The sequence below is a fragment of the Streptomyces sp. NRRL F-6676 genome (genome assembly GCF_000725625.1).
Taxonomy (GTDB): Bacteria; Actinomycetota; Actinomycetes; order Streptomycetales; family Streptomycetaceae; genus Streptomyces.
Genome location: NZ_JOHS01000037.1, coordinates 1 through 55,854, shown reverse-complemented (window position 1 = coordinate 55,854; position 55,854 = coordinate 1). Strand labels below are relative to the sequence as shown.

Below are 55,854 nucleotides of genomic sequence, written 5' to 3'. Positions count from 1 at the left end.
GGGCAGAGGTTGCCCCGGAGGACGGCGATGCCGGTGCCGGCGGGCTGGAAGGGGGCGTCGAGGGGGGTGATGACGTCGGAGTCGACGCATTCGGCGTGTGCGGTGTTCTCGGCGAGGGTGCGGCCGGTGACGGTGAGCTGTTCGCCGTGCAGCAGTTCGCCGCCGAGCAGTTCGGCCAGCACGGCGGGCAGGCCGCCCGCGTAGCAGAAGTCCTCCATGAGGTACGTGCCGCTGGGCATCAGGTTGACCAGGGTGGGCACCGCGCGGACCAGTTCGTCGAAGTCCCGCAGGTCCAGTTCGACGCCGACGCGTCCGGCGAGGGCGGTGAGGTGGATGAGGGCGTTGGTGGAGCCGCCGATGGCCGCGTTGACGCGGATGGCATTCTCGAACGCCTTCCGGGTCAGGATGTGCGAGGGGCGCAGCTCCTCCTCGACCATCGCCACGATGCGCCGCCCGGCCGCCTGCGCGGTCTCCATCCGCCGGGAGTCGACGGCGGGCCAGGCCGCCGAGCCCGGCAGCTGCATGCCGAGCGCCTCGGCCATGCAGGCCATCGTGGAGGCGGTGCCCATCGTCATGCAGTGGCCGCGGGAGCGGGCCATGCACCCTTCGGCGAAGAAGCACTCCTCCTCGGTCATGCGGCCGGTCTTCAGGTCCTCCTCGAACTTCCAGACGTGGGTGCCGGATCCCACGTCCTGGCCCCGGTACTTGCCGTTGAGCATCGGCCCGCCGGTGACCATGACGGCGGGCAGGTCGACGCTGGCGGCGCCCATGAGCATGGCGGGGGTGGTCTTGTCGCAGCCGGACAGGAGGACGACGCCGTCGAGCGGGTTGGCCCGGATCAGCTCCTCGACCTCCATGGCCATGAGGTTGCGGTAGAGCATGGCGGTGGGGCGCATCAGGGTCTCGCCGGTGGCCATGGTGGGGAACATCAGCGGCAGTCCGCCCGCCTGCCACACCCCTCGCTTGACGGCTTCGGCGACGTCGGTCAGGTGTGCGTTGCAGGGGGCGAGTTCGGAGGCGCTGGTGGCGATGCCGATGACGGGGCGTCCGTCGAACACCTCGTGTCCGAAGCCCTGGTTGCGCATCCAGGAGCGGTACAGCATGCCGCTGCGGCCCCGTGCGCCGAACCAGGCCTGGCTGCGGCGGCTCTTCTCCCGACCGTCGGTCATGTGCACACTCCCGTGGCTGTGGCGTCGTCCGCTGCGCGAAGGGGCGTTGCCGGGCGGTGGCCCGGAGGCCGTACCCTGTCACGCAATCATCGAATGATTCGATGAAGGGGTCCAGGGGGCGGGCGGAGACCGCGCGGGCACGTCCTCGGCCGGCAACGGCCCGCCCGGCTCCCACTCGCCGCCCGCGATGTGCCGCGCGAGCTCGTCGACCACGCGCTGGTGCATGTCAGGAATGCGGCCACGGCCGCGCACCGGCACGCGGGTGCTGCCGCCGGAGCGCCGGGCCCGGGAGGTGCGGGTCCTGTACGAGTGCCCGGCGGCCCTGGAGGCCGCGGCGGCGGCACCCGGCCGCCGCGGCTGTGTCGAGGCCGACATCGCCTTCCACCGGGGCACACGGCGTACGCGGGCGGCTCAGGCCCCGACACGCGGGCAGCTCAGGCCCCGACACACGGGCGGCTCAGGCCTCGACCGTCCGGCGGTAGACCACCGCCTGCCAGGGTGCCAGCGTGAGGTCGGCCGGCGGGGCCGCCTCGTTGGTCAGCAGGAGTTCGGCCGACGACCAGGCGGCGGCGTCCTCGATCTCCGCCCTGACGCTCCGGCCGGTGAAGTTGCCGATGACCAGCAGCTCGGTGGCGCCGAGCCGCCGGGTGAAGGCGTACAGCCGCTCGTCGTGCGGCAGCAGCATGGTGAAGTCGCCGTCGACGACGGCCGGTTCGGTGTGCCGGAGTGCGATCAGCCGGCGGTAGTAGTGGTAGGTCGAGTCGGGGTCGTCGTGCTGGGCGGCGGCGTTGATCCGGGTGTAATTGGGGTTGACGGCCAGCCACGGCCGCCCGGTGGTGAACCCCGCGTGCGGCGAGGTGTCCCACTGCATCGGCGTGCGCGCGTTGTCCCGTCCCCGGGCGCGCAGCACGGTGAGCACCTCCTCGGGGGAACGGCCGTCCCGCTCCACCGCCTCGGCGTACTGTCCGAGGGACTCGATGTCGCGGAAGTCGGCGATGGTCTCGAACGGATAGTTGGTCATGCCGAGTTCTTCGCCCTGGTAGACGTAGGGCGTACCGCGGTGCAGATGCAGCACGGTGCCGAGCATCTTGGCGGAGGCGACGCGGTGGGCGGGGCTGTCGTCGCCGTAGCGGGAGACCGCCCGGGGCTGGTCGTGGTTGTTCCAGTAGAGGCTGTTCCAGCCGCGCTCCGCGAGGCCCGCCTGCCAGCGTCCGAGGATGGCCTTGAGACGGGTGAGCTTGAGCGGGACGAGCTGCCAGGGGTCGTCGCCGCGGTCGGCCCAGACGTGGTCGAACTGGAAGACCATGTCGAGCTCGCGCCGCTGCGGATCGGTGAACCGGACGGCCTCCTCGATGGTCACGCCGGGCATCTCGCCGACGGTGAGCACCGCGTCGCGGCCGGCGAACACCTCCTCGTGCATCTCGTGGAGGAACTCGTGGACGCGCGGTCCGTTGACGTAGCCCGCCGCGCTGTCGGGGAAGACCGCGGTGCCCGCCACCCGGCCGTCCGGAAGCGCGGTGTCCTTGGAGATCAGGTTGATCACGTCCATCCGGAAGCCGTCCACGCCGCGGTCCAGCCACCACCGCATCATCGCGTAGACCGCCTGCCGGACCTCCTGGTTCTCCCAGTTCAGGTCGGGCTGCTTGCGGGAGAAGAGGTGCAGGTAGTACTCGCCGGTCTTGTCGTCGAACTCCCACGCCGACCCGCCGAACGCGGCGATCCAGTTGGTGGGCTCGGCGCCGGGCGTGCCCGGCTCCATGCCCTCGCGGGCCGGCCGCCACCAGTACCAGTCGCGCTTGGGGGACGCCTTGTCGCTGCGGCTCTCGAGGAACCACGGGTGTTCGTCGGAGCTGTGGTTGACCACCAGGTCCATGACCAGTTTCATGCCGCGCGCGTGGACCCCGGCGAGCAGCTCGTCGAAGACGTCGAGGTCACCGAAGAGGGGGTCGATGTCCTGGTAGTCGCTGATGTCGTAGCCGTTGTCGTCCTGCGGGGACGGGTAGATGGGCGACAGCCAGATGACATCCACGCCGAGGTCGGCGAGGTGGTCCAGGTGGGCGATGATTCCGCGCAGGTCTCCCACGCCGTCGCCGTCGGCGTCCGCGAAGCTGCGGGGGTAGATCTGGTATACGACAGCGCTCTTCCACCAGGGGTCCATCGTCTGCGTCCTTCCGTCGCATCGCCGTCGCGGGGCCGCGGGCACGCGGAAACCGGTCTCGGCGGTGGGTGCGGGCAGGGGGCGGCGCACCGCCGGGACGTGCCGCGGCGGTGTGCCGCCCCGCTGCCTGCCTGTCATGGGCGCGGTGCCCGGGTGCTCACCCGGTCACCGCGCCTGCTGCTCTGTCGGTCCGGCCGCTTCGGGCCGGGGCCGGCTCAGTGGATCCGGACGGAGGACATCCGGTCGTTCGCCGGTCCCACGTTGGGGTTGTCCGCCGTGTACGTCCACTTGGTGCCGTCGAAGTTCCCGTCCTGGTAGACGTCGACGGTCCAGCCGGCCGGTACCTGGAGGGAGGTCGTGGTGTCGTTCTTGAGACCGGCGGCCTCCAGCTGGGCGACCGTGTAGTCGCCCTTCCCCAGGGAGACGGCCCTGCCCGAGTAGTCGGCGTCCTCGTAGAACGTCGCGGCGTCGGGGGAGCCGGAGAGGGTGAGGTAGTCGATGTTCGCCGCGGAGTCGCCGGTGTCGTACTGGAGCTTGACCGTCGCCCCGTCGGGAATGGAGATCGGCACGGTGGTGTCGGCGAAGGTGGAGTTCCAGTTCCCGGTGTACGGGAATTCGACCTTCCGCGCGAAGCGGCCGTTGACGTACAGGCTGAGCTTGGCCCCCTTGTTGGCGCTGGCGGCCCTGAAGGTCAGCGAGTTCGTCGCCGAGACGTTGTGGAACTCGACGCCGGCCCCGGCCTTGTCCATGCTTCCGACCAGTTGGCCGCCGGACGCCGAGGTGGTCGACTCGTTGCGGCCCGTGCCGTACTTCTGGCCCCTCTCCGCCTCGATGCGGCCGGAGAGCTTCTGGGCGGCGAGGGTGTACGTCATCGCCGCGAGACCGGAGGCCACTCCCGTCGACCGCCCGTTGTCGAGGGTCTTGTCGAAGGCGGCCGAGGGGAGGTCGTTGGTGCGGTGGTCGTAGGACGACTGGGCGTTGTCGCCGAGCCAGCCGAGGTACTGGGCCTGGTTGCCCAGCGTGATGAACTTGTACAGCCCGCGCAGGAAGATGCCCTTGAAGACGATCTCGTAGTTGCCCACCGGGTCGGGCGCGTAGAGGCCCTTGCCGCCGACATCGTCCTCGTTGACGATGATCTGCTTGCTCCCGGTGGTGAAGTGGGACTTGGCGAAGTCGACGACCTTCCGCCCGTCGGCGAGGTAGGTGTCGTCCTTCGTCAGGTCGTACAGATTCGCGCCCAGCTCCAGGAAGACGCCGGCGTTGTAGGTGTAGAGGTTGTCGTCCCAGTAGCGTCCGGAGAAGGAGTTCTCGAAGCCGCCGTCCGGCCGCAGGAAGCTCTTCTTCAGCCAGTCGTAGGTGTCCTGGGCGATCTGTAGATACGTCTTGTCGGTGTTCAACGGGTTGTTGTGCACCGTGACGTCCGGGTAGTAGCGGGCCAGCTCGGCGGCCGCGATCGCGAAGCCGTTCGAGGGGACGTCCTTCTGGTCCTTGGTGCCGCGCTCCCGCCAGAACCCGCCGCCGTGGACGTCGTCGTAGTAGTCCCGGTAGAAGAAGTCCGTGTGCCACTTCGCCTGGTCGAGCATGTGCCGGTCGCCGGTGGCCTCGTAGGCGTCGAGGGCGAACTGGGTGGCCCAGGAGTAGTCGTCGTTCCAGTCCGAGTCGTTCCCTATCCAGCAGTTCGGGTTTCCGAAGCGGTTGGCCGAGTGGGTGTTCTCGTACCGGTAGTAGGTCTCCCTGATCTTGTCCTTCCACTGCCCGGTCAGCTGTGAGGCGTCGGTGAGGGTCTCCCGGTTGAAGGAGGCCTCCCAGAAGTGGATGGCCGAGGTGTTGGAGAGGTCGGTCTTGAAGTCGCCGGCGTCGATGTAGTAGTTGCTGAGGAAGGAGTTCGTCGTCCTGACGAGGTCGGCCCGGTTGAACGTGGCGGCCGTGCTCGCCGCGCTCGCCGGCGAGGCGCCGGCGAGGAAGCCGCCGGTGAGCATCGCGGTCGCGAGCACGACTCCTGTCGCCCTCACCGCATGGGTTCGGTACCTCATGGGTTGCGCTCCCTGTCTTCTGTGGGTGAACGGCCTTCGCGAGGGGGCGGGCCGTTCCGTATGGGGGGTGCGTGCGGGGGTGGTGCGTGCGGGGGTGGTGTGTGCCGGGAGGGGATGAGGTTCCCGGGGGGGCAGCGCGGGTCAGCCCTTGATGCCGCCCGCGGTCAGACCGCTCACGATGCGCCGCTGGAGCAGCAGCACGACGACGATCAGGGGAACCGTCACGATGAGGCCGGCGGCCATCGTCTGGGTGTAGGGGACGATGTGCGGCCCCGCGGTGAAGTTGGCGATGGCCACCGTCGAGGGCGCCACCGCCGTCGAGCCGTTGGACAGCACACTGGAGAGCAGATACTCGTTCCACGACGCGAGGAAGACCAGGATCGCCGTGGTGAACATGGCCGGTGCGGCGAGCGGCAGGATGACCAGCCGGAACGCCTGCCCGGAGGTGGCGCCGTCCACCCGGGCCGCTTCTTCGAGGTTCCACGGCATCTCGGCGAAGAAGCTGGTCAGCGTGTAGACGGCCAGCGGCAGCGAGAAGGAGACCTGCGGCAGGGCCAGCGCCTGGTAGGTGCCCAGCCAGTGCCAGCTGCTGAACAGCTGGAACAGCGGGGTCAGGATCGCGACGCCGGGGAACATCGAGGCGCCGAGGATCACCGTCAGGACGAATCCCTTGCCGCGGAAGGACAGCCGGGCCAGCGCGTACGCGGCGAAGACACCGATCACCATGGACACCGCGGTGACCACCGCGCCGATGAGGAGGCTGTTCAGCAGTGAGCGCGCGAAGGGGTTGTACTCCGCGTCGAACGCGTACCGGAAGTTGTCCAGGGTGACGTGGCTGAACCACAGGTCCGTGGCGAAGGTGTGCTCGTTGTCGCGGAAGGCGAGCACGAGCATCCAGTAGAACGGCGCCAGGCACCACACGACGATGATCATCGTGGTGACGGCGGTTCCGACGGTGCCCCAGTTGATGGCCCGGCCTCGCCGCGGGGCGGACGCCCGAGCGGTCGGGACGGGGGTCGCGGTCGTGGTCGTCATCTCACCTCACCGCCTTCGCCTGCGCGCCGAACAGGTTGGCGTTGAGCAGGCGGACCAGTCCGAAGGCGATGACGAAGATGAGCACGAAGGTGATCGTGGACAGCGCGGAGGCCGAATTGGTGCCTCTGGTGAGCTGGTTGACCACGAGGATCGAGCTCGTCGTCGTTCCGTTGGAGCCGCCGGTCAGGATCTTGGGCAGGTCGTACATGCGCAGGGTGTCCAGGGCGCGGAAGACGACGGCGACGGCGAGCGCCGGTTTCACCAGCGGCAGGGTCACGCTGGTGAACCTGCGCCACGCGTTCGCCCCGTCGATCTTCGCCGCCTCGTAGGTCTCCGCGGGGATGTTCTGGAGGCCGGCCAGGATGAGCAGGGCGATGAAGGGCGTGGTCTTCCAGGTGTCCGCGATGACGATCGCGGACCGGGCCGGCCACAGGGAGGACGTCCAGGCGTAGTGGGTGCCGAGGAGCTTGTTGATGACGCCCTGCGGGTCGAACATGACCTGCCACAGCTTGGAGGTGACCGCGGTGGGGATCGCCCACGGGATGAGGATCGCGACACGGACCAGGGCCCGGCCGCGAAACGCCCGGTGCATCGTCAGCGCGAACACCATGCCGATGACGGTCTCCAGCGTGACGGCGACGACGGTGAAGCCGACCGTGACCCCGACCGAGCTCCAGAACTGCGACCCCAGGGCTCCGCTCGGGCAGGAGGTGTAGCCGCCGTCCGCGGTGGCGCATTGCTGTAGCAGCCAGTGCGTGTAGTTGTGCAGCCCGAACCAGCTGTTGCCCTCGTTGAACATCCCGGTGGCCTTGTCCAGGCCCGGGTCGGTCAGGAACGACTGGTAGACGGCCTTGACGATGGGGTAGCCGACGATGAGGGCCAGCAGGAGGAGGGCGGGCGCGATCAGCAGGTAGGCGCGCCGCGCCTCACGGGGGCGGGTGGCGCCCCGGCGGGTCCGGGTCCGGTGCGGGCCGCCGCCCGGTGGGTTCTCCACGGCTCTTCGTTCCACGTGACCGGCTACGGTCATGGCTGTGCTCCTTGCGGTAAAGGCACCGTCCGACGTCGTGACCCGGAGGGGGAGGCGGGCCGGGGCCGCCGAGGCGGTCCGCGGGCCCCCTCCCCCGCCGGGCCGGTCAGCCGCCGGCGGTGGCGGACTTGATCGCCGCCTGCATGTCCTTCAGCGCCTTCTCGGTGGTCGTCCGGCCCTGTAGGGCCGCGTAGGTGTTGGTCTCGATCGCCTCGGTGACACCCGGGTAGAACGGGGTGATGGGGCGCGGTACCGCCGTCTGGATGCTCTTGAGCAGGTCGGGCAGGTAGGTGAACTTCTTGGTGAGCTTCGGGTCGCTGTACATCGAGGTGACCACCGGCGCCAGCGTGCCCACGGTCAGGTTGTTGCGCTGGACCGTGTCGGACTCCATGAACTTCAGGAAGTCCAGGGCGGTCGCCTTGTGCTTGGAGTAGGCGCTGATGCCGAGGTTGTGACCGCCCAGCGTGGACGCGCCGTGGCCGGAGGGGCCGGGCAGGGGGGCGACACCGTACTTGCCGGCCACCTTGGATCCCTTGCCGTCGAGGATGGCGACCGCGTACGGCCAGTTGCGCATGAACATCAGCTGGCCGGACTCGAACGCGTTGAGGCTCTGGGTCTCCTGGAAGCCGAGCGCCTCCTTCGGGATGTAGCCGTCCTTGACGCCGTTGACCAGGAAGTCAAGGCCCTTGGCGGACTCCGGGGAGTCGACCGTCGCACTGCGCCCGTCCTTGCCGACGATCGAACCGCCCGTGGCGTTGATCGCCTCGGCGGCGTTCACCGTCAGGCCCTCGTACTTGGCGAACTGGCCCGCGTAGCAGCCGGGTTTGGGCCCGGTGATGGTGCCCTTGGTGGTCTTGCCCGCGCAGTCGTCGATCAGCTCGTCCCAGGTGGTGGGCGCCTTGGAGACCAGGTCGGTGCGGTAGTAGAGCAGCCCGCCGTCCGAGTTGTAGGGCGCGGCGAAGAGCTTGTTGTTGTAGGTCGCCGACTTGACGGTGGCCGGGAGCAGCTTGCCCGTGTCCACGGCGAACTGGTCGGTGAGCGGGATGATCCAGCCCCGGGCCGCGAACTCGGCCGTCCACACCACGTCGACGGTGACGACGTCGTAGCCGGCGTCCTTCGCCTGGAAGTGCTGTTCCAGGTCGGACAACTGCTGGTCGGCCTGGTCGCTCTGCTGCTTGATGGTCACTTTCTCGTCGGGGTGTGCCTTGTTCCACGTATCGGCGATGAACGGAAGGACGCCGCTGTTGTCCTTGTAGGTGACGAAGGTGATCGGCCCGCGGGCCTTCACTCCTTGCGCCGCGCTGTCGCCGTCACTGCCCGAACCGCCGCAGCCGGCCAGGACCAGCGCCGCGCTGAGCATGCCCGCGACGGTCGCGACCCTCCTTGCACCCATGAGGCGCTCCCCTTCGTCCATGGAATCGATACGATTCGACGATGTTGCGAGCACGTTAAAGTGCGCCCTGGGGCGAGTCAATGGCGAAAAGATCCGGCCGGATTACGGGTCGATAACGGATCAGCGCGGCCCGGGAGCCGGTCCGGAGCTCGCCCGGACCACCAGCTCACCGTCGAACAGCATCTGCGAAGGGGTGCTGAGCTGCTGTCCCTCGATACGGCGGATCAGCATCTCGGCCGCCGCCTTGCCCATGGCCGCGGCGCCCGGTCCCACCGTGGTCATCGTCGGCGTCGTCATCTCGGCGGCCTGGGCCGGCATGTCGATGGACACCACGGAGAAGTCCTCGGGGATACGGCGGCCCTGTCCCACCGCGGCGGCCATGATGCCGGGCGTGGCCTGCTCGTTGAACGCGATCACCGCGGTCGTCCGCGGCTGCGCGGCGAGCAGTTCGGCGAACGCCTGCCGGCCTCCGGCGGGGGTGCTCCGGCAGGTCAGCGCGGTCAGTTCGACGCCCGCGTCCCGCGCCGCCCGCAGGATGCCGTCGCGCAGCCGGATGGCGTTGCCGCGTCCGGAGGCGATCGTCGCGGCGTCCTGGTGCACGAAGCCGAGATGGCGGTGCCCCTGCCCGGCGAGGTGCTCGACGGCCAGCCGGGCGCACTGGTCGAAGTCGGTGTCGACGTAGTCCAGATCACCGGGGTCGGCGTTCTGCCCCAGCATGGTGAAGGTCAGCTCCGAGTTCCGCAGGACCTCGATACGGGGGTCCTCCAGCCGGACCTCCATCAGCAGGACGCCGTCCACCAGTCCCTGCTGGGCCAGGCCGGCGAGGTCGTCGAGCGCCTCGGCCCCCGAGGTCCACAGCAGCAGGTGGTATCCGCGGTCCTGGGCGTGGTCGGAGGCGCCGAAGATGTACTCCATCGAGCCGAGGTTCATCCCCTGCCCGTCCTTGGGGAACAGCACCGCGATGATGTGGCTGCGTTTGCTCTTGAGCCCCCGGGCGAAGACGTTGGGCCGGTAGCCCAGTTCGGCCATCGCCTGCTGGATCCGGGTGCGCGTGGCCTCGGAGATGGGCCGGCTGCCGGTCATGGCATAGGAGACCGTGCTCGGCGAGACGCCGGCGCGCCGCGCGACGTCCACCATGGTCGGTACCTTGTCGCCCGCACTACGGGACATGGTCCCCTCTCATCCCCGGTCCCCGCGACCACCCGGCGTGACCACTGAGGACGTCCACGCCACACCGCCGAGACTTCGCGAGGCGGGCGGTGCGCAAGTGTATCCAGCGGCCGCCATGGGTATGCGCGGGCCGCCGTGCGCACGCTCCGGAAGGCCGGGCACCGCTCACGCCCCGGGGCGCAGCGCCTCGATCCGGCGTACGGCGTCACGCAGGAGCGTGCGGGCCACCGGCTTGCGGACCGGGCGGGACGGTTGCAGCAGCGAGGGCGGCACATCGACGTACGTACGGTCGGCGCGGCTGACCCGGATGGTCTCCGAACCGCGCACACCGGTGACGACGTCGACCTGCGCGACCGACGACCACGGCAGCCACTGCTCCCGGCCGACGAACCGGACGGCGATCCCCTCGCCGTCCACCACGAGGTACATCCGCGCGCCCACCAGGGCCGTCACCAGTGCCGCCGCGCCCGCCGCGAGCGTCAGCAGCCGCAGTGCGGCCGAGGGGTGCCCGTAGATGTTCACCGCGGCACACGGGCAGGCGAGCAGGATCAGCGCCGCGATCTGCACCGGCGGAACCCGCCACGCCGCCGGGGTGCTCCCCGCCTCAACCATGTCAGCCCCCGCACAACGAGCGTTTGTTTCCGCACACCCTAGACCGGGCTGCCGCGGGACGGCACCGTGCCGGCGGACGCTCCCACACCAGTTCCTCCTGTCACTCGTTGCGGTAACCGGGAGTCGTGCGCACCCGCCGCCGCTCCATGATCGGTGGGTGGCGCCGCGGGCCGGCGTGCGCCCGGACCGGCACGCGATCCCCGGAGGTCAACGGCATGACGCCCACTGCGCGACCGCGGCAGCCCCGCGACGAACATCTCGTCCTGCTGGCGGCGGGCCTGGCCGAGCTGGCGGTGAGCACCGCGGGGTCGGTCGCCGGGAAGGTGTGGGGGCTGCTGCGCCGCAGCGACGGCGCCGACCTCGCGCGGGACGCGGAACAGGATCTGGCGGCACGTGGCCGGCTCCTCCTCGACCGGCTGGCGACCGCGCCCCCCGCCCACCTCGAAGTCCTCGCCCAGCACGTACTGGCCCGGCGGCAGGCCCCCGGCGGCGATGCCTGACCGCTGGGAGCCGGAGGCGTTCCAGGCACGTGTCGACGGCGTCCTGAGCGCGTTCCTGGCCGAGGAGGGCGAACAGCTGCTGGCGATCGACGAGGCCCTGCGGCCGGTGGCCGAGCAGTTGGGGCGGGCCGCCGGGCACGGCAAACGGCTGCGGGCGGCGTTCTGCTACTGGGGCTGGCGTGCGGCGGGGCAGCCCGACAGTGACGCCCTGCTGCGGGCGGCCGCCTCGATGGAGCTGGTGCACGCCGCGGCCACCGTCCACGACGACCTCATCGACGACAGCCCGCTGCGGCACGGCCTGCCGACCGTCCAGGTGGCCCTGCGCTCCGCCGTGTCCGGACGGCCGCGCGCCCGTGCCCTCGCGCGCGACCTGGCCATGCTGGTCGGCGACCACCTGATGGCGCTGGCGGGGCGGCTGTTCGCCGGCTGCGGTCTGCCGGCCGCCTACCTCGCGCGGGCCCGGACGCTGTGGGGGGAGCTGGCCCGTGAGCTGATCGCGGGCGAGTGTCTGGAACTCCTGCACACCGGTGCCCGCCCGGACCCGGACACCTCGCTGAAGGTGATCCGCTACAAGACCGCCAAGTACACGGTCGAGCAGCCGCTGCTCCTCGGCGGACTGCTCGCCGGTGCCGCGCCCGAGCTGCGTGCCGGGTTCTCCGCCTACGGGCTGCCGCTGGGCGAGGCGTTCCAGCTCCGGGACGATCTGCTGGGCCTGTTCGGCGACCCGGCGCGCACCGGCAAGGCACCCCTGGACGACCTGCGCGGGCAGCGGCCCACCGCCCTGCTGGCCCACGCCTGGCGGGCCGCGCCGCCCGGTGAACGCGCCGAGCTGGCCGGGGTGCTGGGCCGCCGTGACCTGGACGAGGGGGACCTGGCCCGGGTGCGGGAGCTGATGGTGCGGCTTCAGGCACCCCGGCGGGTGGAGGAAATGATCGACGCGCGGGTCGGGGAGGCCACCGCCGTCGTGGACGGACTCACCGTGCCCGCCCCTGCCCGGCGGGCCCTGCACGCCCTCGCCCACTCGGCCACCGACCGCCGCCACTGACCACTCCCCGTCCCCCGCCCGGCGGGCGGCGGGATCCGCAGCCGAGGAAGGACCGCTGTCATGCCCTACAGCCAGTCGTCGCTGGACGCCCTGCGCGAGTCCGGCGACAAGCTCGCCGACACCGTCGTGGCCACCCTGTTCGCACGCGGGGAGGTGGGAAAGTTCAACACCCTGATGCGGTACGTCTCCACCGCGGGCGCTCCGCTGCCGGACGGGCTGCCCGAGGTGGCCCGCGAGTATCTGCGGGCCACCTCCGCGCCGCCGTCCTGGGTGGACTGGACGGAGATGGAGAAGGCGCGGCTGTTCTTCACCGACAACAACGTGCACATCTCCACCGCGCTGTCCTTCGCCTCCATGCCCGCCTGCTACGTCGTCCCGCACGTGGCGAAGCTGCTGTCGGCCACGCACGGGCTGAACTACCCGTCGAAGCGGATGGCGGAGACGGGGCAGTTCACCGTTTACCTGATGCAGCCAGACGCCTTCGAGGCGGGCAGCCGCTTCCTGCCCGCCGCGCAGAAGGTGCGCCTGCTGCACGCCGCCATCCGCCACCACCTCACGCGCGAGAACCGCTGGGACACGGCGGCGCACGGTGTGCCGATCTGTCAGGAGGACATGATCGGCGGGCAGATGTTCTTCTCCATGCTCGTCCTGGACTGTCTGCACCGGCTGGGCATCCACATGTCCGCCGAGGGCGCGGAGGCCTACTTCTACGCCTGGCGCGTGGTCGGCGCCCTCCTCGGGGTCGACCAGGACGCGGTGCCCAGGAACGTGGCGGAGGGACGGGAGTTCCTCGACCTGTACATGGTCCGGCACATGGGTCCGTCGGCGGAGGGCGCCCATCTGACCCGGCAGCTGATCGACCTGTACGAGGAGGTCGTGCCGGGCACGCTGTTCGACCCGGTCGTCTCCGCCCTGATCCGGTACCTGATCGGTGACACCTGCGCCGACTGGCTCCAGGTGCCCCGCACCTCCTGGGACCGGCTGGTCAAGGCGGCTCCCGCGCTGCTCGGCGTGGTGGAGAGCATCGAGGACCGCTCGCCGCTGGGCGCCTGGGCCCTGGACCGGCTCGGCCACTTCACCACGCTCTTCGAACTGTCCTCCCTGACCCGCGGCCGGGTCATGCACTACGCCGTTCCCGAACAGCTCAGGAAGGACTTCGGCGTCTCCGGCGGCGTACCCCGCAGCCACCGGTGGACGCCGCCGGCGCCCACGGTCGTCTAGGCTTCAAGATCTTCTTCGGGCAGCGCCAGCCGGGCCGTCACATCGTCGGCGAAGCGGGCGAGGAGGCGGAGGAGGTCGTCGCGGTCCTCGGCCGGCCAGTCGGCGAGGACCCCGGCGAACCAGCCGAGCAGGGAGGCCACATAGCGGTTGGCGGCCTCCTCCCCCGCCTCGGTCGGCTCGATGAGGCTCGCGCGGCGGTCGTGGGGGTCGGCGATGCGCCGCACCAGGTGACGCTTCTCCAGCAGCTGCACCTGACGGGTGACGTGCGGGCCCACGACCTGCATCCGGTCGGCGATCTCCCCGATGCGCAGCGGCTCGCCGGCCGCGCGCAGGGAAACGAGCACGCCCACGGCGGGGCGGTCGAGGGACGGACCGGCCGCCTCCGCGGCGCGCTCGACGAGCCGGCCCTTGCTGAACGCGGCGCTGAGCCGGGTGAGCCGGGGCAGTACGGCGAGCAGGTCGTCGTGCGAAACCGCGGGCGCGGGCTCCCCGGGGGACTCGGGGATCATGGCACCTCCATTTGCATACCTGAGTTAGGTATCTATATCGTGGGGAGCGGAGTCACGGCGCCAAGGGCGCCGTATGACTCCATAAAGGATACCTAAGGTACGCATCCTGGCGCCTCCGTGGGCTGCCGCGTGCCGTTCTCCAGGCCGGGCCCGCCCCGGCGGAAAGGTGCCACCATGACTGCCACCCCCATGACGCACACGCATCCCACGCCCACCGCCCGCCGGGTCCTGATCTCCGGGGCGAGCATCGCCGGTCCCACGCTCGCGTACTGGCTCGACCGGTACGGCTTCGAGGTAACCGTCGTCGAGAAGGCCGCCGCCGTGCGTGGCGGCGGGTACCCGATCGACATACGCGGCACGGCCCGGGCGGTCGTGGACCGCATGGGTCTGCTGCCGAGGCTGAGCGAGGTGCACGTCGACACCCGGCGGATCACGTTCGTCGACACGTCCGGCGAGACGGTCGGCTCGATCCAGCCCGAACAGATGACCGGCGGAGAGGCCGGCCTGGACCTCGAGGTCCGGCGCGGCGACCTGGCCGACGCTCTCTACACGCCACTGCGGGACCGCGTCGAGTTCCTCTTCAACGACTCGATCGCCACGCTGGACGACGACGGGGACGCCGTGCACGTCGTCTTCGACAGCGGCACGTACCGCACGTTCGACCTGGTGATCGGCGCGGACGGACTGCACTCGAACACGCGCCGGCTGGTCTTCGGCCCCGAGGAGCCGTTCCACCGCTACCTCGGACACGTCTTCGCGGGCTTCACCCTGCCCAACGAGTTCGGCCTCTCGCACGAGGCCGCCGTCTGGAACGAACCGGGACGGGCCGCCGTCGTCTACTCCTACGAGCCCAACGACCCCGTGCACGGCTTCCTCACCTTCCTCCGCGACACGCCGCCCTTCGAGGCGTTCCGCGACCCGCGTGCCCAGCGCGACCTGGTCACGTCGTGCTTCCCGGAGCAGGCGTGGCACGTGCCGCGTCTGGTGAAGGCTATGCGGGAGGCCGACGACCTCTTCTTCGACATCGTGAGCCAGATCCACATGCCGACCTGGTCCCACGGCCGGGTCGCCCTGGCGGGCGACGCGGCGCACGCCACGTCGTTCATCTCGGGGCAGGGCTCGAGCGTCTCGCTCGTCGGCGCGTACATCCTGGCCGGCGAACTGGCCACGCACGCGGACCACGCCGAGGCCTTCGCCGCGTACGAGCGCCGGCTGCGCCCCTTCGCCGAGCGCAACCAGGCACTGGCCACCGGCGGCGGCACGGTCATCACCCCGTCGACACGGGAGGCACTGGAGGCCCGGAACGCCCTGATCCGCGACCCCCAAGCGGCCCGGACCGCCCAGCGGGCGGCGGAGCGGCGGGAGACACATTCGGCGCTGGTGCTGCCGGATTACGCGGGAGCGGAGTGAGGCGACACCTCACTCGGGCGGCCGGTGGTCACCGGGGTTGACCCTCGACCTTGTCGAGGGCCCAGGGTTCCGGGTGTGGAGAGCGAGATGCGCAGCATTGGGGAGATGGCCCGGGAGAGCGGGCTGAGCGTGAGCGCCCTGCGGTTCTACGACCGCACCGGTGTGCTGGTCCCCACCTGGGTGGACCCGGTCAGCGGCTACCGCTGGTACGACCCCGGGCAGCTGGACGAGGCCCGGCTGCTGGCCCGGTTGCGCCGGGCTGGCATGCCGCTGGCGGACATCCGGCTGGTGCTGGCCGGCTGGTCCGGCGCGGACACGGACCTGGTGCGCGGGCTCCTCCAGGCGCACCTGCGCCGTCTCGAACGGGGGCTGTCCACGGCCCGCAGCGAGTTCTCCACGCTCCACGCAGTGCTCGACCAAAGGGAGAACCCCATGCCCTCGCCCCGTACCACCGCCGCCACCCGCCTGACCGTCTCCGCGCCCGAACTGGACGCCGCGCTGGACGCCGTCCGCTTCGCGGTCGGTTCGGACCCCGAGCTGCCGATGCTCGGTGGTGTCCTCTTCGACGTGGAGGACGACGGGCTCCATGTCGTGGCCACCGACCGCTACCGGATGGCCGTCGCGCGGGCACACGCCACGGGGCACACCACGGACCGCGTGCAGGTCGTCGTGCCCGTCCCCCTCGTCGACGCGATGCGGGCGCTGCTGAGCGACGAGGGCCCGGTGCGGCTCGCCGTGGACGGCGGCCGCGTGACGCTGGAAGCCGGTGACCGCCGCACGGCCGGCCAGTGCCTCGACCACGACTTCCCCGACTACCGCCGCCTCGTCCACCCGCCGGCCGGGCGCCGCGCCCTCGTCGAGGTGGCGGCCCTGCGGGAGGCCCTGGAGACCGGCCCCGTCCGCGCGGGCGAGGCGCGCGAGCAGGACGGCCCGGCCTGCGACCTCAGCGTGCTCAGGATGACGGACGACGGCAGGGTGACCCTCTGCGAGGACGGCGACGACGACCAGGGCAACGTCGCCGTCAACCGCGCGTTCCTGCTCGACGCGCTCACCGCCGGAGCCCGGGACCGGCTCGTCCTGGAACTCGGCCCCCCGACCGCTCCCCTGGCGATCCGCCGGCCCGACGACGAGCACACGTTCTCGCTGCTGATGCCGGTCCGGTTGGAGGACTAGGGACGTACTCGCTGCGGACATAGGGACGTACTCGCTGCGGGCAACGGGCGACGACTTGCAAAGAGTCCGTTGCAAAGACTGCTTTGCATAGCTATCTTTGTCCACATGCCCGAGCCCCAGCCTTCGCAGGTCCGCAATCTCGACGCCCGCTCCCTGCGCGGGCTCGCCCACCCCCTGCGCATGCGACTCCTCGACGCGCTGCGCTTCGAAGGTCCGGCCACCGCCTCCCGACTCGCCCAGAAACTGGGCGAGTCGAGCGGTGCCACCAGCTACCACCTGCGGCAGCTCGCGGCCCACGGCTTCATCGAGGAAGCCCCCGAGCGGGGCAAGGGGCGGGAGCGGTGGTGGAAGGCGGTGCACAAGGGCCTGCACTTCGACGACGCCCTCCTCACGGACACCAACCCGGACGTGCGCGGCGCCGCCGACATGTACCTCCACGAGGTGGCCACCACCCAGACCCGCGACCTGTCCACCTGGCTGGGCAACCGTCAGACGTGGCCGGAGGAGTGGAACCGCACGTGGGACATGAGCAGCGCGACGCTGCGGCTGACGCCCGAACTTACCCGTGAACTCGTCGAGAAGATGCACGCGCTCATCGACACCTACCGCGACCGGGCCACCGGCGAGGACGCCCCCGACGCCGCCCACGTACGCGTCCACACCCACGCGTTCCCCCTCACCACGGAATGAGAGGCCACGACCCGATGGATCCCGAGACGTACCTCGCCCTGCACCACGTCCACGCCGCCGAACTCCGCGCCGAAGCCGAGGCGTACCGCCGCGTCGCAGCGGCGCGGCAGCCCCGCAACCTGCGTGTCCGCCTCGGCTGGACCCTCGTCGAGGTCGGACTCCGGCTGACCACCGCGCCCAGGACGGCGGCCGCCGTTTCCTGACCCCGTTCCGACCGTCCGCACGGGTGCGCGCCGCGCCCGCACCGGACGAGGGCGGGCGTCACATACGGAGTCGCACCTCCGCCCAGACACCCGAACCGGCTACATCCTCCCCGCGCACGCAGCCTGCCATTTCGACAGACTCTGCCGCATACTTCGCATCAGGAGGGGTCGGCTCCGTGTCACATCCGGGGCCCGAGGTCTGGGGGGACCATGGCTGACGTACGCCTTCAGTGGTTACAGGACGCCGTCTCGGAGTTCGGCGCGCAGTGCAAACGCAGTCTGGCGGGGCCGGGTGACCGTGAGGCTGCGATCCGGGGCCCGCTGGAGCAATTGTTCCACGCTCTGGGGAAGCACCACGCCCTGCGCGAGATCGGCTGGCATCCGGAGACCCGCATACCGCACCTCGGCGTCCGTCCCGACTACGCCGTACGCGTCAACGCGCAGATCACCGGCTACATCGAGGTGAAGCGGCCCGGCAAGAGCATCGACCCCGACACCTTCACCGGTCACGACCGACGGCAGTGGCAGCGCCTGCGCGACCTGCCGAACCTGCTCTACACCAACGGCACCCACTGGCGTGTCTTCCAGTACGGCACGCAGGTCGGCGAGGAGGTCGTCCTGTCCGGGTCGTTGAAGAGCGCCGGAGTGAAACTCGGCGCCTCGGATCCGGCCGCCTTCGACGCCCTCATACGAAGAGTCCTCTTCTGGGATCCGCCGACCGTCCGCCGAGTATCGGTCCTCGTCCAGCACGTCGCCCCACTCTGCCGCCTCCTGCGCGAGGCCGTGCGGGAGCAACTGCGCGCGGAGAGCGGGACGGACGCCGACGACCCCACCGTCGAGCGCCCCTTCACGGGTCTGCGGAGCGACTGGCGCCGTCTGCTCTTCCCCACCGCCGACGACGCGACCTTCGCCGACGGCTACGCCCAGACCGTCACCTTCGCCCTGCTCCTCGCACGCACGGAGGGCATCCCGGTCACCGGCACGAGCTTCCACGAGATCGGTCGGCGTCTCCACGCCGGTCACGCCCTGATGGGCAAGGCCCTCCAGCTCCTCACCGACAACGTCAACGAGCGGTTCGAGGTGACCCTGGACCTCCTCGCCCGCACCGTCGAACGCGTCGACTGGGTGACCATCCGGCGAGACAACCGGGACGCGTACCTCCACCTCTACGAGTCGTTCCTCTCCGTCTACGACGACGACCTGCGCCGGCGCAGCGGCTCCTACTACACCCCGCACCAGGTGGTCGAGGAGATGGTGCGCCTCACCGAGGAGGTCCTGCGCACCCGTCTGGGCAAGGCCCGCGGTTACGGCGACGACGGCGTCCACATCGTCGATCCCGCGATGGGCACCGGAACCTACCTGCACACGATCATCGAGCGGGTGGCACGGCAGGCCGCCACCCGCTCCGGCCAGGCCATGGCGCGGGACGCGATCGGCCGTCTCGCCGGGCGCCTGTACGGTTTCGAATTACAGATGGGCCCGTTCGCGGTCGCCGAACTCCGCGCAGCCGACCTGCTCAAGAAGCACGGCGCCACGCTTCCCCCCGGCGGACTCAACCTCCACGTCACGGACACCCTCGACGATCCGTACATCCAGGAGGAGCAGCTCGCCTCCACCTACGCGGCCCTGTCGGTCTCCCGTGCCCGCGCCAACCACGTGAAGGCCAATGTCCCCGTCACCGTGGTCATCTCCAACCCGCCCTACGACGACAAGGCGGAGAACCGCGGCGGCTGGATCGAGAAACGCGTCAAGGGCCAGGGCCGCCCGCCCCTGGACGACTTCCGCCACCCGGGGAACGGCCGCTACGAGCACGCGCTGAAGAACCTGTACGTCTACTTCTGGCGCTGGGCCACCTGGAAGGTCTTCGACGCGCACCCGGACGACCGGCACGGCGTCGTCTGCTTCATCACCCCGTCCGCCTTCGCCACCGGCCCCGCGGGGCGGGGCATGCGCGACTATCTGCGCCGGACGTGCGACGAGGGGTGGGTCATCAATCTGTCGCCGGAGGGGCAGCGTTCGGACGTGGCCACCCGCGTCTTCCCGCACGTCGCCCAGCCGCTGTCCATCTGCGTCTTCTTCCGATGCGCGGACCACGACGCCACCCGCCCCGCGCGCATCCACCACCGGGCCCTGTACGGAAAGCGCGCCGAGAAGTTCACCCAGCTCCGTGCGGTCGGTCTGGACGACGACGGATGGCGGGACGCACATACGGAAGGGATACGGCCCTTCACTCCAGCGGCGCTGTCCGGCTGGGAGGAGTACCCGGCGCTGGACTCGCTGTTCCCCTGGGGCAGTCCGGGCTGCAAGACCAACCGATCCTGGGTTACCTCACCTCATCCATCAGTCCTCCAGCGTCGCTGGGCCCGTCTCGTGGGCGAGGAGGATCCGGAGGCCAAAGCCGTCCTCTTCAAGGAGACGCGGGACCGCCGGCTCGACGCTCGGGCCTCGTGCCTGCCGGGCTTCCCACATCCCGACCGGACCGTCGACGAGGAGACGACCGCTCGCCCAACGCTCTCGCGCATCGCCCTGCGCAGCTTCGACCGGCAATGGCTCATCGCGGACAACCGGGTGCTCGACTTCCCCCGGCCCGATCTGTGGGAGTCGCTCCAGCCCGGGCAGGTGTTCCTCAACCAGCAGAGCAGCCACGAGATCGACAGCGGCCCCGCACTGGTGGCGACGGCGCTGCTCCCGGACACGCACCACTTCAACGGCCGGGGCGGAAGGGTGCATCCCGTCCTCCACCCGGACGGCAGCGCCAACGTGCCCACCGGCCTACTTCGGTACCTGTCCGCGACCCTCGGCCTGGACGGGGTGACCGTGCACGACCTCGCCGCCTACGTCGTGGCCGTCGCCGGGCACAGCGCCTTCACCGAGCGGTTCGCCGAGGAGTTGCTCACCCCAGGTGTCCGGTTGCCGCTCACGCGCGATCCCGAGCTGTGGAGCGAGGCGGTCCGGGTCGGACGTGCGTTCCTGTGGGCGGCCACGTATGGCGCGTGGGGCGATCCGCCCGAGACGCCGGTGTCCGGTCAGGAGGGTGTCGACTTCCCTCCGGGTGACCCGCGCCAGGTCCGGTACATGACGCCGGTCGGCTCCACGGTGCCCGACACCCTCACCTACGACGAGGAGAGCGGCACCCTTCACGTGGGGCCGGGCACTTTCACAGGGGTCCCGCCCGAGGTCTGGTGCTACGAGGTCGGCGGCATGCGAATCGTGAAGAAGTGGTTCGGCTACCGGAAGGCCTCACCCACCAGTCGGAGGACCAGCCCACTGGACGACCTCCACGTCACGACGTGGCCGGGCGAATGGTCCGCGGAGCTGGTCGAGCTGTTGTCCGTGCTGCGTCGACTGGTCGACCTCGCTCCGGCGCAGCAGACCCTCACCACGCGGATCGTGAACTCACCGGTCGTCACCGTCACCGACCTCACGTCGGCAGGTGTTCTTCCGCCCCAGCCCAGAGCCGACCGTGCCCGTCGACGTGTCGTGCTGGACTTCGACCGACCGGCGGGGGAACCGTGACCGCGGCCGCGGCTACGTGCCCTCGCCGGCCGCGACGTGTGCCTCGGCCTGCTCCAGGTCCCAGACTCCCTCCGCGAGCAGTCCGAGGGCGTGTCCGGCGGCACGGGGCGCCGTACCGCGTGCCACGGTGTCGGCGAAGGACGACACCGCGCTCAGTCGTGCCGTCAGCTCGTCACACTCCGCCGTACGCAGGGCGGCCACTCCGGCATCGGTGAGACGAAGCGTGCCCCGGTCGCCGTCCCGCTGTTCGACCAGGCCGGCCCACAGCAGCGTCGGCAGCGCGTCCCGGACCTCGTCCGTATCGAGGTTCCGGGTCGCGTAGGACTCCGGTCCGGCTTCTGGTGCCGGGAGGTCGCAGAGGTCCAGTTCCCGCAACAGGTGGTGCTGGAGTGGTGACAGCGGTCCGAGGGGGTCGAGCATGGCCCCAGTATGGCCCGCGCCGTGCGGGACACCTGCTCGCCTCACGCACCCGTGTCGCGGTGTCCACAGTGGCCCCGGCCCCCCCCCAGCCTGCGGTGAGAAAGTCACCTGGGTAGTGCGACCTCCGCCCAGACCGTTTTCGTGTACGCGTCCCGGACCTCGCACCCCCATCGTTCGGCGTACGCCGCCACGAGCAGCAGTCCACGTCCGGACGGGGCGTCGGGTACCGCCGGTTCGGCCACGGGGTCGCGGGGCAACCGCCCCGGGCGGGTGTCGGTCACCTCGACGCGGACGACGTCGTGCGCGGGCAGGAGGAGCAGCGTCAGGCGGAAGTCCCGGCCGGGTGTCCTGCCGTGGGTGATCGCGTTGGCCGCCAGCTCGGCCGTGACGAGGGCGGCGGCCTGTGACGTCCCCGAGCCGTACGGGATCTCCCACGCCGCGAGCTGCTGTCCGGCGAGGCGACGGGCGAGACGGGCTCCGCGTGCGGTGCTGCTGAGGCGGATGGTGAGGTGCGGGGCGCGAGTGGGCGGTTCCACACTGATGTTGGTCGGCTTCACGGAGTGACCGTCCCGTGGCGCGGACGACCGCGCGAGGTCGGATCTCCGTACGTGGTCGCGCGGTACGGCCGATGGAAGGGTTGGTACGGCGGGTGTACGGGGCCGTGAGCGTGGCCGGAACCGTCGGGTCCGGGATGAGTCACCTCGGGAACTACGAAGGCCTACGCCGCCCGATGATCCCCACCTTACGGATTCCGGGGCCGATGTTGTATGTGGGTTTGTACGGGCGTTGTACGGGTCCGGGTCGTGTCCCGGTTGTCGCGAGTCGCGTTGAGCAGGGTCCCTGTGGCGAGGTCGGGCGAGGCCGCGGGGCGGATGAGCGGGGTGCGTTCCGGAACGGAAGGACGTGAGGGCGTGAGCACGGTACGGGAAGCGCGGAGCGGTCGGGCGGCGAACCCGAAGGAGGCCGGCGGGGAGCTACCCGGGGCGTGGTCGGCGTACGGCAGACTGCTGCAACACCTGCGCAAACGGGCCGGGTTGAATCAGCAGGAGCTCGGTGAGGCCATCGGGTACTCGCTGGAACAGGTCGGCTCGGTCGAACAGGGTCGACGCCCGGCGAAGGCGGCGTTCACGCGGGCGGCGGACCGAGTGCTGGAGGCGGGTGGGGTTCTGGAGGTGTTGCAGGACGAGGTGGACCGGGCGAAGCTGCCGAGGTTCTTCAGGAACTTCGCGCTCTTCGAGGCGGAGGCGGTCAGTCGGTTCTCCTACGATCCGCTGTTGATTCCTGGGCTGTTGCAGACGGAGGCGTACGCGCGGGCTCTGTTTGCGGGACACTGCCCACCGCTGAGCGAGGAGATCATCGATCAGCACACGGAGGCGCGGCTGAGTCGACAGAACCTTCTGACGCGGGTTCCGCTCGCGGAGCTGTCCTTCATCATCGGCGAAGAGGCACTGAGGAACCCGGTGGCCGACAGAGAGGTGATGCGCGGACAGTGGCAACATCTGCTGGAAATGGGCGCGTTGCGGAACGCCGAGGTCCAGGTCATGCCGGCTGCAGCCGGGTTCCACTCCGGGCTGAACGGACCGTTCGTGGTGCTGGAGACCAGTGAGCACCAGCACCTTGGGTATATCGAGTCCCAGGAAGTCGGGTGCGTCATCCATGATCCGGCAGAGGTCAGCGCCTTCGGGTTGCGGTATGGCAAGCTGCGATCGCAGGCTCTGAACGGCGTCGAGTCTGCGCGGCTCATCGAACGGCTGGTGGGAGAGACATGAGCATGGAGCAGGTGACCGAGAACGTGGACGGGCTGCACTGGTTCAAGAGCAGCTACAGCGGTTCGGGCGGCGGTGACTGCGTGGAGGTGGCCGTCGGGCTGGACGTCGTGCATGTACGGGACTCGAAGGTCACAGGCGGCGGGCCCGTGGTGTGCGTCGGCAGGGCGGGATGGACCGCGTTCCTGGCGTCCACCGAGTGACGGGGGCCGGGCGGGTGGCCGGGTGTGGCAGGGCCGCCCGCCTGTTCGCCCCGGGGGTCAGCCGTCCCAGGTCCAGTCGGCGACCTCCGGGAGGTCCACGCCGTGTTCGCGGATCCAGTCGTGGTGGCGCAGGCGGGTGTCCTGCATGTGCTGGCGGACCGTGGCGGCGCGGATGGCGAGGCCGGGGACGCGGTCGATGACGTCCATGACCAGGCGGTAGCGGTCCAGGTCGTTCTGGACGACCATGTCGAACGGGGTGGTCGTGGTGCCGCGTTCCTTGTAGCCGCGGACGTGCAGGTGTTCGTGGCCGTCGCGGCGGTAGGCGAGGCGGTGGAGGAGCCACGGGTAGCCGTGGTAGGCGAAGATCACCGGTTTGTCGGCGGTGAAGACGCCGTCGTACTCGAAGTCGGTCATGCCGTGCGGGTGTTCCTCGGCGGGGAGCAGCCGGGCGATGTCGACGACGTTGACCACGCGGACGGCGAGGTCGGGCAGGTGCGTGCGGAGCAACTGCGCGGCGGCGAGGGTCTCCAGGGTGGGGACGTCGCCCGCGCAGGCGAGGACCACGTCGGGCTCCCGGGTGCCGTCCTCGGTGCCGGCCCAGTCCCAGACGCCGAGGCCCCGGGCGCAGTGGACGCGGGCCTCCTCCATCGTGAGCCAGTCGAAGCAGGGCTGTTTGCCGGCCACGATCACGTTGACGTAGTTCTTGCTGCGCAGCGCGTGGTCGGCGACCGACAGCAGCGTGTTGGCGTCCGGCGGGAAGTAGACCCGTACGGCCTCGGGGCTCTTGTTGAGGATGTGGTCGACGAAGCCGGGGTCCTGGTGGGAGAAGCCGTTGTGGTCCTGGCGCCAGACGTGTGAGGTGAGGAGGTAGTTGAGCGAGGCGATGGGGGCGCGCCAGGAGAGGCTTCGGGTGGTGCGCAGCCACTTGATGTGCTGGTTGACCATCGAGTCGACGATGTGCACGAACGCCTCGTAGCAGGAGAACAGTCCGTGCCGGCCGGTGAGGAGGTAGCCCTCCAGCCAGCCCTGGCAGGTGTGTTCGGAGAGGATCTCCATGACCCGGCCGTGCCGGTCGAGGTCCTCGTCCACCGGGCGGGTCTCCGCCTGCCATGCCTTGCCGCTGGCGGCGTAGACGGCCTGGAGGCGGTTGGAGGCGGTCTCGTCGGGGCCGACGAGACGGAAGTCGCGGCGGTCGGTGGTGGCGGCCATGACGTCCAGCAGCATGTCGCCCAGGACGCGGGTGGGCTCGTGCAGGGTCGCGCCGGGTTTGTCGACGGCGACGGCGTGCTTCTCCAGGGGCGGCAGGGGCAGTTCGCGGACCAGCAGGCCGCCGTTGGCGCGTGGCGTCGCGCCGAGCCGGCGCTCGCCCTGCGGGATCCAGGCCAGGACCTCGGGGCGGGGTGCGCCGTGTTCGTCGAAGAGTTCCTCCGGGCGGTACGAGCGCAGCCATGCCTCCAGTTGGCGGAGGTGCTCGGGGTTGTCGCGGACGGCGGCGAGCGGGACCTGGTGGGCGCGCCAGGTGCCCTCCACCGGGAGGCCGTCGACCTCGGCGGGGCCGGTCCAGCCCTTCGGTGTGCGCAGCACGATCATCGGCCAGCGGGGGCGTTCGGTGGCGCCCTCCTCGCGGGCGGCGCGCTGGATGGCGGCAATGCGGTCCAGGGCGGTGTCCAGGGCGCCGGCCATCGCCTGGTGGACGGCGGCGGGGTCGTCGCCGGTGACGTGGAGGGGGTCGTGGCCGTAGCCGCGGAGGAGTTCGTCGAGCTCGGGTTCGGGGAGGCGGGCGAGGACGGTCGGGTTGGCGATCTTGTAGCCGTTGAGGTGGAGGATCGGGAGGACGGCGCCGTCGTGGACCGGGTCGAGGAACTTGTTCGAGTGCCACGACGCGGCGAGCGGGCCGGTCTCCGCCTCCCCGTCGCCGATCACGCAGGCGACGAGGAGGGCGGGGTTGTCGAAGGCGGCCCCGTAGGCGTGGGAGAGGGCGTAGCCGAGTTCGCCGCCCTCGTGGATCGAGCCGGGGGTCTCGGGGGCCACGTGGCTGGGGATGCCGCCGGGGAAGGAGAACTGTTTGAAGAGGCGGGCCATGCCGGGGGCGTCGCGGGTGACGTCCGGGTAGGTCTCGGTGTACGAGCCCTCCAGCCAGCTGTTGGCGACGACGGCGGGACCGCCGTGGCCGGGGCCCCAGATGCAGAGGGTGTCCTGGTCGCGGGTGCGGATGACGCGGTTGAGGTGGGTGTGGACGAGGTTGAGTCCGGGAGAGGTGCCCCAGTGGCCCAGAAGGCGGGGTTTGACGTGTTCGGGGCGGAGGGGGGTGGAGAGGAGGGGGTTGGACATGAGGTAGATCTGGCCGACGGAGAGGTAATTGGCGGCGCGCCAGTGGGCGTCGAGGGTGGCGAGGTCTTCGGGGGTGAGAGGGGCTTGGGGGGCCTGGGGAACTTGGGAGGTGCCGGCTCGTGCGGTGTCGTCGGCGGGCATGAGGGGCCTTCCGGGTCGGGGCGGGTGTTTCCACCTTGCGGGGTTTCCCGGGTACCCGCGAGGGCCGGTTGGCCCACTCGGACGGGAGCCGGTCGGTCTTTCGTCCCCCGGGCCCGTTACACGGCACCCCGGGTGGGCTCCGCCCCCGTGCAACCCCCCTGCAACCTGGCGTGCCGTTGAATCGGCGGTCCAGGTGCCGGAGGCAGGAGGCAGGGGATGGGTGAGGGAGAGCGCGACGCCGGCGAGGTCGTCGTACCGCGCGTGGCGCTGACGGATGCCGCCGCCGACCTCGTACGGCGGCTTCGCGCGTCGCACGGGCCGCTCATGTTCCACCAGTCGGGCGGCTGCTGCGACGGCAGCGCCCCCATGTGCTACCCCGAGGGCGAATTCCGTACCGGCGGCTCGGACGTGCTGCTCGCCGAGCTGGAGGTCGACGGGGTCGGCGAACCCGTCGGGTTCTGGATGTCCCGCGGCCAGTACGAGGTGTGGGCGCACACCCGGCTGATCGTGGACGTCGTACCCGGGCGCGGCAGCGGCTTCTCCCTGGAGGCACCCGAAGGAGTGCGTTTTCTGATCCGTTCCCGCGTCGTCGACGCATAGCCGCCGTCCGCGTCACCACCGTCTGGTGGACTGCCCCTCGCACTCCCGGCTCATTCCTGTGATGAGCGGGTGAATTGATGATGCGTCAGCACAGCAGACTGACGGTCAGACAGCCAGGCAGCCACCGGTCCCCAGGGGGTACTCGTGACGCGTTACCGGCACTTCCGTCCCAGAACCCGGCTCACCACACTCCTCGCCCAGCTCTCCGTCCTCGGCACGCTGGCCGGGGCCGCCCTCGCGGGCGCGGCGCCCGCCGCCGCCGGGCAGCGCGCCGACGGCATCTCGCCCGGCGTCACCTACCGGGACTACGACCTCGACGCCGCCCACGGCACGACCCACGCCCACCTCCTCACCGTCGACCTGCGCGATCCGCACGTACGCGTGGATCTGCTGTATCCGGGTGCCGTCGCCGCCCGCGCCACCGTGTCCCGGATGGCCGCCTCCGCCGGCGCGGTCGCCGGGGTCAACGGTGACTTCTTCGACATCAGCGAGGCCCAGCACCCCGGCGTGGAGGTGACCGGCGCCCCGGTCGGCCCGGCGGTCGCGGGCGGCCGGGCGCTGAAGGCGGCGGTGCCGCGCGGCCAGCGCTTCGGCCCGGCACTGCCGGCCGGCGGCAGCACCGAGGACGTGCTCGGTGTGGGCACCGACGGCGTCGCCCGGCTGGACCGGCTGTCCCTGACCGGGACGGTACGGACGGCGGCCGACGGGACGCTGCCGCTGCGCGGGCTCAACCAGTACGCGCTGCCCGAGGGCTCGGTCGGCGCGTACACCGCCGACTGGGGCGGCGTCTCGCGGCGGCGGGCGGTGTGCGGGACGGACACCGTGCGCGGGGCGCCGTGCGGTACGGACACCTACGAGGTCACCGTGCGCGGCGGCCGGGTCGTCTCCGCCGCGGACTCCCCCGGCTCCGGGTCGGTCGCCGACGGCACGACCGTGCTGGTCGGGCGTGAGGCGGGCGCCCAGTGGCTGCGGAAGTTGTCCGTCGGCGAGCAGGTCGCGGTGGAGCAGCGGCTGGTGGCGAAGGAGGCGGGGGTGCCGTACCGGTTCGCCGTCGGGGGTGCGGTGCTGCGGCGGGGCGGGAAGGCCGTGCCGGGGCTGGACGACTCGGTGTCCACCGTTCGTACGGCGTTGGGGATCGCCGACGGGGGGCGGCGGTTGCTGCTGCTCGCGCTGGACGGTGGGGCGGCGTACCGGTCGGGGCTGACGGTCGCGGAAGTGGCCGCGGAGTTGGGGCGGTTGGGGGCGGTGGATGCGTTCGGGGTGGACGGTGGGGGGTCCACGACGCTTGTGACGCGAGGGGCGGGGAGTACGGCGGTCGGTGTGCGGAACCATCCCTCCGGGGGTGGGGAGAGGGCGGTCGCCAATGGGGTGGGGGTGTTCGCCGTCGGGGGGTGAGTGAGGCCGGGAGGGGGGTTCGGCGGGGATTTTTTCGCCCCCGCCGCCCCTTCCCGTCCCGTCCCTGGGGGCTGCGCCCCCAGACCCCCCTAAAAGATCGCGCAGTTCCCCGCGCCCCTCATCACGGGCGCAGGCTACTGACAATGTCCGCCGTCGCCAGCAGGCCGTTGTGGATCGTGGGGGCCATGCTGCTGCCGGCCAGGAGGAAGCCCAGTAGGGCGCAGACCAGTGCGTGGGAGACCTTCAGGCCGCCGTTGCGGAGGAAGATCACCGCAAGGATGGTCAGCAGCAGTACCAGCGAGATGGAAATGGCCATGGTCAACCTCCTCCGCCACGTCCGCTTCGCGGCGTTCGGCCGCAAGTGTGGCGTAGCGGAGGGTTCGTCCGGGCGGCTGACGTGTCCTCCGAACGAGTGGTGTCACAGCCGTGGGTGGCTCTTACGCCGGTGCGCGCAGGTCCACCAGTCCCGCCAGCCGTTCGCGGTGGGCGCCCGCCGTGCCGTACGCCAGTGAGTCGGCCTTGGCCCGCTTCAGGTAGAGGTGGGCCGGGTGCTCCCAGGTCATGCCGATCCCGCCGTGCAGCTGGACGGCCTCCTCCGCGGCGTGCACGGCGACCCCTGCGGCGTACGCCTGGGCGACGGTGACCGCGAGTTCGGTCTCCTCGCCGCCGGTGGCGAGCGCGTCGGCGGCGTTGCGGGCGGCGGCGCGCAGGTTGACGATCTCCAGCCACAGCTGGGCCAGCCGGTGCTTGAGCGCCTGGAAGCCGCCGACCGGGCGGTTGAACTGCTTGCGCTCCTTGAGGTAGCGGACGGTCTCCGTCAGGCACCAGTCGGCCAGGCCGAGTTGCTCGGAGGCGAGCAGTCCGGCGCCGGCCCGCAGCGCGCGGCGTACGGCGGGTTCGGCCTCGCCCAGGCGGCGGGCCGGTGCGGCGTCGAGGACGACCCGCGCCACCGGGCGGGTCAGGTCCAGGGAGGTCTGCGCGGTGACGGTCGCGTCCGCTGCGGCCACCGCGTACAGGCCGCCGTCGTCGGCGGGAACCAGGAGGACGTCGGCCGCGGTGGCGTCGGCGACGGCGGTCAGCTCGCCGTGCAGGGTGCCGTGCTCCAGGCGGGCGGTGGGGAAGGGGGCGTCCGGGGCGGTGTGCAGGGCGACGGCGAGCGTCCCGACCCTCGCACCGGTGGCCAGCTCGCCGAGCAGGTCACCGGCCGGCTCGCCGGTCCCGCACGCCAGCAGTGCCTCCGTGGCGACGACGGCGCTCGTCAGGTACGGCACGGGCGCGACCGCGCGGCCCAGTTCCTCCAGGACGACGGCGGCCTCGCGGTGCGTGGCGCCCTGGCCGCCGAGTTCCTCGGGGACGAGGAGTCCGGCGAGGCCCATGCCCTCGGTGAGCGCCTTCCACAGCCGTACGTCGTGCCGGGTCTCCGACTCGGTGCGGGCGAGGACGCCCGCCGGGTCGCAGTGGTCGGTGAGCAGATCGCGGACGGCGGCGCGCAGCGCCTCTTCCTCCTCGGAGTGGAGCAGGTCGGGCTGTGTGCTCATCGGGCCAGGTCCTTCCAGGCGACGTCCTTGTCGGTGCGCGGCTCGGCGGGCAGGCCGAGGACGCGTTCGGCGACGATGTTCAGCAGCACCTCGCTGGTGCCGCCCTCGATGCTGTTGCCCTTGGAGCGGAGGTAGCGGTAGCCGGCCTCGCGGCCGGTGAAGTCGACGAGTTCGGGCCTGCGCATGGTCCAGTCGTCGTACAACAGGCCTTCCTCGCCGAGGAGTTCGACCTCCAGGCCGCTGATCTCCTGGTTGAGGCGGGCGAAGGCGAGTTTCATGCCGGAGCCCTCGTAGCCGGGCTGGCCGGCGGCGAGTTGCTGGCGCAGGCGTTCGGCGGTGAGGCGGGAGACCTCGGCCTCCACCCACAGCTTCAGCAGCCGCTGGTGCAGGTCGTGGGTGCGCAGTTCGGGGCGTTCGCGCCAGGTGCGGGAGACCGGGCCGATCATGCCGCCCTCACGGGGCAGACGCATGCCGCCGATGGATACCCGCTCGTTCATGAGGGTGGTCTGGGCGACCCGCCAGCCGTCGCCGACGTCGCCGAGCCGGCGGGAGTCGGGGATGCGCACGTCGGTGAGGAAGACCTCGTTGAACTCGGCCTCGCCGGTGATCTGCCGCAGCGGGCGGACCTCGACGCCGGGATCGGTCATGTCGCAGACGAAGTAGGTGATGCCGCGGTGCTTGGGCACATCGGGGTCGGTGCGGGCGATGAGGATGGCCCAGCGGGCGAGATGGGCGCTGGAGGTCCACACCTTCTGCCCGTTGACCACCCAGTCTCCGCCGTCGGCCACGGCGCGGGTGCCGAGCGCGGCCAGGTCGGAGCCGGCGCCGGGCTCGCTGAAGAGCTGGCACCACACCTCCTCGCCGGTCCACAGCGGGCGCAGGAAGCGCCGCTGCTGCTCGGGCGTGCCGTACCGCAGGATCGTCGGCGCGGCCATGCCGAGGCCGATGCCGATGCGGCGGGGGTCGTTGTCGGGGGCGCCGGCGGCCTCCAACTCGGCGTCCACGACGGCCTGGAGGGAGCGGGGCGCGCCGAGGCCGCCGAAGCCCTCGGGGTAGTGCACCCAGGCCAGACCCGCGTCGAACCGGGCGCGCAGGAAGTCGAGCCGGTCGGTGCCGGCGGGCGGGTGGGCGGCGAGGAACTCGCGGGTACGTCCGCGCAGCCCGGCCGCGTCGAGTGCGGCGGCGTCGGGTGCGGCGGCGTCGGGTGCGGCGGCGTCGCGTGCGGTGGCGTTGTCGGGCATGGTCAGGCTCCGTTCGCCTCGGTGGGCAGCACGACGATACGGCCCGTGCTGACGCCGTCGGCGACCCGCTGCACGGCGGCCGAGGCGTCCTCCAGCGCCACCCGCTCGCTCACCAGCGGCTTGATCACGCCCCGGGCGGCCAGTTCGGTGAGCTGCTCGTGGCAGTGCCGCACCAGCTCGGGGTTCTTGGTGTTGTAGAGGCCCCAGTGCAGGCCGAGGATCGCGTAGTTCTTGACGAGGGCGTGGTTGAGCGCCGGACTCGGGATCGTGCCGCTCGCGAAGCCGACGACGACGATCCGGCCCTCGAAGGCGACGAGCTTGGCGGACTGGGCGTAGGCCGCGCCGCCGACCGGGTCGTAGATCACGTCGGCGCCGCGCCCGCCGGTGGCCTCCTTGACGGTGGCGACGACGTCCTCGGTGCGACGGTCGACGACCAGGTCGCAGCCGAGGGTACGGGCGACGGCGGCCTTCTCGGCGCCGCCGACCACGCCGATGACCGTGGCGCCGGCCGCCTTGCCGAGCTGGACGGCGGCGCTGCCGACCCCGCCGGCTGCGGCGTGCACGAGGAGCGTCTCGCCGGCCTCCAGCCGGGCCCGCCGGTGCAGGCCGAACCAGCCGGTCTGGTAGCCGATGTGCAGGGCGGCGGCCTCGGCGTCGTCGAGCGAGTCGGGGGCGGGCAGGAGCGCGGCGGCGTCCGCGAGGGCGTACTCGGCGAAGCCGCCGTGCGGGAGGGCGGGGGTGGCGAGGACGCGGCGGCCGTCCTCCGTCTCACCGCAGATCTCCACGCCCGGGGTGAAGGGGAGCGGCGGGCGGACCTGGTACTGGCCGCGGCAGAGGAGGGCGTCGGGGAAGTTGACGTTGGCGGCGCGCACCTTGAGCACGAGCTGGCCGTCGCCGGGGGTGGGCGGCTCCACGTCCGCGAGGCGCATGGCCTCGGTCGGTTCGCCGTTCTCGTGCACCTGCCATGCCTGCATGCGCGGCCTCCAGGGGACTGCGTCGTCGGTCCGGGGTCTTGGCGTCTCTACGGTTTCTGCCGTCACCACGGTTCTGCCGTCACCGCATACTAAGCGGTCGCTTGCCGACAGGGGAACAGGATCCGCCGGTACGGCAGCGGACAGGGGCCGACCTCTCGCACATCGCCATATAGTCGCATTGACGATAAGGAGGGTGCCGTGCGAAGCTGGCGGCGCGCCAATCCACGCAGATCAGCGTCAACTCACCCATGAACAGCCCCTTTTCGGCATGCCGCCGCGCCCGACCCACGGAGTTTCCATGCCCCCTGCCGCCACCCGTGCCCCACAGCCTCACCTGAGCCCGCAGGGCACCGACCGGGCCGCGGGCGTCCTGCTCGGCGCGGCCGCGGGCGACGCGCTGGGTGTGCCCTACGAGTTCCAGGCACGGCTGACCGGGAACGCGCGGCCGCGGATGATCGGCGGCGGCCTGGGGCCGTACGAGCCCGGCGAGTACTCCGACGACACCCAGATGCAGGTGTGCATCGCCGAGGTCGCGGCCACCGGAGCCGATCTGCGCTCCCCCGAGGCCCTCGACGCGGTCGCGGCCAACTTCCAGCGCTGGCTGCGGGAGGGCGCCAGCGACGTCGGCAACCAGACCAGAGCCGTACTGCACGCCGCCGGGCGTGCGCCCGGAGCGGCGGGCGCGGCGATGCGCGAGGCCGCCCGCGGCTTCACCGCCGCCAGGGCGAACAGCGCCGGAAACGGCTCGCTCATGCGGACCGGGATCGTCGCCCTCGCCCACCTCGGGGACGCCACGGAGATGGCCGAGGCCGCCGTCGCGGTCAGCGGGCTCACCCACCCCGACCCGGACTGCGCCGACGCCTGCGTGCTGTGGTGCTCCGGCATCCGCACGGCCGTGCTGGAGGGCACCTTCGACGGCGTACGGGCCGGCCTGGAGCTGCTGCCCGCCGAGCGCCGGGCGCTGTGGGCCGAGCGGCTGGACGAGGCGGAGGCCCACCCGCCGCACCACTTCTCCCCCAACGGCTGGGTCGTCGCCGCGCTCCAGGCCGCCTGGTCGGCGATCACGCACACCGCCGTTCCCCGGCTGGACCCCGGCGAGGGCAGCTTCCCCGCCCAGCATCTGGGTCTCGCCCTGGAGGCGGCGGTCCGGGCCGGCGACGACACCGACACCGTCGCCGCGATCGCGGGCGCGCTGCTCGGCGCGCGCTGGGGATGCTCGGGCATCCCGCTGGAATGGCAGCGGGCCGTGCGCGGCTGGCCCTCGCTCACCGGCGTCGATCTCGTCCGGCTGGCGGTGCGCACCGCCCTGGGCGGACGGGACGACGGCGCCGGCTGGCCCTCCGCGGCACGCGTGTCCGTCCCGACGGGCGCACCCCACGCCTTCGCCGTCCCCCACCCGCACGACCCCGGCGTCGTCCTGGGCAACCTCGCCCTGCTCCACGGGGCCGAGCCGGTCGACGTCGACGCGGTGGTGTCGCTGTGCCGCATGGGCACGGAGCCGGTCCTGCCGGGCACCGAAGCCGAGCACGTGCGGGTCTGGCTGGTGGACAGCGACGGGCACAACGCCAATCTGCACTACGTCGTGGACCAGGCCGCCCGCGAGGTGCTGCGGCTGCGGCGGGAGGGCAAGCGGGTGCTGCTCCACTGCGTCGCCGGGCAGAGCCGCACGCCGGCCGTCGCCGCGGTCTACAGCCATCTGGCGAGCGGCATCGACGCCGAGGCCGCGCTCTCCCGTCTCCGTGAGGTGCTGCCGCGCGGCTGGCAGTTGTCGGCGCACACCGAACTGCTCGACGCGGTGCACGCGTTGACCGCCGGGCCGGCCGCGGGCGGGCAGCCGGACGGTGCCGCTCGCGAGCAGGTGGCGCTCCTGCTGGACGACGGCCCCGAGCAGCGGCCGGCCGAGCCGGGACGGCCGGGGAAGTTCCTGGAGGAGAAGGGCGCGGTGTCCCGGGTGCGCGGTCTGCTGCTCGGGCTGGCGCTGGGGGACACACTGGGCGCCGCGAAAGGCGGGCTGCCCGCCGCCGGACCGCTGCGGGCCGGGGTCAGCACCCAGCTGGCCTGCTTCACCGCCGAGGGCATCATCCGCGGTTTCGTACGCGGCGACCACAAGGGCATCTACGCTCCGTTGGGCGCGGTGGGGCACGCCTACTGCCGCTGGGCCGCACTCCAGGGGATCGAGGTCGAGCGGATGCGCGGGCGCTGGATCTCCGGCGGCCAGGTCTGGCCCGACGGCTGGCTCGCCCAGGTGCCCGTACTGGCCGAACGGCGCGGCTCGGCGCCCGCGACCGTGACGGCGCTGTCCGGCATCGAGCAGGGCGACCTGGGGAAGCCGACGGCCAGCCGCGGCTGCCACGCGCTCACCCGCACCCTTCCCGTCGCCGTGGCCGGTGTGGCTCACACCCCGGCGGCGGCAGCCGGGCTGGCCCGCGAGGCCGCCGCCCTCACCCACGGCGACCGGGCCGCGCGGTCAGCGGCGGCCCACGCGGTCGTCCTGGCCTGCCACTGCCTCACCAGTGCCGCCGACGACGCCCGCGACCTCGGGCCCGGCGCCCGGTCGCAGGTGCGGCAGGCCCTGCGGGACGGCGTCCGGGCGCTTCCCGACGCCGACCCGGAGCTGACGGCCGACGAGCACGACCGGCTCGGCGCGGCGCTCCGGGAAGCCGAGGCGCACCCCGCGGACGCGGGACGGCTCGCGAGGCTCGCGCCGGACCCCACCGCGCCGTCGGCCCTGCTCGGCGGGGTGTACGTCGCCGCGTCCTTCCCCGGCCGGGACCAGCTGGACGCCGCGCTGCGCTTCGCCGCCGGCGCACCGGACGGCGACTCCGTCGCCTGTGTGGCCGGTGCGCTGCTCGGCGCGGCTCACGGCGCCGAGGCGCTGCCCGTCGGACCGGTGAGCCGGCACGAGCTGGCCTGGGTGCTCGACACCCTGGCCCGCGACCTCGTCGCCCAGTTCACCGACTCCCCCAGCGGCAGTGAGTACGTCGGCGGCTGGGACCCGCACTGGTGGGGCCGCTACCCCGGCTGGTGATCCGCCGCGCCCGGCACCGGCGTGGCGCCGGGCGTCGCCCGCTCGCCGCGCCGGGCCGACGTGGGGCGAGCGCGTCAGGCGTCCCCGCCCCGTCGCGTCGGCCGGGCCCGTACGTGCATCCGTTCGCCCTGGGGGCCGAACAGGCTGAGGAACTCCGTCGGGCCCTCGCCCGTCGAGCCGAACCAGTGCGGCACGCGGGTGTCGAACTCGGCCGCCTCCCCGGGACCCAGCACCACGTCGTGCTCACCGAGCACGAGCCGCAGCTTCCCGGACATGACGTACAGCCATTCGTAGCCCTCGTGGGTGCGCGGGTGGGGCTCGCAGTCGCGTCGCGGTTCCAGCACCTTGAACGCCTGGAGCCCGCCGGGCTGGCGGGTGAGCGGCCAGTACGTGCGGCCGAACCGGGCGATCGGCTCCGCCCGCACCCGCGGGTCCCCCACCCGGGGCGCGCCCACCAGCTCGTCGAGCGGCACCTGGTGCGCCCGTGCGATCGGCAGCAGCAGCTCCAGGGAGGGCCTGCGCAACCCGGACTCCAGCCGGGACAGCGTGCTGACCGAGATCCCGGTGGCCTCCGACAGCGCGGCCAGCGTCGCGCCGCGCTCCTTGCGGATCCTGCGCAGCCGGGGACCCACCTCCGCCAGTACCTCGTCGGTGTCATGGCCCCCGGGCACGGCGTCCCGCGCATCGTCGCTCATCCCTTCATTGCAGATTCGGCAAGTTCGTTTGTCAATGCGGCGGGGGTCGGCGACGCTGCCCGTGGAGGTGGTCACCATGACCGACACACACACCGGCACACCCACGGACGGCTACGAGGTCCTCGTCATCGGCGGCGGCGCGGCCGGGCTCTCCGCCGGGCTGGTCCTCGGCCGGGCCCGGCGCCGGACACTCGTCGTGGACGCGGGCGAGCCGCGCAACGCGCCCGCCGCGCACATGCAGGGCTATCTGTCCCGGGACGGCATGCCGCCGGCCGAGCTCCTGGCCGTGGGCCGTGAGGAGATCGCCCGGTACGGGACGGTGGAGCTGGTCCAGGACCGGGTGGTCGACGTGACCCGGGACGGGGCGGAGGGCTCCCCTCCCGGCTTCACCGCCGCCCTCGCCGGCGGGCGGACCGTCCGCGCCCGGCGGGTCGTCGTGGCGACGGGGCTCGAGGACGAACTGCCGGCCGTGCCCGGTGCCGCCGAGCGCTGGGCCCGGGACGTCATCCACTGCCCGTACTGCCACGGCTGGGAGGTGCGCGACGAGGCGTTCGGCGTGCTGGCGACCTCGCCGATGAGCGTCCACCAGGCGCTGCTGGTCAGCCACTGGTCGAAGGACACCACCCTGTTCCTGCACACCTTCGCGGAGGCGGACCTCTCCGACGACGAACTGCGCAGGCTCGCCGCGGCGGGCGTGCGCGTCGTGCCGGGTGAGGTCGCGGGACTGGTGGTCGAGGACGACCGGATCACCGGCGTACGGCTGGCCGACGGCTCGGTGCACGCCCGGTCCGTCGTCTTCGTCGCGCCCCGCATGGTGCCGCGCACCGGGCTCCTCGAGAAGCTGGGCGCCGAGCTGCGGGAGACCCCGATGGGCTGCTGCCCGGTGGTGGACGAGACGGGGCGTACGACGGTGCCGGGCGTGTGGGCCGCGGGCAACGCCACCCTCTTCGCGCAGCAGGTGATCAACGCGGCGAGCACCGGGTACACGGCGGCCGCCGCGGTCAACGGCGAGCTGGTGTTCGAGGACATCGACGCCCGGATCGGCGTGGAGCACACCGGGGCGACGGGCCCGGACGGGGCCGACGCGAAGGTGTAGACCCCCCGCCCCCGGTGCACCATGGCTGCATGCTGCTGCACCGGCTCGCCCGTGTCTCCCGGGAGGTCGCGGCCACCTCGGCGCGCTCCCGCAAGACCGCCCTGCTCGCCGAGCTGTTCCGGGCGGCCGACCCCGAGGACGTGCCCATCGTCATCCCGTACCTCGCGGGCCGGCTGCCGCAGGGCCGGCTCGGCATCGGCTGGAAGCTGCTCGGCAGGCCCGTGCCCCCGGCCGCCGAGCCGTCGCTGACCGTGCGCGAGGTGGACGCCCGGCTGACCGCGCTCGGCGCCGTCACCGGCACCGGCTCGCAGGCCGAACGCGGGCGTCTGCTGGGCGAGTTGATGGCGGCGGCCACCGAGGAGGAGCAGCGGTTCCTCGTCGGTCTGCTGACCGGCGAGGTGCGGCAGGGCGCCCTGGACGCGCTCGCGGCGGAGGGGCTGGCCGGGGCGACCGGCGCGGCCCCGGCGGACGTACGGCGGGCGGTGATGCTCGCCGGTTCGCTCCAGACGGTGGCGCGGGCGCTGCTCGCGGACGGTCCGGCGGCGCTGGAGGCGTTCCGGCTCACCGTGGGGCGCCCGGTGCTGCCGATGCTCGCGCACACCGCCTCCTCGGTCACCGGGGCGGTGGAGAAGCTGGGCGCCTGCGCGGTGGAGGAGAAGCTGGACGGCATCCGGGTCCAGGTCCACCGGGACGGCGACACGGTGCGCGTGTACACCCGTACCCTCGACGACATCACCGAACGGCTGCCCGAAGTCACCGCGGTGGCGCGCGAGCTGGCGCGGGAGCGGCTCGTACTGGACGGGGAGGTGCTGGCGCTGGACGAGGACGGGCGGCCCCGCTCCTTCCAGGAGACCGCGGGCCGGGTGGGCTCCCGGGTGGACGTGGCGCGGGCCGCGGCGGCGGTGCCGGTCTCCCCCGTCTTCTTCGACGTGCTGTCGGTGGACGGCCGAGATCTGCTCGATCTGCCCTTCGCCGACCGGCACGCCGAACTGGCCCGCCTGGTCGCGGAGCCCCTGCGCGTGCGCCGGACGGTGGTGTCGGGGCCGGAGGAGAGCGACCGGGCCGAGGCGTTCCTCGCCGCGACGCTGGAGCGCGGGCACGAGGGCGTCGTCGTCAAGTCCCTGGACGCCCCCTACAGCGCGGGCCGGCGCGGTGCCTCCTGGCTGAAGGTGAAGCCGGTGCACACCCTCGACCTGGTGGTCCTGGCCGCCGAGTGGGGGCACGGCCGGCGCGCCGGGAAGCTGTCCAACCTGCATCTGGGGGCCCGCGGCGCGGACGGTTCCCTCGTGATGCTCGGCAAGACGTTCAAGGGTCTGACGGACGCGCTGCTCGACTGGCAGACCGAGCGGCTGCGGGAACTGGCCGTCGAGGAGCACCGCTGGGGCTTCACCGTGCGGCCGGAGCTGGTCGTCGAGATCGCGTACGACGGGCTCCAGCGCTCCACCCGCTATCCGGCCGGCGTCACGCTGCGGTTCGCGCGGGTGCTGCGCTACCGGGAGGACAAGCGCCCGGAGGAGGCGGACACCGTGGAGACGCTGCTCGCGGCGCACCCGGGGGTGGCGCCGTGAGCGGACCGGCGCCGCGGCAGGGGCCGCCCGCGCGCCCCGGCCGGCGCAGTGCCGGGCTGCTGCTGTTCCGCCGCGCCGACGGCGGCGGCCTGGAGGTGCTGCTCGGCCACATGGGCGGCCCCTACTACGCCCGCACCGCCGGGGCGTGGACCGTGCCGAAGGGCGAGTACGCGCCCGACGAACCGGCCTGGGAGGCGGCCCGCCGGGAGTTCCGGGAGGAGCTGGGGCTGCCCCCGCCGGACGGCGAGGCCGTGCCGCTGGGCGAGGTGCGGCAGGCGGGCGGCAAGGTCGTCACGGCGTGGGCGGTAGCGGCCGACCTGGATCCGGCGGCCGTCGTACCCGGCACGTTCACCATGGAGTGGCCGCCGCGCTCCGGGCGCCGGCAGGAGTTCCCCGAGCTGGACCGGGTGCGCTGGTTCGGGCTGGACGAGGCCCGGGCGGTGATCGTGCGGGCGCAGTCCGCGTTTCTCGACCGGCTTGCGGAGCACTCGCACGGGGAGTGAGCCGCCGGGGCCGCGTGCCGGGCGGCCGCCCGACGAAGACGCCGTACCCGCGTTGCGGCGCCCACCGGGGCGCGGGAAGGTCGAGACACAGCCTGCCCAGGAGGTCACTGCCATGCCCCTCGCGACCGTGAATCCGGCGACCGGCGAGACGCTCAGGACGTTCGACGCCCTGGGCGCGGAGGAGGTCGAGCGCAGGCTCGCCGCCGCCGAGGCCGCGTTCCGCACCCACCGCACCACGTCCTTCACCGAACGCGCCCGGCTGCTGCGTGCCGCCGCCGATCTGCTGGAGGCGGACGAGCGGGAGATCGCGGAGGTGATGACCACGGAGATGGGCAAGCCGGTCGTCCAGGCCCGCGCCGAGGCCGCCAAGTGTGTGAAGGCGATGCGCTGGTACGCCGACCACGCCGGGGAACTGCTCGCGGACGAGGAGCCGGCCGAGTCGGACGTGAAGGACTCGGGCGCCTCGCGCGGCTTCGTGCGCTACCGGCCGCTCGGCCCGGTGCTGGCGGTGATGCCGTGGAACTTCCCGCTCTGGCAGGTGATCCGGTTCGCCGCGCCCGCGCTGATGGCGGGCAACGTCGGCCTGCTCAAGCACGCCTCGAACGTGCCGCAGACCGCGCTGTACCTGGAGGAGCTGTTCCGGCGGGCGGGGTACCCGGAGGGCTGTTTCCAGACGCTGCTCATCGGGTCCAAGGAGGTCGAGGGCGTCCTGCGCGACCCGCGTGTGGTCGCGGCGACGCTGACCGGGAGCGAGCCGGCGGGGCGGTCGGTGGCCTCGATCGCGGGGGACGAGATCAAGAAGACGGTGCTGGAGTTGGGCGGCAGCGACCCGTTCGTCGTGATGCCGTCCGCCGACCTCGACCGGGCCGCCGAGGTGGCCGTGACCGCGCGGGTGCAGAACAACGGGCAGTCGTGCATCGCCGCCAAGCGGTTCATCGTGCACCGGGACGTCTACGACGCGTTCGCCGAGCGGTTCACGGCCGGGATGAAGGCGCTGAAGGTGGGCGACCCGATGGACGAGGAGACCCAGGTCGGGCCGGTCTCCTCGGAGCGGGGGCGGGCGGACCTGGAGGAGCTGGTGGCCGACGCCGTCGAGCGCGGTGCCACGGTGCTGTGCGGGGGCGAACGCCCCGACGGGCCGGGCTGGTACTACCCGCCGACCGTGCTGGCCGGCATCACGCCCGAGATGCGGGTGCACCACGAGGAGACGTTCGGTCCGGTGGCCACGCTGTACCGGGCGGCGGACCTCGACGAGGCCGTGGCCCTCGCCAACGACTCTCCGTTCGGGCTGAGTTCGAATGTGTGGACGCGTGACGAGGGTGATGTCGACCGGTTCGTGCGGGATCTTCAGGCGGGTGCGGTGTACGTCAACGGCATGACGGCCTCGCATCCGGCGTTCCCGTTCGGCGGGGTGAAGCGGTCCGGGTACGGGCGTGAGCTGTCCGGGCACGGAATCCGGGAGTTCTGCAACATCACGACAGTGTGGCAGGGGGCGTGAGGGTTCCGCGGCTACGATCGCTGTCGTGAACCGCGAAGTGACCTTGCCTCTCATTGTCGACGACCGCGGCACGTTGCAGGTGGCGGCGGCCGATGTCAGCAAGCTGCTGCGTGCGGTCGGGGGGCGGTGGTTGCATCTGGTGGAGTCCGGGGAGCGGGGGCTCGACGAGGACACGGTGGCGGCGTTGACCATCGAGCTGGCGAAGCTGGCGGACCGGATCGATGTGGCGTGCATCGCCCATAGCAGCGGGTCGGGGGGCTGAGCGGCGGGGAGGCGGAGGTGAGTTTTTCGCCCCCGCCGCCCCTTCCCGTCCCGACCCCGGGGGCTGCGCCCCCGGACCCCCCAAAAGATGCGCCCACGCGGCGGAGCCGCAGATCGACACAGCCCCGCGCCCCTTATCGGATCGGCACGCCCGACAGCGTCCGGGCTATCACCAGGCGCTGGATCTCGCTCGTGCCCTCGAAGATCGTGTAGATCGCGGCGTCGCGGTGCATGCGTTCCACGGGGTATTCGCGGGTGTAGCCGTTGCCGCCGAGGATCTGGACGGCCTGGGCGGTGACCTTCTTCGCCGTCTCACTCGCGAAGAGTTTGGACATCGAGCCCTCGGCGGCCGTGAACGGCTTGCCGTTGACGGCCATCCAGGAGGCGCGCCACACGAGCAGCCGGGCCGCGTCGATGGACGTGCGCATGTCGGCGAGCTGGAAGGCGACGCCCTGGTTGTCGATGATCGGCCGGCCGAACTGCTCGCGGGTCCTGGCGTAGTCGAGGGCGACCTCGTACGCGGCCCGGGCGGTGCCGACCGCCATCGCGCCGACCGCCGGGCGGGACGCCTCGAACGTGGCCATCGCCGCGTTCTTCACCCGCTCGCCACCCTGCTTCGCCCTCTCCCGGGCCCGGGCGAGGCGCTCGTCGAGCTTCTCCTTGCCGCCGAGCAAGCAGGAGCCGGGAACGCGCACGTTGTCGAGGACGACCTCGGCGGTGTGCGAGGCGCGGATGCCGTGCTTCTTGAACTTCTGGCCCTGGGCGCAGCCCGGGGTGCCCGGCGGAATGATGAAGGAGGCGTGGCCCTTGGAGCCCAGCTCCGGGTCGACGGAGGCGACGACGACGTGGACGTTGGCGATGCCGCCGTTGGTGGCCCACGTCTTGGTGCCGTTGAGCACCCACTCGTCCTTGGCCTCGTCGTAGACGGCACGGGTGCGCATCGAGGCGACGTCGGAGCCGGCGTCGGGCTCGGAGGAGCAGAAGGCGGCGACCTTCACGTCGTTCGCGTCGCCGTACATCTGGGGGATCCAGGTGCCGATCTGCTCCTCGGTGCCGTTGGCGAGGACGCCGACGGCGGCGAGGCCGGTGCCGACGATGGACAGGGCGATGCCCGCGTCCCCCCAGAACAGTTCCTCCATGGCCGTGGGGATGCCGAGGCCGGTGGGGTCGAAGTACTGCTGGGCGTAGAAGTCCAGGGAGTAGATGCCGACCTTAGCGGCCTCCTGGATGACCGGCCAGGGGGTCTCCTCGCGCTCGTCCCACTCGGCGGCCGCGGGGCGGATGACATCGGCGGCGAAGCCGTGCAGCCAGTCCCGGACCTCCCGCTGTTCGTCGCTCAGCTCCATGGTGAACTCGGCCATGTCCCCTCCAGCACTGCGGTAGCCTCTCACTAGCGATGTTACTAGCGGTAACTCGGAGTATGTTACCGACGAGTAAGAAAAGTCAACTCCCGGCTCCGAACGGGACCCGAACCGGCCGCGAACCGGCCGCGACCTGCGCTCGCGTCGGCAGCCCGTTCGAGGTCGCCCTGCCCAACAGTGCTACTTTGCGCAGGCGTCACCGAATCACGACGGGTGGGGAGAGATCATGGAGACCACGCAGCGGACCGCTCACCAGACGTCCGCCGACCGCCGTCGGCGCGAACTGCTGGAGGCCGCCGACCGGGTGGTGCTCCGCGACGGTCCCGGCGCCTCGATGAACGCCATCGCCGCCGAGGCGGGCATCACCAAGCCCATCCTCTACCGCCACTTCGGCGACAAGGGCGGGCTCTACGCCGCCCTCGCCAAGCGGCACACCGACGCCCTCCTCGCCTCGCTGCGGGCCGCCCTGGACGCCCCCGCCGAGCGCCGCGAGCGGGTGGAGGCCACGCTCGACACCTACCTCGCCGCGATCGAGGCGCGCCCGCAGGTGTACCGGTTCCTGATGCACCCCGCGGAGGCCGCCCAGCAGAGCGGCGAACCGGGCTTCGACACCGGGCGCAACTCCATCCCGGTGCTGCGCCGGATGGGCGAGGAGCTGGGCCAGGTCATCGAGGAGCGGCTCGACCTCGGCCCCGGCACCCAGCAGCTCGCCCGGGTGTGGGGCCACGGCATCGTCGGCATGATGCACGCGGCCGGCGACTGGTGGCTGGGCGAACGCCCCTGCTCCCGCGCCGAGTTGGTACGCACCCTGGCCGACCTGCTGTGGGGCCGGCTGGCCGCGGCGGGCGACCGGGCCGGCGGACCCGGGTTCTAGCGCACCCGTCCCAGGGCTACCGGGCCCACTCCGCCCGTGCCGCCTGCCGCATCACCCGGTGGTGACGCCACCCGTCCACCCGGTCCACGTACAGCCCGCCGCCCAGATGGTCGTACTCGTGCTGGAGACACCGCGCGAACCAGCCCGTGCCCTCCACCCGCAGCGGCTCCCCGGTGACCGTGCGACCCTCCAGCACCGTACGGTCGTACCGCGGCGTGGCCGCCTCCAGGCCGGGCAGCGACAGACACCCCTCCGGGCCGCGCACCCGCACCCCGTCGGCCGCCACCAGCCGGGGGTTCACCAGATGGCCCAGGTGGCGCACGTCCTCGTCGTCCTCGCAGTCGTAGACGAACACCCGCAGCGCCTCGCCGACCTGGTGGGCGGCGAGCCCCACGCCCCGGGCCGCGTACATGGTGGAGAACATGTCCTCGACGAGCGCGGCCAGTTCGGGCCCGAAGTCGGTCACCTCCGCGCCGGGCGCGCGCAGCACCGGGTCGCCGAGCAGGGTCAGGGGCCGGACGCGCCCGCGGGCGCCCGGGAGGGAACGGTGTCGCATGGCGGTCAGCGTACGGTTTCCCCGACGCCGTCTCCCGTGCGCGGCGGCGGCCGCAGCGGTCCGGGATTCGGGTGTGCGAATGGATCTCGATAGGCTGGCGTCCATCACGTTGCCGACAGGCTTCCGGGGCGGCGCGTACCAGAGAGGATCGAGAACTGATGGCAGGCAACTCGGACCCGCTCTCGCCGCGGGCCAAGCTGGCCGTGACCGCCGGCAAGGCGGTCGCAGCGGCCTCGCGCGCCGCGGGGCGCGGCAGCGGTTCGGTGATCGGCGGCAAGGTGGCGCTCAGGCTCGACCCCGACCTGCTGGCCCGGCTCGCCCAGAACCTGGACGTCGTCCTCGTGTCGGCGACCAACGGCAAGACCACCACCACCCGGCTGATCGCGGAGGCGCTGCGCGCCGCCGGCCCGGTGGTGTCCAACGCGCTGGGCGCCAACATGCCGGCCGGTATCACCTCGGCGCTCGCGGGCGGTTCGGAGTCGAAGTTCGGCGTCATCGAGGTGGACGAGAAGTACCTCGCCGGCGTCGCCCGGGACACCGACCCCAAGTGCATCGCGCTGCTCAACCTCTCCCGCGACCAGCTCGACCGCGCCGCCGAGACCCGCATGCTGGCGGAGAACTGGCGTGAGGGGCTGGCCGGTTCGAAGGCGGTCGTCGTCGCCAACGCCGACGACCCGCTGGTGGTGTGGGCCGCCTCCTCCTCCCCCAACGTGATCTGGGTCGCGGCGGGCCAGATGTGGAAGGACGACGCCTGGTCCTGCCCGTCCTGCGGCGGTGTGATGCAGCGTCCGGGCGACGACTGGTTCTGCGGCGAGTGCGGCTTCCGCCGCCCGGTGCCGAGCTGGGCGCTCTCCGGCGACCACGTCCTGGACCCGCACGGCTCCGCCTGGCCGATCCACCTCCAGCTCCCGGGCCGCGCCAACAAGGCCAACGCCGCCTCCTCCGCGGCCGTCGCCGCCGTCTTCGGGGTGCCTCCGCAGGTGGCCCTGGAGCGGATGTACCAGGTGCAGGCGGTGGCCGGCCGCTACGACGTGGTGCAGTTCCAGGGCCGTGACCTGCGCCTGCTGCTGGCCAAGAACCCGGCCGGCTGGCTGGAGACGTTCTCGCTGATCGACCCGCCGCCCACCCCGGTGATCCTCTCGGTCAACGCGCGCGGCGCCGACGGCACCGACACCTCCTGGCTCTGGGACGTGGACTACACCCGGCTGACCGGCCACCCGATCTTCGTCATCGGCGACCGCAAGCTGGACCTCGCCGTACGGCTGGAGGTCGCGAACCAGTCCTTCCAGGTGTGCGACACCCTCGACCAGGCGGTGCAGTCGGCCCCGCCCGGCCGGATCGAGGTCATCGCGAACTACACCGCCTTCCAGGACCTGCGCCGCCGCGTCGGCAACTGACCTCGAGCGATCTTCCAAGGATGAGCATGAGCGACAACCAACTGCGGCTGGTGTGGATCTACCCCGACCTGCTGAGCACCTACGGCGACCAGGGCAACGCGCTGGTCGTGGAGCGCCGGGCGCGCCAGCGCGGGCTCGACGTGGCCCGGCTCGACGTGCGCAGCGACCAGCCGATCCCGACCTCCGGCGACATCTACCTCATCGGCGGCGGCGAGGACCGGCCGCAGCGGCTGGCCGCCGAGCGGCTGCGCCGTGACGGCGGGCTGCACCGGGCGGTGGGCAACGGCGCGATCGTCTTCTCGGTCTGCGCCGGCTACCAGATCCTCGGCCACGAGTTCATCAACGACCTCGGGCAGCGCGAGGCGGGCCTCGGCCTGCTCGACGTGGTGTCGGTGCGCGGCGAGGGCGAGCGGTGCGTGGGCGACGTACTGGGCGACATCGACCCGCGCCTCGGCCTGCCCCCGCTGACCGGCTTCGAGAACCACCAGGGCGTCACCCACCTCGGACCCTCCGCGCGCCCCTTCGCCCAGGTCAAGCTGGGCAAGGGCAACGGCACGGGGGACGGCACGGAGGGCGCGTACAACGACACCGTGTTCGGCACGTACATGCACGGCCCGGTGCTCGCCCGCAACCCGCTCATCGCGGATCTGCTGCTGAAGCTGGCGCTCGACGTCAACGCGCTGCCGCCGGTGGACGACCGCTGGTACGAGGCGCTGCGGGGCGAGCGGATCGCGGCGGCGCAGCAGCCCGCGTAGGGCCCCTCACGGGGGCTGCGCGAGGCCCGTCTGACGTGCCTCGCGCACAGGTGAGCGGGGGCGTCCAGCAAGCGGACGCACGGTGCGGAACCGCCCCCCTGTGCCGCTAGGGTGGCGGGGACCGAACCGGACGACGTGGTCCGGTCCCCGGCCCCCGGGCCCATGTGGAGAAGGTATTTCGGGCGATGCGCATTGGTGTCCTCACGTCCGGCGGCGACTGCCCCGGCCTGAACGCCGTCATCCGGTCCGTCGTGCACCGCGCCGTCGTCGACCACGGCGACGAGGTCATCGGCTTCCGCGACGGCTGGCGGGGCCTGTTGGAGTGCGACTACCTCAAGCTCGACCTCGACGCGGTGGGCGGCATCCTCGCCCGCGGCGGCACGATCCTCGGCTCCTCCCGGGTCCGGCCCGAGCAGCTGCGGGGCGGTGTGGAGCGGGCCCGCGGCCACCTCGAGGAACTCGGTCTGGACGCGGTCATCCCGATCGGCGGCGAGGGCACGCTGAAGGCGGCCCGCCTGCTGTCCGACGCCGGGCTGCCGATCGTCGGCGTGCCGAAGACCATCGACAACGACATCGCGGTCACGGACGTCACCTTCGGCTTCGACACCGCGGTGGGCGTGGCCACGGAGGCGCTGGACCGGCTGAAGACCACCGCCGAGTCCCACCAGCGGGTGCTGATCGTGGAGGTCATGGGCCGGCACACCGGCTGGATCGCCCTGCACTCCGGCATGGCGGCCGGCGCGCACGCCATCGTCGTCCCCGAGCGCCCCTTCGACATGGAGGAGCTGGCCGCGAAGGTCGGCGAGCGGTTCTCGGCGGGCAAGCGGTTCGCGATCGTCGTCGCCGCGGAGGGCGCCAAGCCGAAGGCGGGCACCATGGACTTCGACGAGGGCGGCAAGGACGTCTACGGGCACGAGCGCTTCGCGGGCATCGCCCGTCAGCTCGCCATCGAGCTGGAGGACCGCCTCGGCAAGGAGGCGCGTCCGGTGATCCTCGGCCACGTCCAGCGCGGCGGCACGCCGACAGCGTACGACAGGGTGCTGGCCACCCGCTTCGGCTGGCACGCGGTGGAGGCGGTGCACCGGGGCGAGTTCGGGATGATGACCGCGCTGCGCGGCACCGACATCTTCATGGTGCCGCTCGCGGAGGCCGTCGAGACGCTCAAGACGGTGCCCACCGAGCGGTACGCGGAAGCGGAGTGCGTGCTGTAACGCACCCCCGGCATGACCTCGCCCCCGGTCGCGGACGCGGCCGGGGGCGGTTCTACTCTTGGTTCGGACAGACAGCGCCCAACCCCCACGAATCAGGAGCCGGCGGATGGAGCACAGCGGCCACGGCATGGTCATGGATCTGCCGCCGTTCACGCTGGAACGGGGCCTTCAGTGGTCGGCGGACCCGTTCTTCCTCGTCGCCTGTCTGCTGGGGCTCGCGCTGTACGGCTGGGGCGTCGCCCGGCTGCTGCGGCGCGGCGACGCGTGGCCGGTGGGCCGCACGGTCGCCTTCGCCGTGGGTGTGCTGACCGTCATGCTGATGATGTGCACCGGGCTGAACGACTACGGCATGGTCATGTTCAGCGTGCACATGGTGCAGCACATGGTGATCAGCATGCTCTCCCCCATCCTGATCCTCATGGGCGCCCCGATCACGCTGGCGCTGCGCGCGCTGCCGACGGCGGGACACGGCCGCAAGGGCCCGCGCGAGCTGCTGCTGATGCTGCTGCACAGCCGCTACATGCGGATCATCACCCATCCGGTGTTCACGATCCCGCTGTTCATCGCGAGCCTGTACGGGCTGTACTTCACCCCGCTCTTCGACTTCCTGATGGAGTCCAGGACGGGGCACGTCGCGATGATGGTGCACTTCCTCGCCGTCGGGCTGGTGTTCTTCTGGCCGATCATGGGCGTCGACCCGGGGCCGCACCGCCCCGGCTATCTGATGCGGATGCTGGAGCTGTTCGCGGGCATGCCGTTCCACGCCTTCTTCGGGATCGCGCTGATGATGGGCTCCACGCCGATGGTCGGGACGTACGAGAACCCGCCGGCCTCGCTCGGCATCGACGCGCTGTCGGACCAGACGTCGGCGGGCGGCATCGCCTGGGCGTTCAGCGAGGTGCCGTCGGTGCTGGTGCTGCTGGCGCTGCTGTTCCAGTGGTACCGCTCGGAGCAGCGGCAGGCCCGGCGCAAGGACCGGGCGGCGGAGCGGGACGGCGACGCGGAGCTGGCGGCGTACAACGCGTATCTCGCCTCGCTGAACGCGCGGGGGAACTGAGGGTTCCGCTTCTGCGCGGTGGCATTTCCCGGGTGGAGCACCGGGTTCCGGCCAAGAGCCTCGTTCGCCCCTTGCGCCTCGTCGGCACGCTCTACGCTGCGACCTCGTTCCGATGAGACTCCGTAGCTCTGGAGAGACCCCGATGAAACTCGCCACCCGTCTCGCGCTCACCGCCACGGCCGTCACCGCCGTGGCCGCCGGCACCTTCTTAGGTGTGACGACCGGTTCGGCCGCCGCCTCCGGGTCTGGCGGCGCCGGCCCGGACGTGCCCGCCGCGCTGAAGGTCCCCGACGGCAACCGGCTCTCCGGTGTCTTCGCCGCCGAGGGCGTGCAGACCTATACGTGCACCGACGGCGCCTGGAAGTCCCTGGAGCCCGCCGCCACCCTCCGGGCCGCGCACGACAGGTCCCGCCGCCCCGTCGCCCTGCACTCGCGCGGCCCCGTCTGGGTCTCCACGGTGGACGGCAGCGCCGTCAACGCCACCACCGTCGCCTCCTCGCCGAAGGACGGCGCCGTCGCCGAACTCCTGCTGAAGGCCACCGCCACCCGCGGTGCCGGGGTCTTCGCCGACGTCTCCTATGTGCAGCGGCTGAACACCGAGGACGGCCTCGCCCCCACCACCGCCTGCACCGGCGGCGACCAGGTGAGCGTCCCCTACTCCGCCACCTACGTCTTCTACAAGCCGGCGACGTGAGGCGCTGAGCGACGGCCCGGCCGGCCGGACGCGCGGTTCCCCCTGCCCGGTGAACGGGCGCATGATGAGGGGAACATCCCTTGAGGAGGGTGCGATGCCCGGTTCCACGAAGGCCATGGGGGTGATCACCGTCGGTGGGCTGGTGGTCGTCACCGCCTACACGGTGACGCTCGGCAGCAACGGCTGGCTGTGGTTCGGCTGGGTCGTCCTCGGTCTGATCACCCTCGGCATGGTGGCCTCCCGCAGCACCTGACAGCGCCCCGCCGCTACGGCTCCCGGGGCAGCCGGGCCCCCGAGTGGACGCCCGGCTGGTACTTCGGGAGCCGTGCGGTGATCTTCATCCCGGCGCCGGCCCCGGTCTCGATGACGAGGCCGTGGTCGTCGCCGTAGACCTGGCGCAGCCGGTCGTCGACGTTGGACAGGCCGATGCCGCCGGACGGGCTCGTCTCCCCGGCGAGGATGCGGCGCAGCAGCCCGGGGTCCATGCCGGGGCCGTCGTCCTCGATGACGACGAGGGCCTCGGCGCCCGCGTCCTGCGCGGTGATGCTGAGATGCCGTTTGTCGGCGGCGCCCTCCAGGCCGTGTTTGACGGCGTTCTCCACCAGGGGTTGCAGGCACAGGAACGGCAGCGCGACGGGCAGCACCTCGGGCGCGATCTGCAAGGTGACGGAGAACCGGTCGCCGAAGCGGGCGCGGACCAGGGCGAGGTAGTGGTCGATGGCGTGGAGTTCGTCGGCGAGGGTGGTGAAGTCGCCGTGCCGGCGGAACGAGTAGCGGGTGAAGTCGGCGAATTCCAGGAGCAGTTCGCGGGCGCGTTCGGGGTCGGTGCGGACGAAGGACGCGATCACGGCGAGCGAGTTGAAGATGAAGTGCGGGGAGATCTGGGCGCGCAGGGCCTTGATCTCGGCCTCGATGAGCCGGGTGCGGGAGCGGTCGAGGTCGGCCAGTTCGAGCTGGACGGAGACCCAGCGGGCGACCTCGCCGGCCGCCCGGACCAGGACGGCGGACTCGCGGGGCGCGCAGGCCACCAGCGCGCCGTGCACCCGGTCGTCGGCGGTGAGCGGGGCGATCACCGCCCAGCGCAGCGGGCAGTCGGGGACGTCGCAGCGCAGCCGGAAGGCCTCGCCCCGGCCGGTCTCCAGGGGGCCGCCGAGCCGCTGGAGTATCTCCTCGCGGTGGTGCTCCCCCACGCCCTCCCAGGCGAGGACCGTCTCCCGGTCGGTGAGGCAGAGCGCGTCGGTGCCGAGCAGGGTGCGCAGCCGCCGTGCGGACTTGCGGGCGGTCTCCTCGGTGAGGCCGGCGCGCAGCGGGGGTGCGGCGAGGGTGGCGTTGTGCAGGGTCTCGAAGGTGGCGTGTTCGACGGGGGTGCCGAGGCCGCCGAGGTTCCGCGGGCGGGCGGTACGCCGGCCGAGCCAGAAGCCGGCGGCGAGCAGCGGCAGGACGGCGACGCACAGTCCGGCGAGGAATCCGCTCATGCGCGGGCCTCCGTCCGCGGCTGTCCCCCATGCCCCTCGTGTCCCCCATGCCCCTCGTGTCCCCCGTGTCCCTCGTGTGCCCCGTACCCTCCGTGTCCGCCATGCCCGCCGGTGAGCTGTTCGGGGAGGTGGAAGCGGGCGAGGATGGCGGCGGTGCCGGCCGGGACGCGGCCCGGGGTGGCCAGGGAGACGGCGATCATGGTGAGGAAGCCGAGCGGTACCGACCAGAGCGCGGGCCAGGCGAGCAGCGCGTGCAGGGTGCCGGTGCCCGCGCCCGGGTAGCCGGCCATGGTGGCGGTGACCGCGACGAACGCCGAGCCGCCGCCGACGAGCATCCCGGCCGCCGCGCCCGGCGGGGTGAGCCGGCGCCACCAGATGCCGAGCACCAGCAGCGGGCAGAAGGAGGACGCGGACACGGCGAAGGCGAGCCCGACCGCGTCCGCCACCGGCAGTCCGCCGACCAGGACGCCGGCCGCGAGCGGTACGGCCATCGCGAGCAGCGTGCCGAGCCGGAAGTGCCGTACGCCGCGGGTGGGCAGTACGTCCTGGGTGAGCACACCGGCCACGGCCATGGTCAGTCCGGAGGCGGTGGAGAGGAACGCGGCGAAGGCGCCCCCGGCCACCAGCGCGCCGAGCAGGTCCGCGCCGAGGCCGCCGATCAGGCGTTCGGGCAGCAGCAGGACGGCGGCGTCGGCGTTGCCGGAGAGGGTGAGTTCGGGGGCGTAGAGCCGGCCGAGTGCGCCGTACAGGGGCGGCAGCAGATAGAAGGCGCCGATCAGGCCGAGGACGGCGACGGTGGTGCGGCGGGCGGCGACGCCGTGCGGGCTGGTGTAGAAGCGGACGACGACGTGCGGCAGCCCCATGGTGCCGAGGAAGGTGGCGAGGATCAGCCCGTAGGTGGCGTACAGCGGGCGGTCCTCGCGGGCGGAGGCCAGCGAGCTGGACATGCCGCCGTCGCCGCGCCGGTCGGCGACGGGAACGGGGGCGCCCTCGGGAAGGGTGAGCCGGGTGCCGCCGGTGACGTGGTGGACGCCGGCCGGGAGCGCGATCCGCTCCCCCGTGCGGCGGTGGCCGTCGACCGTGCCGGTGGCGGTGACCGTGAGCGGTTCGGCGAGGCGCAGGTCGAGGGTGGCGTCGACGCGCACGGTGCGCTGCGCGCGCAGGGCGGGCGGTTCGTCGAAGGCGCCGCGCGGTGCGCCGTCGCCCTGCCAGGCCAGCACGAGGAAGAGGGCGGGGACGAGGAGGGCGGTGAGCTTGAGCCAGTACTGGAAGGCCTGGACGAAGGTGATGCTGCGCATGCCGCCCGCCGCGACGATGACGACGACCACGACCGCCACGATGACCCCGCCGAGCGGTGCGGGCGCCCCGGTGAGCACGGCCAACGTGAGCCCCGCGCCCTGGAGTTGGGGCAGCAGATAGAGCCAGCCCACGCCGACGACGAACGCCCCCGCGAGCCGCCGCACCGGCTGGGAGGCGAGGCGGGCCTCGGCGAAGTCGGGCAGGGTGTAGGCGCCGGAGCGGCGCAGCGGGGCCGCGACGAAGAGCAGCAGCAGGAGGTATCCGGCGGTGTAGCCGACCGGGTACCAGAGCATGTCGGGGCCCTGGGTGAGGACGAGCCCCGCGATGCCGAGGAAGGAGGCGGCGGAGAGGTACTCGCCGCTGATCGCGGCGGCGTTGAGGCGGGGGCCGACGGTGCGGGAGGCGACGTAGAAGTCCGAGGTGGTGCGGGAGACCCGCAGGCCGAAGGCGCCGACGAGGACGGTGGCGAGCACCACCAGGGCGACGGCGGTGACGGAGTAGGTGCGGTCCACGGCTCAGCGGTCCTCCACCAGCCGTACGAAGTCCCGCTCGTTGCGCTCGGCGCGGCGCACGTACCAGCGGGCGAGCAGGACGAGGGGCGCGTAGAGCCCGAAGCCGAGCACCGCCCACTGGAGTCCGCCGTCGTGCCGCAGGGTGGCGAACAGCAGCGGCAGCGGCCCCACGAGCAGTACCAGCACCGCGAACACCACGAGGGCGGCGCGGAGTTGGGAGCGCATCAGGGAGCGGACGTAGGTGTGGCCGAGGGTGGTCTGTTCGTCGATCTCGGTGCGGGGCCGGTAGGGGACGGAGGGGCGGCGAGTGCGGCGGGGTGGGCCGGTGACGGTGACGCGGCGCTCGGCGGGGCTGGGGTCCTGGGGCACGCCGTCCTCCTCAGGTCGCGGTCCGGCGCATCAGCAGGTCCCGCAGTTCGCGGGTGTGCCGCCGGCTGACCTGGAGTTCCTCGCTGCCGACCAGGACGCTGACGGTTCCGGCGTCCAGCCGGAGTTCGACGACGTGCCGCAGGGCGACGAGATGGCGGCGGTGGATGCGGACGAAGCCGCGGGCGCGCCAGCGCTCCTCCAGGGTGGAGAGCGGGATGCGGACGAGGTGGCTGCCCTGCGGGGTGTGCAGCCGGGCGTAGTCGCCCTGCGCCTCGACGTGGGTGATCTCCTCGACGGGCACGAAGCGGGTGACGCCGCCGAGTTCGACCGGTATGTGGTCGGGGTCGGGTTCGTGCACGGGTATGCGCGGCGGGGCGCCCTCCGTGTGCACGTCCCTGCCGGGCACCTCGTTGCCGGGCACGTCCTTGAGCTGTGCGGCCCGGCGGACCGCCTCCGCGAGCCGTTCCCGCCGCACCGGTTTGAGGACGTAGTCGACGGCCTTCAGGTCGAACGCCTGGACGGCGAAGCCCTCGTGGGCGGTGACGAACACGACGAGCGGCGGCCGTGCGAACCCCGTGAGCAGCCGGGCGAGGTCGAGGCCGTCGAGGCCCGGCATGTGGATGTCCAGGAAGACGACGTCGATCGCGTCGGGCCCGTCCGGTCCGGACTCCAGGGCGCGGTTGATCCGGCGCAGCGCCTCGGTGGCGTCGCTCGCCCCCTCGGCGCCGGCGATCCTGGGGTCGGCGTTGAGCAGGTAGAGGAGCTCCTCGAGCGAGGGGCGTTCGTCGTCGACGGCGAGAGCGCGCAGCATGAAGGTGGAGTGTAGGGGCGATCCGTTCGTCGGAACATGTGCCGAACGCGGAGGTTGTCTCCGGCTTCCGCCGGATACAGTGCGGCCATGAACAGCAGGCCGGGCGGCTTCGACGAACTCGACCGCCGGATCGTCACCGCGCTCACGGCGAACGCGCGGTCCAGCTTCGCGGAGATCGGCACGGCGGTCGGACTCTCCGCGACGGCGGTCAAGCGGCGGGTGGACCGGCTGCGCGAGACCGGCGTGATCACCGGGTTCACGGCGACGGTGCAGCCCGCGGCGCTGGGCTGGCGCACGGAGGCGTACGTGGAGGTCTACTGCGAGGGCGCGGCACCGCCGCGCCGGCTCGCGGAGGTGGTGCGCAACCATCCCGAGATCGCGGCGGCGATGACGGTGACGGGCGGCGCGGACGCGCTGCTCCACGTCCGCGCGCGGGACGTGGAGCACTTCGAGGAGGTCCTCGAACGCATCCGGGTCGAACCGTTCATCCGCAAGACGATCAGCTATATGGTCCTCTCCCACCTACTCCCCGAAAGCCCCGAAGCAGGCGCGAACCAGGCCGCTCCGCGGGAGCGCGAGGAGGGCTGAGAGCTCGGGGGCTCGGTGCGTCGGGCGTTCGGTGCGTCGGGGGTTCGGTGCGTCGGGGGTTCGGTGCGTCGGCGGCTGCGGGCACGTCGTGGCCGGTCGCGCAGTTCCCCGCGCTCCTAAAAGACTGGGGGCGCCCCCCATGCTTTCAAGGGGCGCGGGGAACTGCGCGAGCAACCACCCACCCACCCGCACTCCGCACCGGAACCCCACCCCTCCGAGCTCTCCCCGGGGTCACAGGGGCGGAGCCCCTGAGGGATGGGACGGGTAGGGGCGGCGGGGGCGAGAAAACACACACCGCCCCCGAAACGCACGAATGCTGCGTCAACCCCCAGCCCAGCGCAGCGAACCCGCGCCCACACGCAATCCCCGCCACTTGTCGCGCGCCCCACGCCCTCCCTACCGTGGAAACACACACCGTAGGCACCGCATCACACGGAGGTACCCCTTCGTGCCCACCACCCCCGCGCCCCGCCCCCGCCGCTACCTCGTCTGCGAACCCAGACACTTCGCCGTCCAGTACGCGATCAACCCCTGGATGCGTCCCGGCGCGCACGTCGACTCCACCCTCGCCCACCGCCAGTGGCACACCCTCGTCCGCACCCTGCGCGCACACGGCCACACCGTGGAGTCCGCCGAACCGCTGCCCGGCCTCCCGGACATGGTCTTCGCGGCCAACTCCGCCCTCGTCCTCGCCGGCCGCGTCTTCGGCTCCCTCTTCCACGCCCCGCAACGCCGCCCCGAATCCACCGCGTACGAGACCTGGTTCAAGTCCGCCGGATTCGACGTGTACCGTCCCGAGTCGGTCTGCGAGGGCGAGGGCGACCTGGTCCCGGCCGGCCGCTACGTCCTGGCCGGCACCGGCTTCCGCACCACCCCCGAGGCACACCGCGAGGTGCAGGAGTTCTTCGGCGTCCCGGTGGTCGGACTCCAACTGGTGGACCCGTACTTCTACCATCTGGACACCGCCCTGTTCGCCCTCGACGAGGAGAACGTCGCCTACTACCCCGACGCCTTCTCCCCCGGCAGCCGCGAGGTGCTGGCCCGGCTGTTCCCGGACGCGGTGCTCGCCACCCGCGAGGACGCCCTCGCCTTCGGCCTCAACTCCGTCTCGGACGGCCGTCACGTCTTCATCTCCCCGCGCGCCACGGCCCTCGCCGGCCGGCTGGCCCGGCGCGGCTACGTTCCCGTCCCCGTCGACCTGTCGGAGTTCCACAAGGCAGGCGGCGGCATCAAGTGCTGCACCCAGGAGATCCGTTCATGACCGCTCCCGCCCGTGCCCACACCACCACCGCCGGTCTGATCCGCGCCGAGGAGCCGGTCCTCGCGCACAACTACCATCCGCTGCCCGTGGTCGTCGCCCGCGGCGAGGGCACCTGGGTGGAGGACGTCGAGGGCCGCCGCTACCTCGACATGCTCGCCGGTTACTCCGCCCTCAACTTCGGCCACCGCCATCCGGCACTGATCGAGGCGGCCCACCGTCAGCTGGACCGGCTCACGCTCACCTCGCGCGCCTTCCACCACGACCGGCTCGCCGAATTCGCCGCGTCCCTGGCCGAGTTGACCGGCCTGGACATGGTGCTGCCGATGAACACCGGCGCGGAGGCGGTGGAGAGCGCGGTGAAGGTGGCGCGGAAGTGGGCGTACGACGTGAAGGGCGTCCCGGACGACCGGGCGACGATCGTCGTCGCCGCGGACAACTTCCACGGCCGTACGACGACGATCGTCGGCTTCTCCACGGACCCGGTGGCCCGCACCGGCTTCGGCCCGTTCGCGCCGGGCTTCCGGGTGGTTCCGTACAACGACCTGGCCGCGCTGGAGGCGGCCGTCGACGGCACGACGGCGGCGGTGCTGATCGAGCCGATCCAGGGCGAGGCCGGGGTGATCATCCCCGACGACGGCTATCTGACCGGGGTCCGGGAGCTGACCCGGCGTGCGGGCGCGCTGTTCGTCGCGGACGAGATCCAGTCGGGACTGGGCCGCACCGGGCGGACCCTCGCGGTGGAGCACGAGGGGGTGCTGCCGGACATGCTGCTGCTCGGCAAGGCGCTCGGCGGGGGCATCGTGCCGGTCTCGGCGGTGGTGGGCCGGCGGGAGGTGCTCGGTGTGCTGCGTCCGGGCGAGCACGGCTCGACCTTCGGCGGCAATCCGCTGGCGGCGGCGGTCGGCTCCGCGGTGGTGGAGCTGCTGCGGACCGGGAAGTTCCAGCGCCGGGCGGCGGAGCTGGGCGTGGTGCTGCGGGACGGTCTGACGGACCTCGTCGGCCGGGGCGTGACCGGCTTCCGCGCGCGGGGGCTGTGGGCGGGCGTGGACATCGACCCGGCGCTCGGCACGGGGCGCGAGATCGGCGAACGCCTGCTGGCGGAGGGGGTCCTGGTCAAGGACACCCATGGCTCCACGATCCGGCTGGCGCCGCCACTGACGATCACGGCGGACGAGCTGCGCTGGGCCCTGCGGGCGCTGGAGAAGGTCCTGACCCACGGAGGCTGACGGGGCGGTGCGCCTCCGGGAGGGTTTTCGCCCCCGCCGCCCCTACCCTTCCCATCCCCAGGGGCTCCGCCCCTTCAACCCCGCCGGGGGCTACGCCCCCGAACCCCTGCGGGGCTCCGCCCCTGCACCCCGGCGGGGGCTCCGCCCCCCGCACCCCCACGGAACCGGACCCCGCACCCTGCCGGGGCTCCGCCCCCGAACCCCTGCGGGGCTCCGCCCCCCGCACCCCCACGGAACCGGACCCCGCACCCTGCCGGGGCTCCGCCCCCGAACCCCTGCGGGGCTC

Annotated in this window: 51 protein-coding genes (1 of these 51 only partly in view); 28 read left to right on the top strand and 23 right to left on the bottom strand. The window is 72.3% G+C overall.

Going from position 1 to position 55,854, the window contains the following annotated elements; translation table 11 throughout:
- The 8 genes from IO29_RS21840 to IO29_RS21795 form a co-directional block, all read right to left on the bottom strand.
- Positions 1 to 1,169 carry the 5' portion of an IlvD/Edd family dehydratase gene (locus IO29_RS21840; protein ID WP_030380776.1) on the bottom strand. Its footprint begins 568 nt before the window's first position, so 1,169 of the gene's 1,737 nt are visible here — the first part of the coding sequence; its start codon is at positions 1,167 to 1,169; its stop codon lies beyond the left edge, outside the window.
- 457 nt (positions 1,170 to 1,626) lie between these two features.
- Entirely contained in the window at positions 1,627 to 3,327 is a 1,701-nt protein-coding gene (locus IO29_RS21830; RefSeq protein WP_030380774.1) for a glycoside hydrolase family 13 protein, read from the bottom strand.
- Positions 3,328 to 3,542: 215 nt separating this feature from the next.
- Positions 3,543 to 5,360, bottom strand: a complete 1,818-nt coding sequence (locus IO29_RS35645) for a glycoside hydrolase family 76 protein (RefSeq protein ID WP_078618357.1) — start codon at positions 5,358 to 5,360, stop codon at positions 3,543 to 3,545.
- Between the two features lie 141 nt (positions 5,361 to 5,501).
- On the bottom strand, positions 5,502 to 6,395 hold the full coding sequence (locus tag IO29_RS21815) for a carbohydrate ABC transporter permease (protein WP_030380771.1): 894 nt from the start codon (positions 6,393 to 6,395) through the stop codon (positions 5,502 to 5,504).
- 1 nt (position 6,396) lies between these two features.
- Positions 6,397 to 7,422 (bottom strand): carbohydrate ABC transporter permease, encoded by a 1,026-nt coding sequence (locus IO29_RS21810; RefSeq protein ID WP_030380770.1) that lies wholly within the window; start codon positions 7,420 to 7,422, stop codon positions 6,397 to 6,399.
- A gap of 106 nt (positions 7,423 to 7,528) precedes the next feature.
- Positions 7,529 to 8,815, bottom strand: coding sequence for an ABC transporter substrate-binding protein (locus tag IO29_RS21805; RefSeq protein WP_030380769.1), 1,287 nt, complete (start codon positions 8,813 to 8,815; stop codon positions 7,529 to 7,531).
- 120 nt (positions 8,816 to 8,935) lie between these two features.
- Positions 8,936 to 9,985: a LacI family DNA-binding transcriptional regulator gene (locus IO29_RS21800; protein ID WP_033226214.1), complete on the bottom strand. Its 1,050-nt coding sequence runs from the start codon at positions 9,983 to 9,985 to the stop codon at positions 8,936 to 8,938.
- A gap of 165 nt (positions 9,986 to 10,150) precedes the next feature.
- The gene (locus tag IO29_RS21795) at positions 10,151 to 10,597 is read right to left on the bottom strand and encodes a PH domain-containing protein (RefSeq protein ID WP_158709363.1); all 447 of its coding nucleotides are present in this window, start codon (positions 10,595 to 10,597) and stop codon (positions 10,151 to 10,153) included.
- A gap of 215 nt (positions 10,598 to 10,812) precedes the next feature.
- On the opposite strand from IO29_RS21795, the gene IO29_RS21790 reads away from it, so the two are divergent.
- The 3 genes from IO29_RS21790 to IO29_RS21780 are packed head-to-tail and all read left to right on the top strand — an operon-like array spanning position 10,813 to position 13,363.
- Positions 10,813 to 11,097: a hypothetical protein gene (locus tag IO29_RS21790; RefSeq protein ID WP_030380766.1), complete on the top strand. Its 285-nt coding sequence runs from the start codon at positions 10,813 to 10,815 to the stop codon at positions 11,095 to 11,097.
- The gene (locus IO29_RS21785) at positions 11,090 to 12,142 is read left to right on the top strand and encodes a polyprenyl synthetase family protein (protein WP_030380765.1); all 1,053 of its coding nucleotides are present in this window, start codon (positions 11,090 to 11,092) and stop codon (positions 12,140 to 12,142) included. The genes IO29_RS21790 and IO29_RS21785 overlap by 8 nt, the downstream gene beginning before the upstream one ends.
- Before the next feature lie 60 nt (positions 12,143 to 12,202).
- On the top strand, positions 12,203 to 13,363 hold the full coding sequence (locus tag IO29_RS21780; RefSeq protein WP_030380764.1) for an oxygenase MpaB family protein: 1,161 nt from the start codon (positions 12,203 to 12,205) through the stop codon (positions 13,361 to 13,363).
- Here the strand turns inward: IO29_RS21780 and IO29_RS21775 are convergent.
- On the bottom strand, positions 13,360 to 13,872 hold the full coding sequence (locus tag IO29_RS21775) for a MarR family winged helix-turn-helix transcriptional regulator (protein WP_030380763.1): 513 nt from the start codon (positions 13,870 to 13,872) through the stop codon (positions 13,360 to 13,362). The two genes, IO29_RS21780 and IO29_RS21775, sit on opposite strands and share 4 nt — an antisense overlap.
- A 174-nt stretch (positions 13,873 to 14,046) precedes the next feature.
- Between IO29_RS21775 and IO29_RS21770 the strand changes: the two genes are divergently transcribed.
- The 5 genes from IO29_RS21770 to IO29_RS39020 all read left to right on the top strand — a co-directional run bounded on the left by IO29_RS21770 (position 14,047) and on the right by IO29_RS39020 (position 20,864).
- Complete coding sequence (locus IO29_RS21770) at positions 14,047 to 15,282, top strand: FAD-dependent monooxygenase (protein ID WP_234307567.1); 1,236 nt, start codon at positions 14,047 to 14,049, stop codon at positions 15,280 to 15,282.
- An 87-nt stretch (positions 15,283 to 15,369) separates the two neighbouring features.
- Complete coding sequence (locus tag IO29_RS21765; RefSeq protein WP_078618356.1) at positions 15,370 to 16,455, top strand: DNA polymerase III subunit beta family protein; 1,086 nt, start codon at positions 15,370 to 15,372, stop codon at positions 16,453 to 16,455.
- A 105-nt stretch (positions 16,456 to 16,560) separates the two neighbouring features.
- Positions 16,561 to 17,145, top strand: coding sequence for an ArsR/SmtB family transcription factor (locus tag IO29_RS21760; protein WP_030380760.1), 585 nt, complete (start codon positions 16,561 to 16,563; stop codon positions 17,143 to 17,145).
- 14 nt (positions 17,146 to 17,159) lie between these two features.
- Positions 17,160 to 17,348 carry a hypothetical protein gene (locus IO29_RS21755; protein ID WP_030380759.1) on the top strand — a complete coding sequence of 63 codons (189 nt, stop codon included), beginning with the start codon at positions 17,160 to 17,162 and terminating at the stop codon, positions 17,346 to 17,348.
- A 210-nt stretch (positions 17,349 to 17,558) separates the two neighbouring features.
- Positions 17,559 to 20,864, top strand: a complete 3,306-nt coding sequence (locus tag IO29_RS39020; protein WP_051707845.1) for a type ISP restriction/modification enzyme — start codon at positions 17,559 to 17,561, stop codon at positions 20,862 to 20,864.
- Positions 20,865 to 20,876: 12 nt separating this feature from the next.
- Here IO29_RS39020 and IO29_RS21745 read toward each other — a convergent pair whose 3' ends face one another.
- A complete protein-coding gene (locus IO29_RS21745) occupies positions 20,877 to 21,284 on the bottom strand; it encodes a hypothetical protein (protein ID WP_030380757.1) in 408 nt (135 codons plus the stop codon).
- Positions 21,285 to 21,388: 104 nt separating this feature from the next.
- A complete protein-coding gene (locus IO29_RS21740; RefSeq protein WP_033226211.1) occupies positions 21,389 to 21,841 on the bottom strand; it encodes an ATP-binding protein in 453 nt (150 codons plus the stop codon).
- Between the two features lie 315 nt (positions 21,842 to 22,156).
- Between IO29_RS21740 and IO29_RS21735 the strand changes: the two genes are divergently transcribed.
- Entirely contained in the window at positions 22,157 to 23,053 is an 897-nt protein-coding gene (locus IO29_RS21735; RefSeq protein ID WP_078618358.1) for a helix-turn-helix domain-containing protein, read from the top strand.
- Positions 23,050 to 23,253: a DUF397 domain-containing protein gene (locus tag IO29_RS21730; protein WP_030380754.1), complete on the top strand. Its 204-nt coding sequence runs from the start codon at positions 23,050 to 23,052 to the stop codon at positions 23,251 to 23,253. Before IO29_RS21735 ends, IO29_RS21730 begins: the two co-directional genes overlap by 4 nt.
- Positions 23,254 to 23,310: 57 nt before the next feature.
- Here the strand turns inward: IO29_RS21730 and IO29_RS21725 are convergent, their stop codons facing one another.
- Entirely contained in the window at positions 23,311 to 25,725 is a 2,415-nt protein-coding gene (locus tag IO29_RS21725; RefSeq protein ID WP_030380753.1) for a phosphoketolase family protein, read from the bottom strand.
- A 216-nt stretch (positions 25,726 to 25,941) separates the two neighbouring features.
- On the opposite strand from IO29_RS21725, the gene IO29_RS21720 reads away from it, so the two are divergent.
- Together IO29_RS21720 and IO29_RS21715 are read left to right on the top strand one after the other, a co-directional pair.
- The gene (locus IO29_RS21720) at positions 25,942 to 26,325 is read left to right on the top strand and encodes a DUF779 domain-containing protein (RefSeq protein ID WP_030380752.1); all 384 of its coding nucleotides are present in this window, start codon (positions 25,942 to 25,944) and stop codon (positions 26,323 to 26,325) included.
- 144 nt (positions 26,326 to 26,469) lie between these two features.
- Entirely contained in the window at positions 26,470 to 27,720 is a 1,251-nt protein-coding gene (locus tag IO29_RS21715; protein ID WP_063738103.1) for a phosphodiester glycosidase family protein, read from the top strand.
- A gap of 121 nt (positions 27,721 to 27,841) precedes the next feature.
- Here IO29_RS21715 and IO29_RS21710 read toward each other — a convergent pair whose 3' ends face one another.
- The 4 genes from IO29_RS21710 to IO29_RS21695 all read right to left on the bottom strand — a co-directional run bounded on the left by IO29_RS21710 (position 27,842) and on the right by IO29_RS21695 (position 31,473).
- Positions 27,842 to 28,036: a hypothetical protein gene (locus tag IO29_RS21710; protein WP_030380750.1), complete on the bottom strand. Its 195-nt coding sequence runs from the start codon at positions 28,034 to 28,036 to the stop codon at positions 27,842 to 27,844.
- A 121-nt stretch (positions 28,037 to 28,157) separates the two neighbouring features.
- Complete coding sequence (locus tag IO29_RS21705) at positions 28,158 to 29,258, bottom strand: acyl-CoA dehydrogenase family protein (RefSeq protein WP_030380749.1); 1,101 nt, start codon at positions 29,256 to 29,258, stop codon at positions 28,158 to 28,160.
- Entirely contained in the window at positions 29,255 to 30,499 is a 1,245-nt protein-coding gene (locus IO29_RS21700; RefSeq protein ID WP_234307566.1) for an acyl-CoA dehydrogenase family protein, read from the bottom strand. The genes IO29_RS21705 and IO29_RS21700 overlap by 4 nt, the downstream gene beginning before the upstream one ends.
- Positions 30,500 to 30,501: 2 nt before the next feature.
- Positions 30,502 to 31,473, bottom strand: coding sequence for an NADPH:quinone oxidoreductase family protein (locus IO29_RS21695; RefSeq protein ID WP_030380747.1), 972 nt, complete (start codon positions 31,471 to 31,473; stop codon positions 30,502 to 30,504).
- A gap of 298 nt (positions 31,474 to 31,771) precedes the next feature.
- On the opposite strand from IO29_RS21695, the gene IO29_RS21690 reads away from it, so the two are divergent.
- Positions 31,772 to 34,501: an ADP-ribosylglycohydrolase family protein gene (locus IO29_RS21690; RefSeq protein WP_078618354.1), complete on the top strand. Its 2,730-nt coding sequence runs from the start codon at positions 31,772 to 31,774 to the stop codon at positions 34,499 to 34,501.
- Positions 34,502 to 34,575: 74 nt separating this feature from the next.
- Here IO29_RS21690 and IO29_RS21685 read toward each other — a convergent pair whose 3' ends face one another.
- Positions 34,576 to 35,196: a helix-turn-helix domain-containing protein gene (locus IO29_RS21685; RefSeq protein ID WP_030380745.1), complete on the bottom strand. Its 621-nt coding sequence runs from the start codon at positions 35,194 to 35,196 to the stop codon at positions 34,576 to 34,578.
- A gap of 76 nt (positions 35,197 to 35,272) precedes the next feature.
- On the opposite strand from IO29_RS21685, the gene IO29_RS21680 reads away from it, so the two are divergent.
- The 5 genes from IO29_RS21680 (at position 35,273) to IO29_RS21660 (ending at position 40,123) form a co-directional block, all read left to right on the top strand.
- Positions 35,273 to 36,292: an NAD(P)/FAD-dependent oxidoreductase gene (locus IO29_RS21680; RefSeq protein ID WP_030380744.1), complete on the top strand. Its 1,020-nt coding sequence runs from the start codon at positions 35,273 to 35,275 to the stop codon at positions 36,290 to 36,292.
- A gap of 29 nt (positions 36,293 to 36,321) precedes the next feature.
- Positions 36,322 to 37,860, top strand: coding sequence for an ATP-dependent DNA ligase (locus tag IO29_RS21675; RefSeq protein ID WP_030380743.1), 1,539 nt, complete (start codon positions 36,322 to 36,324; stop codon positions 37,858 to 37,860).
- A complete protein-coding gene (locus IO29_RS21670; RefSeq protein ID WP_051707844.1) occupies positions 37,857 to 38,363 on the top strand; it encodes an NUDIX hydrolase in 507 nt (168 codons plus the stop codon). Before IO29_RS21675 ends, IO29_RS21670 begins: the two co-directional genes overlap by 4 nt.
- A 112-nt stretch (positions 38,364 to 38,475) precedes the next feature.
- On the top strand, positions 38,476 to 39,861 hold the full coding sequence (locus IO29_RS21665) for an NADP-dependent succinic semialdehyde dehydrogenase (protein ID WP_030380741.1): 1,386 nt from the start codon (positions 38,476 to 38,478) through the stop codon (positions 39,859 to 39,861).
- 25 nt (positions 39,862 to 39,886) lie between these two features.
- Positions 39,887 to 40,123 (top strand): DUF6213 family protein, encoded by a 237-nt coding sequence (locus tag IO29_RS21660; RefSeq protein ID WP_030380740.1) that lies wholly within the window; start codon positions 39,887 to 39,889, stop codon positions 40,121 to 40,123.
- 133 nt (positions 40,124 to 40,256) lie between these two features.
- Here the strand turns inward: IO29_RS21660 and IO29_RS21655 are convergent, their stop codons facing one another.
- The gene (locus IO29_RS21655; protein WP_030380739.1) at positions 40,257 to 41,483 is read right to left on the bottom strand and encodes an acyl-CoA dehydrogenase family protein; all 1,227 of its coding nucleotides are present in this window, start codon (positions 41,481 to 41,483) and stop codon (positions 40,257 to 40,259) included.
- Between the two features lie 226 nt (positions 41,484 to 41,709).
- Here IO29_RS21655 and IO29_RS21650 point away from each other — a divergent pair, with 226 nt between their 5' ends.
- Positions 41,710 to 42,357 (top strand): TetR/AcrR family transcriptional regulator, encoded by a 648-nt coding sequence (locus IO29_RS21650; protein WP_030380738.1) that lies wholly within the window; start codon positions 41,710 to 41,712, stop codon positions 42,355 to 42,357.
- 16 nt (positions 42,358 to 42,373) lie between these two features.
- Here IO29_RS21650 and def read toward each other — a convergent pair whose 3' ends face one another.
- The gene (gene def, locus IO29_RS21645; protein WP_030380737.1) at positions 42,374 to 42,913 is read right to left on the bottom strand and encodes a peptide deformylase; all 540 of its coding nucleotides are present in this window, start codon (positions 42,911 to 42,913) and stop codon (positions 42,374 to 42,376) included.
- Positions 42,914 to 43,071: 158 nt separating this feature from the next.
- Between def and IO29_RS21640 the strand changes: the two genes are divergently transcribed.
- From IO29_RS21640 to IO29_RS37915, 6 genes are all read left to right on the top strand, one after another.
- Complete coding sequence (locus IO29_RS21640; RefSeq protein ID WP_030380736.1) at positions 43,072 to 44,310, top strand: MurT ligase domain-containing protein; 1,239 nt, start codon at positions 43,072 to 43,074, stop codon at positions 44,308 to 44,310.
- 26 nt (positions 44,311 to 44,336) lie between these two features.
- Positions 44,337 to 45,065 (top strand): type 1 glutamine amidotransferase, encoded by a 729-nt coding sequence (locus IO29_RS21635; protein WP_030380735.1) that lies wholly within the window; start codon positions 44,337 to 44,339, stop codon positions 45,063 to 45,065.
- 185 nt (positions 45,066 to 45,250) lie between these two features.
- Positions 45,251 to 46,276: a 6-phosphofructokinase gene (locus tag IO29_RS21630; RefSeq protein WP_030380734.1), complete on the top strand. Its 1,026-nt coding sequence runs from the start codon at positions 45,251 to 45,253 to the stop codon at positions 46,274 to 46,276.
- Between the two features lie 106 nt (positions 46,277 to 46,382).
- Positions 46,383 to 47,333 carry a cytochrome c oxidase assembly protein gene (locus IO29_RS21625; RefSeq protein ID WP_030380733.1) on the top strand — a complete coding sequence of 317 codons (951 nt, stop codon included), beginning with the start codon at positions 46,383 to 46,385 and terminating at the stop codon, positions 47,331 to 47,333.
- Between the two features lie 142 nt (positions 47,334 to 47,475).
- Entirely contained in the window at positions 47,476 to 48,027 is a 552-nt protein-coding gene (locus IO29_RS21620) for a DUF3455 domain-containing protein (RefSeq protein WP_030380732.1), read from the top strand.
- Positions 48,028 to 48,121: 94 nt separating this feature from the next.
- Complete coding sequence (locus tag IO29_RS37915) at positions 48,122 to 48,280, top strand: hypothetical protein (protein ID WP_033226208.1); 159 nt, start codon at positions 48,122 to 48,124, stop codon at positions 48,278 to 48,280.
- 13 nt (positions 48,281 to 48,293) lie between these two features.
- Here IO29_RS37915 and IO29_RS21610 read toward each other — a convergent pair whose 3' ends face one another.
- Genes IO29_RS21610 through IO29_RS21595 form a run of 4 tightly spaced genes read right to left on the bottom strand, consistent with a single transcriptional unit; the run spans position 48,294 to position 52,493 of the window.
- On the bottom strand, positions 48,294 to 49,502 hold the full coding sequence (locus IO29_RS21610; protein ID WP_030380731.1) for a sensor histidine kinase: 1,209 nt from the start codon (positions 49,500 to 49,502) through the stop codon (positions 48,294 to 48,296).
- The gene (locus IO29_RS21605; RefSeq protein WP_030380730.1) at positions 49,499 to 51,313 is read right to left on the bottom strand and encodes a sodium/solute symporter; all 1,815 of its coding nucleotides are present in this window, start codon (positions 51,311 to 51,313) and stop codon (positions 49,499 to 49,501) included. Before IO29_RS21605 ends, IO29_RS21610 begins: the two co-directional genes overlap by 4 nt.
- A 3-nt stretch (positions 51,314 to 51,316) precedes the next feature.
- A complete protein-coding gene (locus IO29_RS21600) occupies positions 51,317 to 51,682 on the bottom strand; it encodes a hypothetical protein (protein WP_030380729.1) in 366 nt (121 codons plus the stop codon).
- A gap of 10 nt (positions 51,683 to 51,692) precedes the next feature.
- Positions 51,693 to 52,493 (bottom strand): LytR/AlgR family response regulator transcription factor, encoded by an 801-nt coding sequence (locus IO29_RS21595; protein WP_030380728.1) that lies wholly within the window; start codon positions 52,491 to 52,493, stop codon positions 51,693 to 51,695.
- 87 nt (positions 52,494 to 52,580) lie between these two features.
- On the opposite strand from IO29_RS21595, the gene IO29_RS21590 reads away from it, so the two are divergent.
- From IO29_RS21590 to rocD, 3 genes are all read left to right on the top strand, one after another.
- The gene (locus IO29_RS21590) at positions 52,581 to 53,081 is read left to right on the top strand and encodes an Lrp/AsnC family transcriptional regulator (protein WP_030380727.1); all 501 of its coding nucleotides are present in this window, start codon (positions 52,581 to 52,583) and stop codon (positions 53,079 to 53,081) included.
- Positions 53,082 to 53,529: 448 nt separating this feature from the next.
- Positions 53,530 to 54,342 (top strand): dimethylargininase, encoded by an 813-nt coding sequence (gene ddaH / locus IO29_RS21585; RefSeq protein WP_030380726.1) that lies wholly within the window; start codon positions 53,530 to 53,532, stop codon positions 54,340 to 54,342.
- Positions 54,339 to 55,568 carry an ornithine--oxo-acid transaminase gene (gene rocD / locus IO29_RS21580; RefSeq protein ID WP_030380725.1) on the top strand — a complete coding sequence of 410 codons (1,230 nt, stop codon included), beginning with the start codon at positions 54,339 to 54,341 and terminating at the stop codon, positions 55,566 to 55,568. Before ddaH ends, rocD begins: the two co-directional genes overlap by 4 nt.
- Positions 55,569 to 55,854: the final 286 nt, after the last annotated feature.

Coding starts and splice junctions, on each gene's coding strand:
- IO29_RS21765 (WP_078618356.1), top strand. CDS start 15,370: ATGCGCAGCATTGGGGAGATGGCCCGGGAGAGCGGGCTGAGCGTGAGC.
- IO29_RS21720 (WP_030380752.1), top strand. CDS start 25,942: ATGGGTGAGGGAGAGCGCGACGCCGGCGAGGTCGTCGTACCGCGCGTG.
- IO29_RS21710 (WP_030380750.1), bottom strand. CDS start 28,036: ATGGCCATTTCCATCTCGCTGGTACTGCTGCTGACCATCCTTGCGGTG.
- IO29_RS21590 (WP_030380727.1), top strand. CDS start 52,581: ATGAACAGCAGGCCGGGCGGCTTCGACGAACTCGACCGCCGGATCGTC.
- IO29_RS21810 (WP_030380770.1), bottom strand. CDS start 7,422: ATGACCGTAGCCGGTCACGTGGAACGAAGAGCCGTGGAGAACCCACCG.
- IO29_RS21635 (WP_030380735.1), top strand. CDS start 44,337: ATGAGCGACAACCAACTGCGGCTGGTGTGGATCTACCCCGACCTGCTG.
- IO29_RS21755 (WP_030380759.1), top strand. CDS start 17,160: ATGGATCCCGAGACGTACCTCGCCCTGCACCACGTCCACGCCGCCGAA.
- IO29_RS21640 (WP_030380736.1), top strand. CDS start 43,072: ATGGCAGGCAACTCGGACCCGCTCTCGCCGCGGGCCAAGCTGGCCGTG.
- IO29_RS21745 (WP_030380757.1), bottom strand. CDS start 21,284: ATGCTCGACCCCCTCGGACCGCTGTCACCACTCCAGCACCACCTGTTG.
- IO29_RS21830 (WP_030380774.1), bottom strand. CDS start 3,327: ATGGACCCCTGGTGGAAGAGCGCTGTCGTATACCAGATCTACCCCCGC.
- IO29_RS21625 (WP_030380733.1), top strand. CDS start 46,383: ATGGAGCACAGCGGCCACGGCATGGTCATGGATCTGCCGCCGTTCACG.
- IO29_RS21795 (WP_158709363.1), bottom strand. CDS start 10,597: ATGGTTGAGGCGGGGAGCACCCCGGCGGCGTGGCGGGTTCCGCCGGTG.
- IO29_RS21785 (WP_030380765.1), top strand. CDS start 11,090: ATGCCTGACCGCTGGGAGCCGGAGGCGTTCCAGGCACGTGTCGACGGC.
- IO29_RS21800 (WP_033226214.1), bottom strand. CDS start 9,985: ATGTCCCGTAGTGCGGGCGACAAGGTACCGACCATGGTGGACGTCGCG.
- IO29_RS21685 (WP_030380745.1), bottom strand. CDS start 35,196: ATGAGCGACGATGCGCGGGACGCCGTGCCCGGGGGCCATGACACCGAC.
- IO29_RS21700 (WP_234307566.1), bottom strand. CDS start 30,499: ATGCCCGACAACGCCACCGCACGCGACGCCGCCGCACCCGACGCCGCC.
- IO29_RS21630 (WP_030380734.1), top strand. CDS start 45,251: ATGCGCATTGGTGTCCTCACGTCCGGCGGCGACTGCCCCGGCCTGAAC.
- IO29_RS21725 (WP_030380753.1), bottom strand. CDS start 25,725: ATGCCCGCCGACGACACCGCACGAGCCGGCACCTCCCAAGTTCCCCAG.
- IO29_RS21735 (WP_078618358.1), top strand. CDS start 22,157: ATGAGCGGGGTGCGTTCCGGAACGGAAGGACGTGAGGGCGTGAGCACG.
- IO29_RS21665 (WP_030380741.1), top strand. CDS start 38,476: ATGCCCCTCGCGACCGTGAATCCGGCGACCGGCGAGACGCTCAGGACG.
- IO29_RS21675 (WP_030380743.1), top strand. CDS start 36,322: ATGCTGCTGCACCGGCTCGCCCGTGTCTCCCGGGAGGTCGCGGCCACC.
- IO29_RS21595 (WP_030380728.1), bottom strand. CDS start 52,493: ATGCTGCGCGCTCTCGCCGTCGACGACGAACGCCCCTCGCTCGAGGAG.
- IO29_RS21610 (WP_030380731.1), bottom strand. CDS start 49,502: ATGAGCGGATTCCTCGCCGGACTGTGCGTCGCCGTCCTGCCGCTGCTC.
- IO29_RS21775 (WP_030380763.1), bottom strand. CDS start 13,872: ATGATCCCCGAGTCCCCCGGGGAGCCCGCGCCCGCGGTTTCGCACGAC.
- IO29_RS21650 (WP_030380738.1), top strand. CDS start 41,710: ATGGAGACCACGCAGCGGACCGCTCACCAGACGTCCGCCGACCGCCGT.
- IO29_RS21620 (WP_030380732.1), top strand. CDS start 47,476: ATGAAACTCGCCACCCGTCTCGCGCTCACCGCCACGGCCGTCACCGCC.
- IO29_RS21760 (WP_030380760.1), top strand. CDS start 16,561: ATGCCCGAGCCCCAGCCTTCGCAGGTCCGCAATCTCGACGCCCGCTCC.
- IO29_RS21705 (WP_030380749.1), bottom strand. CDS start 29,258: ATGAGCACACAGCCCGACCTGCTCCACTCCGAGGAGGAAGAGGCGCTG.
- IO29_RS21655 (WP_030380739.1), bottom strand. CDS start 41,483: ATGGCCGAGTTCACCATGGAGCTGAGCGACGAACAGCGGGAGGTCCGG.
- IO29_RS21805 (WP_030380769.1), bottom strand. CDS start 8,815: ATGGGTGCAAGGAGGGTCGCGACCGTCGCGGGCATGCTCAGCGCGGCG.
- IO29_RS21680 (WP_030380744.1), top strand. CDS start 35,273: ATGACCGACACACACACCGGCACACCCACGGACGGCTACGAGGTCCTC.
- IO29_RS39020 (WP_051707845.1), top strand. CDS start 17,559: ATGGCTGACGTACGCCTTCAGTGGTTACAGGACGCCGTCTCGGAGTTC.
- IO29_RS37915 (WP_033226208.1), top strand. CDS start 48,122: ATGCCCGGTTCCACGAAGGCCATGGGGGTGATCACCGTCGGTGGGCTG.
- IO29_RS21770 (WP_234307567.1), top strand. CDS start 14,047: ATGACTGCCACCCCCATGACGCACACGCATCCCACGCCCACCGCCCGC.
- IO29_RS21790 (WP_030380766.1), top strand. CDS start 10,813: ATGACGCCCACTGCGCGACCGCGGCAGCCCCGCGACGAACATCTCGTC.
- IO29_RS21815 (WP_030380771.1), bottom strand. CDS start 6,395: ATGACGACCACGACCGCGACCCCCGTCCCGACCGCTCGGGCGTCCGCC.
- IO29_RS21695 (WP_030380747.1), bottom strand. CDS start 31,473: ATGCAGGCATGGCAGGTGCACGAGAACGGCGAACCGACCGAGGCCATG.
- IO29_RS21730 (WP_030380754.1), top strand. CDS start 23,050: ATGAGCATGGAGCAGGTGACCGAGAACGTGGACGGGCTGCACTGGTTC.
- IO29_RS21780 (WP_030380764.1), top strand. CDS start 12,203: ATGCCCTACAGCCAGTCGTCGCTGGACGCCCTGCGCGAGTCCGGCGAC.
- IO29_RS21690 (WP_078618354.1), top strand. CDS start 31,772: ATGCCCCCTGCCGCCACCCGTGCCCCACAGCCTCACCTGAGCCCGCAG.
- rocD (WP_030380725.1), top strand. CDS start 54,339: ATGACCGCTCCCGCCCGTGCCCACACCACCACCGCCGGTCTGATCCGC.
- IO29_RS35645 (WP_078618357.1), bottom strand. CDS start 5,360: ATGAGGTACCGAACCCATGCGGTGAGGGCGACAGGAGTCGTGCTCGCG.
- def (WP_030380737.1), bottom strand. CDS start 42,913: ATGCGACACCGTTCCCTCCCGGGCGCCCGCGGGCGCGTCCGGCCCCTG.